General features: G+C 61.7%; 33 protein-coding genes. 17 read left to right on the top strand and 16 right to left on the bottom strand.

From position 1 onward, the window contains the following. Positions 1 to 514: 514 nt before the first annotated feature. Entirely contained in the window at positions 515 to 3,769 is a 3,255-nt protein-coding gene (locus JKL48_RS18795) for a gliding motility-associated C-terminal domain-containing protein (RefSeq protein ID WP_201985970.1), read from the bottom strand. Between the two features lie 467 nt (positions 3,770 to 4,236). Between JKL48_RS18795 and JKL48_RS18790 the strand changes: the two genes are divergently transcribed. From JKL48_RS18790 to JKL48_RS18780, 3 genes are all read left to right on the top strand, one after another. Next, complete coding sequence (locus JKL48_RS18790; protein ID WP_201985969.1) at positions 4,237 to 8,037, top strand: fibronectin type III domain-containing protein; 3,801 nt, start codon at positions 4,237 to 4,239, stop codon at positions 8,035 to 8,037. Positions 8,038 to 8,367: 330 nt separating this feature from the next. Further along, positions 8,368 to 10,863 (top strand): CUB domain-containing protein, encoded by a 2,496-nt coding sequence (locus tag JKL48_RS18785; RefSeq protein ID WP_201985968.1) that lies wholly within the window; start codon positions 8,368 to 8,370, stop codon positions 10,861 to 10,863. Positions 10,864 to 11,079: 216 nt separating this feature from the next. Next, complete coding sequence (locus JKL48_RS18780; protein WP_201985967.1) at positions 11,080 to 14,325, top strand: T9SS type A sorting domain-containing protein; 3,246 nt, start codon at positions 11,080 to 11,082, stop codon at positions 14,323 to 14,325. Positions 14,326 to 14,631: 306 nt separating this feature from the next. Here JKL48_RS18780 and JKL48_RS18775 read toward each other — a convergent pair whose 3' ends face one another. Further along, a complete protein-coding gene (locus tag JKL48_RS18775) occupies positions 14,632 to 16,044 on the bottom strand; it encodes a PQQ-dependent sugar dehydrogenase (protein WP_201985966.1) in 1,413 nt (470 codons plus the stop codon). A 289-nt stretch (positions 16,045 to 16,333) separates the two neighbouring features. Here JKL48_RS18775 and JKL48_RS18770 point away from each other — a divergent pair, with 289 nt between their 5' ends. The 3 genes from JKL48_RS18770 to JKL48_RS18760 all read left to right on the top strand — a co-directional run bounded on the left by JKL48_RS18770 (position 16,334) and on the right by JKL48_RS18760 (position 18,874). After that, positions 16,334 to 16,789, top strand: a complete 456-nt coding sequence (locus tag JKL48_RS18770; protein WP_201985965.1) for a GNAT family N-acetyltransferase — start codon at positions 16,334 to 16,336, stop codon at positions 16,787 to 16,789. Positions 16,790 to 16,860: 71 nt separating this feature from the next. Next, positions 16,861 to 18,342, top strand: coding sequence for an IS1182 family transposase (locus JKL48_RS18765; protein WP_201985964.1), 1,482 nt, complete (start codon positions 16,861 to 16,863; stop codon positions 18,340 to 18,342). An 82-nt stretch (positions 18,343 to 18,424) separates the two neighbouring features. Next, the gene (locus tag JKL48_RS18760; protein ID WP_201985963.1) at positions 18,425 to 18,874 is read left to right on the top strand and encodes a hypothetical protein; all 450 of its coding nucleotides are present in this window, start codon (positions 18,425 to 18,427) and stop codon (positions 18,872 to 18,874) included. Between the two features lie 149 nt (positions 18,875 to 19,023). Here JKL48_RS18760 and JKL48_RS18755 read toward each other — a convergent pair whose 3' ends face one another. The 5 genes from JKL48_RS18755 to JKL48_RS18735 all read right to left on the bottom strand — a co-directional run bounded on the left by JKL48_RS18755 (position 19,024) and on the right by JKL48_RS18735 (position 25,438). Continuing rightward, positions 19,024 to 19,383 carry a hypothetical protein gene (locus JKL48_RS18755; protein ID WP_201985962.1) on the bottom strand — a complete coding sequence of 120 codons (360 nt, stop codon included), beginning with the start codon at positions 19,381 to 19,383 and terminating at the stop codon, positions 19,024 to 19,026. A gap of 224 nt (positions 19,384 to 19,607) precedes the next feature. Beyond that, positions 19,608 to 20,219 carry a DNA-3-methyladenine glycosylase gene (locus JKL48_RS18750; protein WP_201985961.1) on the bottom strand — a complete coding sequence of 204 codons (612 nt, stop codon included), beginning with the start codon at positions 20,217 to 20,219 and terminating at the stop codon, positions 19,608 to 19,610. A 6-nt stretch (positions 20,220 to 20,225) separates the two neighbouring features. Further along, entirely contained in the window at positions 20,226 to 22,169 is a 1,944-nt protein-coding gene (locus tag JKL48_RS18745; RefSeq protein ID WP_201985960.1) for a carboxypeptidase-like regulatory domain-containing protein, read from the bottom strand. Positions 22,170 to 22,236: 67 nt separating this feature from the next. Next, complete coding sequence (locus JKL48_RS18740) at positions 22,237 to 24,213, bottom strand: carboxypeptidase-like regulatory domain-containing protein (RefSeq protein ID WP_201985959.1); 1,977 nt, start codon at positions 24,211 to 24,213, stop codon at positions 22,237 to 22,239. A 223-nt stretch (positions 24,214 to 24,436) separates the two neighbouring features. Next, positions 24,437 to 25,438 carry an aspartate-semialdehyde dehydrogenase gene (locus tag JKL48_RS18735; RefSeq protein ID WP_201985958.1) on the bottom strand — a complete coding sequence of 334 codons (1,002 nt, stop codon included), beginning with the start codon at positions 25,436 to 25,438 and terminating at the stop codon, positions 24,437 to 24,439. Positions 25,439 to 25,696: 258 nt separating this feature from the next. On the opposite strand from JKL48_RS18735, the gene JKL48_RS18730 reads away from it, so the two are divergent. From JKL48_RS18730 to JKL48_RS18720, 3 genes are all read left to right on the top strand, one after another. Further along, a complete protein-coding gene (locus JKL48_RS18730) occupies positions 25,697 to 29,101 on the top strand; it encodes a lamin tail domain-containing protein (RefSeq protein WP_201985957.1) in 3,405 nt (1,134 codons plus the stop codon). Positions 29,102 to 29,346: 245 nt separating this feature from the next. Further along, positions 29,347 to 30,918 carry a DUF1800 domain-containing protein gene (locus JKL48_RS18725; RefSeq protein WP_201985956.1) on the top strand — a complete coding sequence of 524 codons (1,572 nt, stop codon included), beginning with the start codon at positions 29,347 to 29,349 and terminating at the stop codon, positions 30,916 to 30,918. A 173-nt stretch (positions 30,919 to 31,091) separates the two neighbouring features. Next, a complete protein-coding gene (locus JKL48_RS18720) occupies positions 31,092 to 32,309 on the top strand; it encodes a DUF1501 domain-containing protein (protein ID WP_201985955.1) in 1,218 nt (405 codons plus the stop codon). Positions 32,310 to 32,502: 193 nt separating this feature from the next. Here JKL48_RS18720 and JKL48_RS18715 read toward each other — a convergent pair whose 3' ends face one another. Next, a complete protein-coding gene (locus tag JKL48_RS18715; RefSeq protein ID WP_236668908.1) occupies positions 32,503 to 33,294 on the bottom strand; it encodes a hypothetical protein in 792 nt (263 codons plus the stop codon). Between the two features lie 350 nt (positions 33,295 to 33,644). Here JKL48_RS18715 and JKL48_RS18710 point away from each other — a divergent pair, with 350 nt between their 5' ends. Then, on the top strand, positions 33,645 to 34,412 hold the full coding sequence (locus JKL48_RS18710; protein WP_201985954.1) for an energy transducer TonB: 768 nt from the start codon (positions 33,645 to 33,647) through the stop codon (positions 34,410 to 34,412). A gap of 2 nt (positions 34,413 to 34,414) precedes the next feature. Here JKL48_RS18710 and JKL48_RS18705 read toward each other — a convergent pair whose 3' ends face one another. Both JKL48_RS18705 and JKL48_RS18700 read right to left on the bottom strand, forming a co-directional pair. Then, on the bottom strand, positions 34,415 to 35,182 hold the full coding sequence (locus JKL48_RS18705) for an alpha/beta fold hydrolase (protein ID WP_201985953.1): 768 nt from the start codon (positions 35,180 to 35,182) through the stop codon (positions 34,415 to 34,417). Between the two features lie 75 nt (positions 35,183 to 35,257). Further along, a complete protein-coding gene (locus tag JKL48_RS18700) occupies positions 35,258 to 36,319 on the bottom strand; it encodes a LacI family DNA-binding transcriptional regulator (protein ID WP_201985952.1) in 1,062 nt (353 codons plus the stop codon). Positions 36,320 to 36,508: 189 nt separating this feature from the next. On the opposite strand from JKL48_RS18700, the gene JKL48_RS18695 reads away from it, so the two are divergent. The 5 genes from JKL48_RS18695 (at position 36,509) to JKL48_RS18675 (ending at position 43,496) form a co-directional block, all read left to right on the top strand. Further along, positions 36,509 to 39,331: a bifunctional transaldolase/phosoglucose isomerase gene (locus JKL48_RS18695; RefSeq protein WP_201985951.1), complete on the top strand. Its 2,823-nt coding sequence runs from the start codon at positions 36,509 to 36,511 to the stop codon at positions 39,329 to 39,331. Positions 39,332 to 39,427: 96 nt separating this feature from the next. Further along, entirely contained in the window at positions 39,428 to 40,507 is a 1,080-nt protein-coding gene (locus JKL48_RS18690) for an AAA family ATPase (RefSeq protein ID WP_201985950.1), read from the top strand. Then, complete coding sequence (locus tag JKL48_RS18685) at positions 40,504 to 41,031, top strand: hypothetical protein (protein ID WP_201985949.1); 528 nt, start codon at positions 40,504 to 40,506, stop codon at positions 41,029 to 41,031. The genes JKL48_RS18690 and JKL48_RS18685 overlap by 4 nt, the downstream gene beginning before the upstream one ends. Before the next feature lie 108 nt (positions 41,032 to 41,139). Next, positions 41,140 to 42,075, top strand: coding sequence for a glycoside hydrolase family 43 protein (locus JKL48_RS18680; RefSeq protein WP_236668907.1), 936 nt, complete (start codon positions 41,140 to 41,142; stop codon positions 42,073 to 42,075). Between the two features lie 158 nt (positions 42,076 to 42,233). Beyond that, the gene (locus tag JKL48_RS18675) at positions 42,234 to 43,496 is read left to right on the top strand and encodes an MFS transporter (protein WP_201985947.1); all 1,263 of its coding nucleotides are present in this window, start codon (positions 42,234 to 42,236) and stop codon (positions 43,494 to 43,496) included. A 149-nt stretch (positions 43,497 to 43,645) separates the two neighbouring features. Here the strand turns inward: JKL48_RS18675 and JKL48_RS18670 are convergent, their stop codons facing one another. From JKL48_RS18670 to JKL48_RS18650, 5 genes are all read right to left on the bottom strand, one after another. Next, a complete protein-coding gene (locus JKL48_RS18670; RefSeq protein ID WP_201985946.1) occupies positions 43,646 to 45,673 on the bottom strand; it encodes an alpha-L-arabinofuranosidase C-terminal domain-containing protein in 2,028 nt (675 codons plus the stop codon). A 165-nt stretch (positions 45,674 to 45,838) separates the two neighbouring features. After that, a complete protein-coding gene (gene araA / locus JKL48_RS18665) occupies positions 45,839 to 47,329 on the bottom strand; it encodes an L-arabinose isomerase (protein ID WP_201985945.1) in 1,491 nt (496 codons plus the stop codon). A gap of 139 nt (positions 47,330 to 47,468) precedes the next feature. Next, positions 47,469 to 48,170, bottom strand: a complete 702-nt coding sequence (locus tag JKL48_RS18660) for an L-ribulose-5-phosphate 4-epimerase (RefSeq protein ID WP_201985944.1) — start codon at positions 48,168 to 48,170, stop codon at positions 47,469 to 47,471. 73 nt (positions 48,171 to 48,243) lie between these two features. Further along, positions 48,244 to 49,962 (bottom strand): ribulokinase, encoded by a 1,719-nt coding sequence (locus JKL48_RS18655; protein WP_201985943.1) that lies wholly within the window; start codon positions 49,960 to 49,962, stop codon positions 48,244 to 48,246. Positions 49,963 to 50,105: 143 nt separating this feature from the next. Next, complete coding sequence (locus JKL48_RS18650; RefSeq protein WP_201985942.1) at positions 50,106 to 51,305, bottom strand: aldose epimerase family protein; 1,200 nt, start codon at positions 51,303 to 51,305, stop codon at positions 50,106 to 50,108. An 808-nt stretch (positions 51,306 to 52,113) separates the two neighbouring features. Between JKL48_RS18650 and JKL48_RS18645 the strand changes: the two genes are divergently transcribed. Beyond that, positions 52,114 to 52,467 (top strand): ASCH/PUA domain-containing protein, encoded by a 354-nt coding sequence (locus JKL48_RS18645; protein WP_201985941.1) that lies wholly within the window; start codon positions 52,114 to 52,116, stop codon positions 52,465 to 52,467. Positions 52,468 to 52,660: 193 nt separating this feature from the next. On the opposite strand, the gene dxs is transcribed toward JKL48_RS18645, so the two are convergent. Further along, positions 52,661 to 54,607 (bottom strand): 1-deoxy-D-xylulose-5-phosphate synthase, encoded by a 1,947-nt coding sequence (gene dxs, locus JKL48_RS18640; RefSeq protein ID WP_201985940.1) that lies wholly within the window; start codon positions 54,605 to 54,607, stop codon positions 52,661 to 52,663. A 312-nt stretch (positions 54,608 to 54,919) separates the two neighbouring features. Here dxs and JKL48_RS18635 point away from each other — a divergent pair. After that, positions 54,920 to 57,501: TonB-dependent receptor domain-containing protein (locus JKL48_RS18635; RefSeq protein WP_201985939.1), on the top strand; the 2,582-nt coding region annotated here is incomplete at its 3' end.

The following is a 57,501-nucleotide window of genomic DNA, read 5'->3' as shown; positions in this document are numbered from 1 at the left end:
TGCTCGCCCACGAACGTGATTTTGACCCCAATTTTCATCTTGCTCTTGCTTCCTAAACACAGTTCATGCTGAGCTTGTCGAAGCATCTCTACTGCAATGGTAACCAATTGCTTATCTACAGCGGTTTCGGAGTCGGTATACAGGCGCTGGAAGTAGCGCGAACGTTGCAGCTCGCGCCACGGTACACCGACTCCGAAACCGCTCTAGCAGAGATGCTTCGACTGCGCTCAGCATGACCGCCTTTTACAGTGCGTTTACTTCGTGACTGCTTAACACCCGGGCGGTAGCAAGCGCTGCTCCCTACATCCGCTGGCCGGGGAATTAAACCAGGGACTTGCTCAAACCGGCTCCCGAAGCGGCTTACCCTCAAATACAAGACGGGGACAACTGCAGCAGTTGTGTTCGGGAGCTTGGCTATGTGACAAGAAAAAAGGGTCCGCGCAATGCGCGGACCCTTTTTTCTTGTCTTTCGGTGCTTGGCTGTGAAGCGCCGGGGTCTTGGTTAGCGTTCTGGTTAGCGAACGACCTCGAGCCAGCCCTTGGTCTGGGCGCCCGTCGAGCTTGTCACCAGGTAGTAGTACACGCCCGCCGGCTGGTTGTCCCCGCCCCAGTTGTTCTGGTAGTTGGCCTGCTCGTACACCTTGCGGCCCCAGCGGTTGTAAATCTCCACCTTGCTCGACGTGCCCGCCGACGATATCTTGAACACGTCGTTGAACCCGTCCCCGTTGGGGGTAATGATGTTCGGCACCTGGATGTCGGGCACCACCACCTGTAGCTCCTTCACGGTCGCGGCGCAGGCTGCCCCGCCCACGTTGGCCGTGGCCGTGAGCCGGATGCGGTACGTGCCCGAGGCCTCGAGCTTGAGCGGAGCCGGCGTCTGCTGGGTAGAGAAGGTTACTTCCGGCGCGCTCACGTCCACGTTGGCGATGTCCTTGATGCGCTGGTAGGTCCACACGTAGGTAAAAGTGGCTGTCGGCGACTGGCCGGTTACTTTGGTGTCCGTCGTGTTGACGAAGGTGAAGGACACCGGCGGCTTGCTCGTGGGCTGCCCGTTGGCGCCCAGCGCGGCCGAGGAGGTGAAGCCTGCCACCAGGGCCGGCGTCACGTTCACCGTCACCGTGCCCGTCACCGAGCAGCCGGTCTGCACGCTGCCCACGGCCGTGACCGTGTAGACCGTGGTGGTAGTCGGCTTGACGGCGATGCTGGCCCCCGTGCCCACAACCGGGCCGTTGGCCCCACCCGTGGTCCAGGTGTAGGTGTAGGTGTCGCTGAAGTTGGCCGCCGGCGTGGCCAGCGCCGTGAGCGTGGCTGTGCCGTTGGGGCAGATGTAGGCGTTGTTGGTCGTCACTGCCACTGTGGGCGGGGCCACCACTTCCACTGTCACCGTTTGGGTGTTGGAGCAGTTGAACTGGGTCTGGCCCGTAGCCGTCACCGTGTAGGTGTTGATGCCCAGCGTCGTCGGGTTCACCGTAATGGTGGCGCCCGTCGAATTGGCGCCCGTGATGCCGGGGCCGCTCCAGGCGTAGGTATATGTGTCGTTGAGCGTGCTGCCCACTCCCGTCGGGCGCGAAGCCAGAGCCGTGAGCTGTACCGGCGCGCCGGCGCACACTTTTTGCAGCGTGCGCGTGGCCGTCACCACCGGTGGCGGCACCACGGTCACCTGCACCGTGGTCGTCGCGTCGCAACCATACGGGTCGGCGCCATTAGCTACCAGCGTGTAGGTATTCACGCCCGGAGTCGTCGGCCGAACCGTCAAGGTCGGGCCCACCACGCCCGCGGCCGCCAGGCCCGGGCCCGTCCATTTATACGTATAAACGTCCCTCAGTACCGGGGTTGCAGGGTCGGTATTAGGCCGGGCCGCGCTGCCGGTCAGCAGCACCGCCCCGCCCGCGCATACTTGGGCCAGCGAAGCCGTCGCCGTCGCCACCGGCTCGCCGACGACACGTACCAAGATGGAAGTAGTATCGTTGCAGGTACCCTGAGCAAAGCCCAGCGTGGGGTAAATGTTCAGACGGTAACGAGTGGTCGAAGTCGGATTCACCGTGATAACGGAGTCGGTGGTTACGGCCGGCAGGCCGCCCCCGTTACCCCGCAGAATGCTCCACTGGTAGCCGTATACCTGCAGCTGGGTGGTGTTGGTGGCCAAGCGGCGGATGGAGTCCGGCCGGATAACCTTGCCGCGCAGCGTGAGCGAGCCACCGGGGCAGATGGTGGCAGTGCCGGGCCGGGTGTTGCCGATGCCGCTGGCGCCCGCAATACCGGAAGCAATGGCGAAGGGCCCAGGCACAATAGTGATTTCGATGATGCGGGTCTGGATGCCTTTGATGGGGCAGGCGTTGTCCTCGATGCGCAGCGGGATGCGGATGGTCTGCCCCGCGTAGCTCGAGCCGGGCTGGAAGTAGAAAATGGCCTGCGGGTTGGGCGTGCCGTCACCCACGAGCTGGTAGGTGCCGATGTCGCCGTTTTGCAGCTGGTTGAAGTTAATCGTGCCGTTGCCCGTGTAGGTCACCGTCAGGTTCTGCAGGGGCGTCACGGCCTGGTGCGTGGGCGTGGTGAGGTTGTCCGGGTCGGTGAAGTTCACGCGCACCTGGGCGTAGTTGCAGGTCTGGATGCGGATGCGCGTCGTGTCGATGGTATTGGTGGGAACTGCGCCCGAACGCGGGTCGGGCACGGTCACCACCGGCGTGGCGGGCACGGTGTTGCCCGAGCCATCAATGACGATAACCAGGAAGTCGCGGCGCACCGAGCCCACGCGGTAGCGGCGGTTGCTGCCGGGCAGGCGGCGGTACTCCGTGATTTTGCCCACCACCACGTACTTGTTCAAGCCCAATGCTGCGCTGCCGGCGCGGTACAGGTTCGGGGTGAAGGTGATTTGGCCGTTGGTAGCGTCCAGCTGGAAGCGCGGGCGTACAGTTTTGTAGTATACAGTGCCGGCGATGGTGCCGCACACCCCTACAGTATCGCCACCAACCGGCATCGGCAATTCAGCCGTGTAATTCGGCGTTGAAGCAGCGGGGCATTGCAGAAAGCAAATGGTACCCGGTGCACCAGACAACTGCGTAGGATTACAGTTACCAGAAACACGCGGAGAGTAAGGGTTATAAACACCGCAAGACGACAGCGGCGCGTCCAACGAGTAAACCAGTGAGTCACCGTCGGGCTCTAGTGCCGAGGTGAAGTTGATGGTCGTGCGCTGGTTCACAATCACGAAAGGAACTGGGATGTCGCGCGAGGAGAAAATAGGCGAGGTGTTGTTTACCCGCGTCGGCACGCCGTTCACGGTCACCAGGTTATTGAGTGTAGCCTCGAAACGGAAGTTGTCCTGCGTCGGGATGTTGCCGGTGCTGGGGCGGCAGCAGTCGTTGTAAGAAATAATCCAGTTGGCAGCCGGGGGCAGAATGATAGTGCCGCGGTAGTCCTGTTTCTCGTACTGGGGATACGTCGTCTGGCTCGTGCTGCACGTAGCCAGGGCTTGGATGGCCGGGCAATAGCCGATGCCCGTGGTGAGCGAACCCGCTACCGGCGACAGCGAACCCGTCACGGATGTGCCGTTGCAGGTCTGCTGCGCCGTAATGCTGATGGCGGTAGTAGGTAGGGTAGCGCCGGTACAGTCGCGGTAAAAGCTAACCGTGACTTCGTAGGTGTCGCCACTGACGTAGCGGTAGGTCATCTGCCCGCCCTGGATGTGGGAGGCCAGCGCTGCCGGCACGCCGCCCCACAGGCAGCACATGGCCAGCAGCAAGGTGAAAGACTGTAAGATTTTTCTCATGGGTGTAAAAAGGGGAAATTAAGGTGTGAAAATACAACAAAGGGTGGTAGCCGGACAATTCGGCCAACCAAGATACAGGTAGAAACGGAGAGCGCAAAAAAGGGAGGCTGAAGACATTTTTATCGCAGCAAATTATAGGCCATATTTTGAAAAAAGCGCGTCTGAATGGAACTTATTTATGAATTATTTCTCACCCTGTTACAAAAGGTCGTTTCGCACCGGGCTACTGCCCGACAGTCGTTGCTTCAAGAAAAAAGCATAAAGCAGGTAATTATATGGATTTCCACCTTTCTCTTATACATTACGCACCGTAAGCCCCGAAGCGCCTTTGGGTTTTCGTTCCTCTTCTCTTTTCACCACTTCACTAATGCATCATGCGTAAACTGTTACAGTTACCATTACTAGCGAATAAGCCATGGCGTCGGCCGTGGGCAAGGGTCTTTTTACTGGGCGCGCTGCTGAGCCACATGGCCAGCCAGGCCCAAACGGCTAACTGCGTTACCGGCCTGGGCGGCTTTTGTGGGGGCAACGATATTTCGGCCGTGAGCATTTCCGGCACCACGCTCAACGCCACCGGCCTCACCTGCACCACGGCCGGCAGCCAAGCATACACGGCTTATCCGGCTACCGGCTCCAATACTGGCACCCTTTCCAGCGGTGTTCCTTACACCTTGAGCGTGACCCTGACCGGGGCCAGCATTGTGTCGATGTGGATTGATTACAACCACAACTTCATTTACGAGGCCAGTGAGTGGACGCAGGTAACGACCAACTCGGCAATGGGCACGCCGGTATCGGTGGCCTTTCAGGTTCCGGCCGGGGCGGTGCAAGGCACCACGGGCCTGCGCATTCGCAGCCGCGCCACGCTCAACAACAACGGGGCCACGGACGCCTGCACCAGCTTCGGCAGCGGCGAAACCAAGGACTTTACCGTGACCATAGGGGCGCCGGCGGCCTGCCCGGCCGTGACGGCCCTGACCGTGACCGGCATTACGGCCACGGGCGCCGTGGTGGGCTTCACACCGGCTGCGGGTTCCACCAGTTATACGGTTACAGTGACGCCAACCGGCGGCACCGCCACGACGCAGACTGTTACGGGCTCGCCGATTACGCTCACGGGCCTTGCGCCCAGCACTTCCTATACCGTAAGCATTGTGGGCAGCTGCAGTGCCAGCAGCACGTCGGCGCCCAACACCATCACCTTTATTACAAGCTGCGTAACGGCCCCCTACGCGACCGTCAACAACACGACGCCTTACACCCAGGATTTTGAAACGGCCTGGCTGAGCCAGTGCGGCACCAACGAAGCACCCGGCTTGAACTGGCGCAACACGCCCGTAACGGGCAACACTTCCTGGCGCCGCGACGACGACGGCCCTTCGGCCGCCTGGTCGTCGACGGGCGGCAGCTACACGCCGGCCGGCAGCCCGCTCAGCGGCACCAGCCTGCACTCGGCCCGTTTCCATTCCTACGACGTGGCCAGCCGCGGCCGCGGCTCGCTGGACCTGTACGTGAACATGGCGGGCACCACGGGCGCGCCCACGCTCAACTTTGATTACATCAATACGTCGGGGTCCGACTCGCTGAAAGTATTCGTGAGCACCAACGGCGGCACCACCTTCACTGCGCAGCCGCTGGCTTCTTTGGGCGTAATTGGCACCTGGACGCGCCAGACGGTGAACCTGCCCACTACCGGCCTCACGGCCACCACCATTGTGCGGCTGCGGGCCGTGGGCGATTTTGGCGGTTCCGATATTGGCCTCGACAACGTGCGGGTGAGCTACGTGAGTTGCCCGGCCATTACGGGGCTGACGGCCACGGGCGTGACGGGCAGCGGGGCTGTGCTGACCTTCACGCCGGCTACCGGCGTGACCAACTACACGGTGACGATAACGCCCGCCGGCGGCACGGCTACTACGCAAACCGCCACGGGTTCGCCCATCACGCTTACGGGCCTCACGCCCAGCACGGCGTACACCGTAAGCATTGTGGGCAACTGCGGCACCAGCAGCACGTCGGTGGCCACGATTACGACGTTTACCACCGCGTGCGCTTCGGCGCCCTACGCGACCGTCAACAACACGACGCCTTACACCCAGGATTTTGAAACGACCTGGCTCAGCCTCTGCGGCACCACGGAAGCCCCGGCCGTGAACTGGCGCAACACACCGGTGACGGGCAACCCCTCCTGGCGCCGCGACGACGACGGCGCCGCGGCGGCCTGGACCAGCCCCAGCTCGGGCGCCTACACGCCGGCCGGCAGCCCGCTGGGCAGCACCAGCCTGCACTCGGCCCGCTTCCACTCCTACTTTGCGGCCAACAGAGCGGTGGGCACCCTGGACCTGTACGTGAACATGAGCGGCACTTCGGGCACGCCTACCCTTGCGTTTGACTACATCAACGTGGACGGTACCGACTCGCTGGCGGTGTACGTGAGCACCAACGGCGGCACCACGTTCAGCGCCCAGCCGCTGGCCGCGTTTGGCCTGGCCAGCACCTGGACGCGCCAGTCGGTGAACTTGCCCGCCACTGGCCTCACGGCCACCACCGTTGTGCGGCTGCGGGCCATTGCCGACTTTGGCAACAGCGACATCGGCGTTGACAATGTGCGCGTGGCCTACGTGTTGTGCCCGGCCGTGACCGGCCTCACCGCCACCGGCCTCACGCCCACGGCGGCCAGCATCAACTTCACGCTGGTATCGGCAACCAGCTACACCGTGACGATAACGCCCGCCGGCGGCACGGCCACCACCCAAACCGTGACGGCGTCGCCGCTGAACCTGACGGCGCTTACGCCGAACACTGCCTATACGGTGAGCATTGTGACCAACTGCAGCGGCAGCCAGACTTCGCAGCCGGCCGTGCTCACGTTCAGCACGCCGCCGGTGCCCCCGGCCAACGACGACTGCGCGGGCGCCCTCACCGTGCCGGTCCAGTTCGGGACTTGCACCGTGCAGACCAGCGCCAACAACACGGCCGCTACTACCTCAACGGGCCCAACGCCGTCGTGCAACACCAACGTGCAGCGCGATGTCTGGTTTAAAGTGACGGTGCCCGCCAGCGGCATTGTAACCATCAGCACGGTGGCGCCCACCGGCGGCAGCAACATCACCGACACCGTTATGGGCGTGTACTCGGGCACGTGCAGCGCGCTTACCGAAGTGGGCTGCAACGACGATACCAACGGCCTGTACTCGCAAGTGGCCCTGACCGGCCGCACGCCCGGCGAAATTCTTTACATCCGGGTGTGGTCGTACAATGCCGCGACCACCGGCCCGGTTGCAGTGTGTGTGATTTCGCCTTCGAACTGCGCCCCGCCGTCCGGCCCCACCGCCACCAACGTGACCAACACCACCGCCTCGCTGAACTGGGTGGCCCCCACCGGCAGCACCGGCAATACTTATGAAATAGAATACGGCCCGCAGGGTTTCACGCAGGGCACCGGCACCGTATTGACCGGCCTGCCGGCTACCACCACGACTGTAACCGGCTTGACGCCCAGCACCGCCTACTGCTTCTATGTGCGCCAGAACTGCGGCGCCACCAACGGCAGCAGCGCCTACGTGGGCCCCACCTGTTTCACCACCCCGCTCACGGCCCCGGCCAACGACGAGCCCTGCGGCGCCATCACGCTGTCTGCCGCCGCCATCAGCGGCACCAACGTGGGGGCCACCACCAGCGTGCAGCCCGGCATCAACCTGCCGGTCTGCTCGCCGGCGGCCCGGCCCAACGATGTGTGGTACGCCTTCACCCCCACCACCACGGCTATCACGTTTACCTGCACGGGCACGGCGGCGGCCATGGTGCGGGTGTACACTTCGCCGAGCTGCTCGGCCGGTCCGTTTGTGCTGGTGCGCTGCGTCGGCCTGGCCAACAACACGTCGGTGGGCACGTTCACCGTCGCGAACCTCGTGGCCAATACGCGCTACTACGTGGCCGTGAGCGGCTACGGCAGCACCGATGCCTCGGGCACGTTCACCATCGGGGCCACCAGCGTGCTGGCCACGCGGGCCCAGGCCGACACCAACGCCCTGCTGGTGTACCCCAACCCCAGCAGCACCGGCCAGCTCACACTCAAGCTGAGCGGCCTGAGCGGGGCCGGGCAAGCCACGCTGCTCAATGCCCTGGGCCAAACGGTACTCACCAAGCCCCTGGCGGCTGGCAGCACCGAGCAACTACTGGCCACGCGTGGGCTGGCTGCCGGCCTCTATACCCTGCGGGTAACGGTGGCGGGCCAGGTTCTCACCCGCAAGGTGGTGTTGGAGTAGAGTCCTGCTCAGCTCTTCAGTTATAAGCAGTTAATAGCAGAAAACAAGGCACCTACCGGTAATGTCCCCCCTGTTGTCTTGCTATTCGGCGCGTAGCTCCGGCTACTTGCTTAGACTATAAATTTCTACCAAAAGGGCCATTCCATTGCGGAATGGCCCTTTTATTTGCTTATCAGACAATCCGGAACTGCCAGCAGCCGAATAGAACAGTAGGACCCATCGGGACTTTGGCCCTACATTACACTGCCCAAAGCACGCACATACGCTCCACCACCCACTTTTTTCAACCATCCTCTTTAGTCAACCAGTCACTTTTCCCCACTCACCCTCATGAAACTATTCTTACCAGGACGGCGGCCCCAGCCGCGGGCCAAAGCAGCGGCGACCACCACGTTGGCAGCGCGCTGGCGACCGGCGTCTTTGCTGCTGGCGCTGTTGCTGCTCAGCCACAGCCTGTGGGCGCAAACCTACCTCATCGGTACCAACCAGACGACTTGCGCGGGCAACATTTACGACTCGGGCGGAGCCACCGGCACTTACGCCAACAACGAGAACCTGACCACCGTGCTGACCCCCGCTACTGCCGGGGCTAAAATCCAGCTCAACTTCACGGCCTTCGACCTGGAGAGCAACTTCGACTTCCTGAAAATCTACGACGGGCCCACGGCCGCCGCGCCGCTGCTGGGTTCGTTCACGGGCACCACCAGCCCGGGCCTCGTGACGGCCTCCAACCCCACGGGCCAGCTCACCCTGGTATTCACCTCCGATGGCTCGGTGACAAATGCCGGCTTCGCGGCTTCCATTGCCTGCGCCGTCAACGTGCCCACCATCACCAGCTTCAGCCCCACCAGCGGCCTGCCCGGTACCAGCGTGGTTATCACGGGGCTTAACTTTACGGGCACTACGTCGGTGACGTTTAATGGCGTGGTCGCTCCCGGCTTCGTCGTCAATTCGGCCACTCAGATTACGGTAGCGGTGCCCTCGGGGGCAACCACCGGCCCCATTCGCGTGATTACCCCCATAGCTCCGGCTACCAGCGGCACCAACTTCACCGTGCCCGCCCCCACCATCACCAGCTTCACGCCCACCAGCGGGCTGCCCGGCACCTCGGTCGTTATCACGGGCACCAACTTTACCGGCGTGGCTACCGTGAGCTTCAACAACGTTCCGGCCCCAGGCTTCGTCATCAACTCGGCTACCCAAATTACCGCAACGGTGCCCGTTGGCGCGGCCACCGGTCTCATCCGCGTGGGCACGGCCGCCAGCAGCACCAACTTCACGGTGCCCGCCCCTACCGTTGCCAGCTTCACGCCTACCAGCGGCCCGGCGGGCACTTCGGTGGTGGTAACGGGCACGAACTTCACCGGGGCCACGGCCGTGACCCTGGGGGGCTCACCCGTCACGGCGTTCACCGTGAACTCGGCCACTCAGATTACCCTCACGGTACCGGCCAACGCCTTCACCGGCCCGGTGTGCGTGACCACCCCGGCGGGCAATGCCTGCTCTAGCGCCAGCTACAACACCGGCAACCTCTCGTACCTGATTGGCACGAACCAGACCACCTGCTCGGGCATTCTTTTCGATTCGGGCGGCCCCAGTGGCGCGTACAACAACAACGAAAACCTGACCTCGGTATTGACCCCGGCCAACGGCTCGAAAGTGGTGCTCACCTTCACGGCGTTCGATTTGGAGAGCAACTTCGACTTCCTGAAAATCTACGACGGGCCCACGGCCGCCGCGCCGCTGCTGGGCTCGTTCACGGGCACCACCATTCCCGGCCCCATCACGGCTTCCACTGCCAACACCACGGGCCAGCTCACGCTCGTGTTCACCTCCGATGGTTCGGTGACCCGCGCGGGTTTTGCGGCGGGTATTTCCTGCCTGGCGCCGCCCACCTGCACGCTGGTAACCGGCCTGACCGTGACCAACATCACGGCGACCTCGGCGGTGCTGAACTTCACGCCCGGCATTGGCAACAACAGCTACGTGGTGACCTACACGCCCACGGGCGGCACGGCCCAAACGGCCACCGGCACGGCTTCGCCCATCACCCTCACCGGCCTCACGCCGGCCTCGCCCTACACAATAAGCATTCAGCCGATATGCACGGTGGGCACCTCGCCCAACACCCTGACCAATGCTACCTTCACCACGCTGCTGCCCAACGACGAGCCTTGCGGCGCCATCACGCTGGGCACTGCCCCGGTCAATGGCTCAAACATTGGCGCCACTACCAGCATTCAGCCGGGCATTCTCACGCCGGCCTGCTCGCCGGCCTCCATTCTGCAAGATGTGTGGTTCGTCTTCACCGCTACCGCCACCACGCGCGGCCTGACCGTGACGGGTGCCCCGGCCGGCATGGTGCGCGTGTTTACGGCCGCCGACTGCGCCAACGGGCCATTCATTCCGTTCCTCTGCCGCAGCTCGGGTGCGCCTAATACGGCCGTGGGCTCTTTCGCCCTCAACGGCCTCACGGTGGGCACCCGCTACTACGTGGCGGTGAGCAACTACGGCGGCATCGACCCCAGCGGCCTGTTCACCATCACGAGCACCGTAACGGCGACCCGTGCGCAGGCCGAAAGCGCCGCCCTGCAGGTGTACCCCAACCCGAGCAACACCGGCGAGCTTACCCTGAAGCTGAGCGGCCTGGGCGGCGCCGGGCAGGCCACCCTGCTCAATGCCCTGGGCCAATTGGTGCTGACCAAGGAACTGACCAACGCCAGCGTTGAGCAAACCCTGCGGACCCGCGAGGTGGCCGCCGGCCTCTACACGCTGCGCGTGGCCGTAGCCGGCCAGGTGCTCACCCGCAAAGTGGTGCTGGAATAGCAAGTGCTGAAATTTTTAACCTGTCAAAAAAAGGCTGTTCCGTTGCGGAACAGCCTTTTTTTGGAGTTATTGGGGTTCTCCAACGCCAGCGCCGGGAAAACCATCAATTGTGTGCGCCGGAGCTTATCTCTAAATTACAGTGCTCTAAGCGCTTTTCTAACTTTCTCCACCCCTACGCCACCAACCTTATTTTCACACCATTTCCCCTCACACCTCATGAGTACACCCTTACAAGCATGGCGGCCCCGGCCGTGGACGACTGCGCTGACGCTGCTAGTGGCGCTGCTGCTACTGGGCCGCGTCGGTCAGGCGCAGGTCGACACCTACACCTTTGCGCCCAGCACGGGCACCTTCACTCCTTTGGTGGGCGGCACCAACGTTTCCACCATTCAGGGCGATGACGTTCTATCGGGCGTGCTCCCGCTGGGCTTCACCTTTGTTTTCGATGGCTCGCCCTATACCTCGTGCCTGGTGTCGTCGAACGGCTGGCTTACCTTCAATACCGGCGCCAACACCAGCAACCTCACCAACGACCTGGCCACTGGCCCGGCCCTGGAGCGCCCGCTTGTGGCTCCGTATTGGGACGATTTGAACGGCACCTCCGGCGGCGTGGCCAGCTACCTCACCACCGGTACCTCCCCCAACCGGGTGTTCACGTTTCAGTGGTTGAACTGGTACCGCTACGGCAGCACCGGTCCTTCCATCTCCATGCAGGTGCAGCTGGTGGAAGGGACCAACATCGTGCGCTTTGTGTACCGCCAAGATGCCAACCCGATATCCGGGGCCGGGGCTTCCATTGGCTTGTCGGGCGTGGGCTCGGGTCCGGGCTCGTTCCTGTCGCTGAACAACACGTCGACCTCGCCCACGGCCAGCTCGACCGTGGAAACCAATAGCATTGCCACACAACCGGCCACGGGCCAGATTTACACCTTTACTCCGCCGGTGCCGGCCCTTTGCCCCACCGCCCGCAACCTGAGCGTGGTGAGCACCACGGCCACCTCGGCTCTGGTGAGCTACACCGTAACCAATACCCCCGCCGGGCCTTTCACCATTCTGTACGGCCCCACGGGCTTCAACCCGGCGCTGCCGCCCTCGACCACCAACGTGTACTCCACGATGACGGCGCCGGGCACCACGGCCACCATCACCGGCCTCACGGCCAGCACCACCTACCAGTTTTATGTGATGCAGAACTGCGGGGGCACCAGCGGCAACGGCAGCCTGTCGAACGCCGGTTCCTTTATGACGGCCTGCCTCACGCCGCTCTACGCGGCGCTGCCGGTTACGGAAAGCTTCGAAAACACCTGGATTAGCCGCTGCGACACGCGCGATGTGCCCAACAACAACTGGCGCAACACCCCCGCCACCGGCAACAACTCCTGGCGCCGCGAAGACGACGGCGCGGCCGGTGCCTGGACTGGCCCCACATCCGGGGCCTACACGCCCGTGAGCAGCCAGGGCCTGCACTCGGCCCGCTTCCATTCCTACAATGCCACCAGCGGCACCATTGGCACCTTCGACCTGTTTGTGAACATGAGCGCCGCCGGCGCCAAGCGCCTGAGCTTCGACTTCATCAACACCAGCGGCAGCGACTCGCTGGTGGTGCAGCTTTCCAACGACGGCGGCCTCACCTTCAGCCGCCTGGCCGGCTACCTCACCAGCGCCACCTTCACCACGCAGGTGCTGCCGGTGGCCAGCACGTCGGCCACGGCCGTCATTCGCTTCCGCGCCAAGTCGGACTACGGCGTAACCGACATTGGCCTCGACAACGTTATTCTGGAATCGGCCACGGGCTGCCTCACGCCGGCTAGCCTGTCGTCGACCACCACCACGACCACGGCCACGCTCAACTGGCTGACCGGGGGCACGGGCACCTACACGGTGCTTTACGGCCCCACGGGCTTCAACCCGGCCACCGGCGGCACGGCCATCACCGGCCTCACCGCCCCGCCCTACACCATCACGGGCCTCACGCCCGGCACCACCTACCAGTTCTACGTGACGCTGAACTGCGCCGGCGGCTCCAACTCCGGCACGGCCGGGCCCGCTTCTTTCACCACCCAGATTGTGAACGACGACCCTTGCGGGGCAACCATTCTGACCATCAACAACACCTGCACGCCGCTGGCTACTACTACCTTTGGGGCTACTGCCACGCCCAGCACCGTGTACGCCGCTAGCGGTTCGGGCACGTGCAGCACCAACACCACCCCGCACGATGTGTGGTTTAAGTTCACCACGGCGGCTACCGGGCCTACCAGCACGGCCGTGCGCATTAGCGTGACGGGCGCCCCGGCCAGCGTGGTAAGCGTGTATTCGGGCACGGCCTGCACGGGCCCGCTTACCTTCCGCGTGTGCTCCGGCATCGGGGCCAACGTGGCCGCGCCTAACCTCGACGTGAACAGCCTCACGCCCAGCACGACTTACTACGTGCGGGTGAGCGAGTATACCAACGGCAACACGCTGGGCAACTTCACCATCTGCGCCACGCCCATTCCGAACTGCCCCTCGCCCGGTGGCCTGAATGCCGCCGCCATCACCAGTACTTCCACTACGCTGACATGGCTGGCGGGCACGGCCGGCAGCACCTACAACGTGTATTACGGCCCCACGGGCTTCACCCCGCCCACGGGTGGTACGGCCCTCACCGGCCTGACGACTACGTCGGCGCCCATCACCGGCCTGGCGCCCAACACGGAGTATCAGTTCTACGTGATGCAGGTGTGCAGCGGCTTCAACGGCAGCAGCGTGCTCTCGGCGCCCTTCACCTTCATGACTCTGATGACGCCGCCCGCCAACAACGAGCCCTGCGGCGCCGTGGCCCTGCCCTCGGGCACCACCATCAGCAGCACCAACGTAGGTGCCACCACCAGCTTGCAGCCCGGCATCAACCTGCCGGCCTGCTCTTCCACGGCCGTGCCCAATGATGTGTGGTTCAGCTTCACGGCGGCTTCGGCGGCGCGCTCGTTTACCTGCACGGGCGCAGCGGCCGGTATGGTACGCGTGTATACTTCGCCCAGCTGCTCGGCCGGTCCGTTTGTGCTGGTGCGCTGCGTCGGCCTGGCCAACAATACATCGGTCGGCACCTTCACGGTGACGGGCCTCGCGGCGGGCACCACCTACTACGTGGCCGTGAGCGGCTACGGCGGCACCGACCCTACCGGAACGTTCACCATTTCCAGCGCGACCGTAACGGCTACGCGGGCTCAGGCCCAGGCCGAGGCCCTGCAAGTGTACCCCAACCCCAGCAGCACCGGCCAACTCACCCTGCAGCTAAGCGGCCTGAGCGGCGCCGGCCAGGCCACCCTGCTCAATGCCCTGGGCCAGGTAGTGCTCACCAAGGAAATGGCCAACGTCAGCACCGAGCAGACCCTGAGCACCAGCCGCCTGGCAACGGGTATCTACACGCTGCGCGTAGCCGTAGCCGGCCAGGTGCTCACCCGCAAAGTGGTGCTGGAATAGTTTTTCAGCACTGGTTTTTACTGAAAAGGGCCGGCAAATTGCCGGCCCTTTTTTATGTCCAGGTCATGCTGAGCTTGTCGAAGCATCTCTACTGCGCAAGTAACTACAGCCGTTTCGAAGTCAGGTACGTGCGGTCAGTAGCGCGAACTGTGTCGTTCGCGTGCCAGAACGAGTTAGCGGCGCGGGGACGCGAACGACAACGTTCGCGCTACGGTACACCAACCCCGACACCGCTTTAGGTTTACTGTTGCGGTAGAGATGCTTCGGCTGCGCTCAGCATGACGTTCTTTTTCACTACCATTTACCCTAATCCACCACCAGCTTGCGGGTGGCGCGGCCACTGGCGTTTTCGGCCTGCACCAGGTAGGTGCCGGCCCGCAGGCCAGTCAAATCCAGGGTTGCCCTGGTGCTGGTGGGGGGCAGGGTGCGCACCACCCGGCCGGCCAGGTCGAGCACGATGAGCTGGGTGGCCGTGGCGGGCAGCTGCACGGTGGCCTGGCGCCGGGCGGGGTTGGGGAAAATCTCGAAGGCAAAGTCGGCTGGGCCGGTGCGGGTGGCGCTGGCCACGTAGGCGCGGTTTTCGAGGGTCAGAATGCGGTCGTCGGTGGCGACGGGGGTGCCGCGGCCGTCGCGGTTGCTGGTGCCGAGGTACACCTTGCCCTGCGGCGACACGCAGATGGCGCGCAGCCGCCCGAAACCGGTCAGAAAATCGGTGCGGGTGGCAATGGCCAGGCCGGTCGCGTTCAGGGTGAGGCCGATAAGCTTGCTGTCTTTGAGCACGGCCAGCAGCAGGCTGCCGCGCCAGCCCGGAATGGCGGGGTGGTCGTAGTAGGTGAGGCCGGCCGGGGCGATGGTGGGCGTCCAGGTGGTGAGGGGTTCGCGCACGTTGTTGGCGGTGCAGAAGGTCATTTCGGCGGGCAGGTCGCAGTAGCCTTCCACGTTGGGCCAGCCGTAGTTGCGGCCGGCTTCAATCTTGTTGATTTCGTCGTCGTTGTTGGGGCCGTGCTCCGAGCTGTAGATGCGGCCGTCGGGCAGTTGCACCACGCCCTGCGGGTTGCGGTGGCCGAACGTGTAGACGGCGCTACCGGCAATGGGGTTGGTGGCCGGAATGGTCCCGTTGAGGTTCAGGCGCAGGATTTTGCCATTGAGCGAGGCCGTGTTCTGGGCCTGGGGCTGCTGCTGGGCGTCGCCGGTGCTCATGAGCAACGTGCCATCGGCCAGCAGTAGCAGCCGCGAGCCGCTGTGCGAGGTGGTGGCATCGATGTTGCCCAGCAGTACCACGGGGCTGCTCAGGGTGCCGCCGGAGTAGGTGTAGCGCACCAGCTTCTCCTTGAGGTAGCCGGCATCGGTGTAGTTGTACACCACAAATACCCAATAGGTGGGCAACGGCGGCACGGTGGGCAGGGTGGCCGGCGTCACCACCATGCCCAGTAGGCCGCTTTCGCCGGTGGGCGTCACGTCGGGCAGGGTGAGCAGGGGTAGCACTTGCCCGGTGGCGGGGTTCACGCGGCTGATGCGGCCGTAACGCTCGGTCATCCAGATAAAATTATCGGGGCCCCAGGCCAGCTCCCACACGGTGTTGAGGTTGGTGGCCAGGGCCGAGACGGTGACGGTGGTGGCGCCCACCGGGAAGGTGGCGAGGGCGGGCGCCTGCGCCGAAGCCACGAGCGGGCCGGCGGCGGCCAACAGGCCCAGTAGCAGACTGCGTAAAGATTTCATAATGAAATAAGAATAAGGGTGGCTGTTTAGAAAGTCGGGAAAATGCGTAAAACGTCATGCAGAACGCAGCGAAGCATCTCGCGTGCTTCCACTAATTCTCACGATTGAGTTACTACCACACGCGAGATGCTTCGCTGCGCTCTGCATGACGGCCAAAGGGTACTTCCTAAAAAGCTTCAAGGAAAGGAAACAGAAGAAGCCACGGGCTTTTACACTAACGCAACCCAGTCGCTTATGGATGCTGGACCGGCGATAGTAGCTTGCGGTTGCTTTCATTTCGCAGGTATTTATGGCCGATTTTCTCACCGAAACCCATCCCATTTCCGGCTACCAGCTCAGCACCGACCCCGCCCGGCTCGACGTCACGGCCATTCACCGCTGGCTGAGCGAGGAGTCGTACTGGGCCAAAAACATTCCGCGCGCCACCGTGGAGCGCGCCATTGCCAACTCCCTCAACTTCGGCCTCTACGCCCCCGACGGCCAGCAAGCCGGCTTCTGCCGCGTGGTGACGGACCGCGCCACCTTCGCCTGGCTCTGCGACGTGTTTGTGCTGCCCGCGCACCGGGGCATGGGCCTCTCGAAGTGGTTGGTGCGCCGGATGCTGGCCCACGCCGACCTGCAAAACCTGCGCCGCCACCTGCTCGCCACCTTCGATGCCCACACGCTATACCAGCGCTTCGGCTACGAGCCGCTGGATAGGCCCGAGCGCTGGCTGGAAATGAAGCAGGCGAATCCGTATGGGTGAGTGGGGAAGAGCGTAAATTATGTTTACTGAAATTACCGTGGCTGTTGCAGAACGACATTCGTAGAAAGGAGATGCAAGGCAAGAAGCCGTTTCTCGACAAAGAGGTGGTCCGCTTTCGGCTCAGTGAGCGGGTACCACCTCATAACCGCTACCGCCGGCTGGCTGAGCTAGTCGACTGGACGTTTCTCTACGAGGAGACCCGGGCCCTGTACAGCCACACGGGCCAGCCCTCGCTCGACCCGGTCGTGTTTTTCAAGCTCGTGCTGGTGGGCCGGCTGGAAAACGTGGTCAGCGACCGGCGCCTCGTTGAGCACTGCGCCCTACGGCTGGACATTCTCTGGTTTCTGGGCTACGAAGTGGACGAGGAATTGCCCTGGCACTCGACCGTGAGCCGCACCCGGCAGCTATTTCCGGCCGCGGTGTTTGAGCGCCTCTTCGACTACGTCTTTGCCCAGTGCGTGGCCCGGGGCCTGGTGGCCGGCGACACGCAGGCTGTCGACTCGGCCCCCGTCAAAGCCAACGCCTCCCTCGACAGCTTGTGCGAAAAGCAGGCAACCGAGCGCACGGCGCCGGCTCACCACTTGCGCCGCGAGGCCGCCCGGCAAGCCAAGCGCCGGTCGGAGCCCGGGCCCTTGGGCGCGCAACACGAGAAGGCCCGCCTGCTCAGCAACAAAACGCACTACAGCCCCACCGACCCCGACGCGCGCATCTCCATTAAACCCGGCAAAGCTCGTGCCCTCAACTACCTCTGCAGCCTGGCCGTGGACACGGCCCGCGGCGTCATCAGCCACGTGCAGGCCGATTTCGCCGACAGCCGCGACAGCCTGCACCTGCCCCGGCTGCTCACCGGCCTGCAGCGGCGCTTGCGGGCTAACGAGCTACGGCTACGCGACCTGCTAGCGGACGCGGGCTACGCCAACGGCTCGAATTACGCGCTGCTCGAAGCCCAGCAGGTCACAGCTTGGATACCCGTTTTTGGGCAGTACAAGCCCGAAATCGCGGGCTTCACCTACGACCGGGGCCGTGACGCGTACACCTGCGCGGCGGGCAAGGTCCTGCCCTTTCACCGCCACGGGGTGACGACCGACGGCAGCTGGGTCAAGCTCTACTGGGCCGCCTACGGCGACTGCCAACACTGCCCGCTCAAGCCCACATGCGTGCCCGGGGCCAAGCGCAAACAACTCACCAAAACGATTTACGACGCGGCCTATCGTCGGGCGTGGCAGCGCCAGCAAAGCCGGCGCGGGCACCGCCACCGGCGCCTGCGGCAAAGCACCGTCGAACCCGTTTTCGGCCACCTGCTGCACCACTACGGGCTGCGCCGGATGAACGTGCGGGGCCAGGCCGGAGCCCACAAAACCATGCTGCTCACCGCCGTGGCCTACAACCTGAAAAAGCTCCTGAACCACCGGCCCCAGCAACAACGAAGCCTGGCCATGGCCCTGCCCAGGCCCCTGCTGGCGGCTAATACACGCGCTTGGCGGCGAAGTCGGCGCCTCGAAGCAGCAAAGCGGGCACTCGCGAAGCCGCTTCCTAGAAACACAACCTCCTAACCCGAGTTCTGCAACAGCCACTACCGTTTCGCTGAACGAGAGGGGATACGGTGTTTCTTGCGGTTCCGCAACCATTGCTCTCATGAAGCCTGCTACCACTGCTGTCAACGCGTTGCTCCAACAAGCTCTCCTGGGAGCCGCCGTGGAAAGTTTTGGCCTCTCTCACCAGATTCCTATTCTGGAATTTCGAGACGACGGCCCCGCCGACCATCTCTTGTCCATCGATACGGAAATGACCTCGAATGTCCGGTTTGACCCGGCACTTGGGCTCACCGAGGAGGAAAAGATACTGTTGGTCTTTAGCCGAGTAAACCTGCGCTATGTAACCCGAGTGGCCTGCGACGACCACGCGAATTTGTTGCTCGAATTTGACAATGGCGTGCACCTGCGATTCGCGGGCGCGCCACGAGAGGCCACGAGCGAACCGTGGCAAGTGGCCAGCCGAACGCCGCTGGATGAGCAAGGCGGGTACATGGTGATTGCCACGTACGACGGCGGATATGCCATTTGGGATGCTGCTGTAACGCCATAAGCAAGCCCAAAACGTTAGAGGTATTCAAAAACGATAGAGGTATTCAGCAGAATCCTCGTTTTTCTAAATTGAGCGCGTTTACGCTAGTACCCTTATGCTGAACTCTCAATAAGTTATCGAGGCGACGATTTGCCTTCTTGGTGGAGCGGCTACAAGTACCGCTGGTGCCGCGTGCAGTAATAATGCGGGTCGTTCGCATCTACAAAGCATCCGCCGAGCTTGGCCTGGCCCCGATTGGCCTGCCGCAGGATTTTCGCGTCATCAACCAACCCATAGTAAATGGGAATCACGTGGTCTCGGTGCCCGCCGACGCAGGCGGGGTCTGCCCCGGCCGGGGCGTACACGAGCGGGGGGCGCAGGGGCTGGTCGTATACAGCCCGGCGGTAGCGCCAATCGGCCGCGCGTTGAGCTGTATCCTCCGCGGTTCGGGTACCGGTGGCCGGCAGCGACTGCGCCCAACCCGGCAGGTACCCGAACAGGAATGCGCACCCAACCACGAGCTTTTTCATCCAGGAAAAATAGCAATACTTACGCACAGTAGTCGCTCATTATGAGTAAACCATACAACGAGGCATCCGCTAAAACGGGCAAAGGCATAAAAGCGGATGGTTAGCGTTTAAGCAACTCGTTCACCTTTCAATGTTCACGAAAAGCTATTCTGAGATGGGTTTTGTGAACTCAGATTTCGCCCAAAACATACCGGGCCTTCCCCTTATAAGTTCAGTTGACAGCCTCACTTCGCCGGACTGGTCCACTTGCTGTCCTTCAGGCGGAAGCGCCACGGCAACCCGGCCGCTTCGGTGCCCGCGTATTCCAGGCCCACGCGGGCACTGGCCACGATGTCGGCCGGGGCAAGGGTTTCGCCGTGGTCCTCAAACCAAACTGTTTCACCCGTCACGAGCCGGCCGGTTAGCGCGGGCGTGATGCCCAGGGCTTGGCTCAGCACGCCGGGGCCGGCGGTCAGGGCGCGCTTGGCCTCGACCATGCCCCGACGGCGCAGCATTTCGTCAATGCCAAGGGTTGGTTCGATGGCCCGAATCAGGACGGCGTCGGGGTGCTCGGCGTCGTGGGTAGTGATGTTGAACAGCGCGTAGCGGTTGTACACGGTATAGATGTAGGCGTGGCCGCCGGGCAGGTATAGGCCCTGCGCCTGCTGTCGCTTGCGCTGCAAGTGCATGGTGAGCGACTGGTCGCCCTCGTGCCGATACGCTTCCGTTTCGACAACGCGGCCGGCTGTAACCACGCCGTCGATGTTGGTATACAGATGCTTGCCCAGCAGCTCGCGGGCAATCTGCAAGGGGTCGGGGCGCTGAAAGAAGGCGGCGGGGAGCTTGTGACGGGTCATTGGGAATCAGCGGGCACGGAACACCAGCCCCAGGCTAAGGAGCCACCGCTGCTGCTGCCAGGGCAGCACGGCGGCGGGCTGGTCATTCACGCGCAGGCTTACGTCGGGATGGGGCAAATCGATGGCGGCCGAACTGCGGGCGAGGAAAAAGCCGCTTTCCTCGCTCAGCTCCAGCTGGGTCGCGTTGCGCGTGGGCAGCAGATAGCCCAGGTCGGCCACCAGCTCTATTTTGTGGGTCAACTCCACGCCCAGCCCCAGGGTGGGCAGCAGGGCATCGTTCACTTGTTGGAGTTGGGCGCTCAGCTTGTCGGCCCCGAGGCGCGTGCCGGCCACGCGCAGGCCGGCGTCGGGGTTGTCGAAGGTGCCCAGCCGGCGGCCCACGGCTTGCCGGTTGTAGCTCAGGCCTACCCGGCCGTAGATGGGCCGGTGGGCCGGATTGATGTTGCGCTGGTAGCCGAAGCCCGCGTCCCAGCCCGCGCCATCGAAGCCCCGGAACAGGCTTTGCGTGCCCAGGCGCACGGCCAGCCCGTGCCACAGCTCCACCTCGTAGGCAATGCGGTACATGCCGGTGATGGACTGGGCCGCCACGGCCGGGGTGGCTTGCAGCCGAAAGACGGAGCCGGCCGGCGCATACGCCACGGCCAGGTTGGCGCCCGGCACCAACAAAGGCCACGCCCCCACCGCCGACCCAAACCGAAACCGGTCGAACAACTGCCCCAGCCAGCCTTCTTTTTTCGCGGCGGGCGCGGCCGCGTCCGCAGCCGGCCGAAACAAGGAATCGACCCGTTGCTGGCGCTGCTGGTCGAGCACCTGCTGGCGAAGGGCCGCCGAGGGCAGCAGCGTGGTCTGGCCGCGCCAGAAGGCCGAATCGTAGGCCACCTCGTTGCGCAAAAATACGTCTTCGTCCTGGGCTCGCTCGGTGTAGCCCGGCAGCGGGCCCTGCGCCGTGTCGATGGCCGTGGTCAGAAATTCCCCGAAGTAGCTGAGGTCGGCCCCAATGGGCAGGTGGGCTTTGGTTTGCCACCACACGCTTTTCAGGTGCCAGCGGCCGGCGTAGGGCTGGTAGCTGGCGCGCAAGGTGCGCGAGCTGGCGGTATTGGGCGAGTGGCGCAGGCCAACGGGCGTGGCGTGCCACTCGGCCCCCAGAAAGGCGTAAGTGTCCTGGTCGATGTACATGCGGCCCGCGAAATCGGCGGTGCGGTTGCCGGCTTTGGGCTGGAAGGTAATGACGTACACCGGGCGGTCCTGGTAGCTGCTGCCGGCCGCCAGGCGGTAGGTGTAATTCTTAAAATAGCGCGGGTTGATAAACTGGGCCCGGCCGTGCACAAAATCGGCGCGGTGCGCGATAAACGGGCCACCCGCCCAGTCCACATGTATCAGTTCCTTGTCGGGCCGCAGGTCCACTTTGCGCGACTGCTCAATCTTGACTTCGCCAAAATCCGTCCGCTTCAGATACGAGGCCTTGAACACCGCCAACAAACCTTCCACCAGATAGCGGGGTCGGCCCGCCTCGTCGTTGTCCGACTCGCGGTAGAAGCCCGTGAGTTTGGAGGGCCGCACCGGGTAGTTCTGTGGAATGCGGGCCACAGCCTCGCGCACAATGCCCAGCACTGAGCCCGTTACCTGCACCTCGCCCAGCGCCGCCGGACTGATTTTCAGCTCAATGCGCAGCTCCGGCCCCGGCAACGGTGGCAATGGCTGGCTATAGCTGCGGTAGCCCAGCAGCGCCACGGTCAGCTTTTCCTGCGCGTAAGCCGCCGGAATGCTCAGAGCAAAGCGGCCCTCGTCGTTGGTGCTGGTGCCAATGCGGTTGTTGGCCACGCCTACCTGTGCGTTGGGAATGGGCTGGTGGGTTTCGGCATCCACCACCCGGCCGCGCAGTACCTGGGTAGCCTGCGCCAGCGCCAGCAGCGGCATCCACAACAGCAGCAATAAGCCAATGAAACGCATGGGTTTACCCGTTTTTCTTCCGCGCAAGTTCAGCCCAGTATACGGCTTCGCCGGAAAGACACTTGTCCTACCGCACCCGGTACAAAATGCCCACCGTGAGCACTGGCCGGCCTAACGACCAGGGCGCGGCGGCGGGGGCATTGTTCACGAGTACTGTGGCACCGGCGGCCGGCAGCGCCAAATCAACGTTATTCCGCCAGAGGAAAAATCCGCTTTCCTCGGCCAGGTGCAGCTCGCTGCGGGTGCGCCAGGGCAGCAGCAAGCCGGCATCGGCCACCACTTCCAGGAAGTGGGTCACCTCCACGCCCATGCCCAGCCGGGGCATCCAGCCCTCGGTGAACTGCTGCACGGCCACGCTGATTTTATCGGCGTTCAGCTTGGTGCCGTCTATTCGCAGGCCTTCGTCAGCATTGGCAAATGTGCCGCAATCGTAGCTCACCCGCTGCGTGAAATAGGCCACCCCAACGCGGCCTAAAATGGGCCGGTGGCGTGGGTTGAAGTTGTGCTCGTACGTCAGGCCGGTTTCCAGCCCCTGGCCCCGAAAATCGCCCTTCACATTTCGGATGCTGTAATAAGCTGCCAGTTTTTTGGTAAAATCAAACTGAAAGTTGCCATTAAAAAGGCCGCTGTAATAAAGCGCCACGGTACTGGCCGGCGTACGGCACTGGGCCTGCGCCTGAAACGACGAGCCCACCGGCGCAAAGCTCAGGCCAATATCGGCGGCCGTAGCGGTCAGGGGCAGCAGCCCACCCGAAGGCCCAAAGCGCAAGCGCCCCAGCACCGCCAATAATGGACTCTTGGTTGGTTTGGCGGCGGGTGAGGTGGGCGTGCCAAACAGCTGCTCGGCGTGCTGCTGCCGCTCCTGGTCGCGTAGGGCGTGGCGCAGCTGCTCGGGCGGCAGCAGCGTGGTGTAGTTTTTCCAGAAAGCCGAGTCGTAGCGCACCGCATTTTGCCGGAACACGTCCCGGAACTGCGCTCTTTCGATGTACTCCGGCGCCGGGCTCTGGGCCGTGTCGATGGCCGTGGTGAGGAATTCGCTGAGGTGGTGCAGCCGCACGCCCGTCATCGTTTTGCCCACGGTGTTGTACCACACGCTTTTCAGGTGCCAACGCCCGGCATAGAACTGATAATCGGTGCGGTAGGCCCGCTCTTCGGCGTCGAAGCTGCCGAGCATCACCTCGTGCCGGATACCGGCCGGCGTGCGGTGCCACTCGGCGGCCAGAAAAGCATAGCTCTGCTGGTCGATGTACATCCGGCCCTGAAAGTCGGCGTTGTTTTTCGGCTTCGGGCCAAACTCGATAATGTACACCGGCCGGTCGTTGTAAGTGGTGAGGTCGGCCAGCTTGTAATCGTAATTCTTAAAGCCATTTTCGCTGATGAAGGCCGGCCGGTTGTGCGCAAAATCGAACCGGTGCGGAATAAACGGCCCCGCGTACCAGCCTTCCTGCACCAGGCTGGTCTTGTTCTGAAACTGCAAATCGACCTTGCGCGACTGCTCAATCACGATTTCGCCATTGTCCTTGGGCTGCGTGTAGGGCGCCTTCAGCACCTTTAGCACGGCCTCGCCCAGGTAGCGGTACTGGCCCTTGTCCATTTCCTCATCCGACTCCCGAAAGAAGCCTTCCAGCCGCGTGGGCCGCACCGGGTAGTTCTGTGGAATGCGGTCCACGGCCTCGCGCACAATGCCCAGCACCGAGCCCGTCACCTGCACCTCGCCCAGGGCGGCCGGCGCAAGCTTTAGCTCGATGAGCAGTTCCGGCCCCGGTAGCGGCGGCAGGGCTTTGCTATGGTTTTTGTAGCCCAGCAGGGCCACCGTCAGCACCTCCTGCGCGTAGGCTGGCGGAATGCTGAGCGCAAAGCGCCCGTCGTCGTTGGTGCTGGTGCCAATGCGGTTGTTGGCCACGCCCACCTGCGCGTTCGGAATGGGCTGGTGGGTTTCCGCATCCAGCACCCGCCCGCGCAGTACCTGGGTAGTTTGCGCCCAAACCTGCCCCACCAGCAACACCATCCAGCCCGACAAAAAACCACGTATTGTTATCATCATCGTTAATTCTGCAAAACAGCCACGTTGCCGAATGTGGCTCAACAGGCAGATGCGCGCCGCGCCGTCAAGGTTGCCCGCCCCAGGGCCCGATTGTGCAACGCACCTGACTCGCTTCGCCATATATCATCTGCCGACGAAGCCCCAATTTTATATCCTAATACGCAAAACGGCCCCGACCAAGCTTCATTGCTCAGTCGGGGCCGTTCAACTATGGGTGCGGACCTTAACCGTTGACTGTTACCTGCTGGCTCACCAGATACTCGGCAATCTGCACGGCGTTGGTGGCAGCGCCTTTGCGCAGGTTATCGGCCACCACCCACAGGTTTAGGGTTTTGGGCTGGGTTTCATCGCGGCGCAGGCGGCCCACCAGCACGGCGTCTTTGCCGTGGCTGTCTTTGGGCATGGGGTATTGGTTGGTCGAAGGGTCGTCCACCAGTTCCACGCCGGGCGTGTTGGCCAGAATTTCGCGCACCTCGGCCAGGTCGAATTCCTCGGCAAACTCCACGTTGATGGACTCGGAGTGGCCGCCCATCACCGGAATGCGCACGCAGGTGGCCGTCACGCGGATGCTGTCGTCGCCCATGATTTTCTTCGTCTCGTTCACCATTTTCAGCTCTTCCTTGGTGTAGCCGTTGGGCTCGAACACGTCGATGTGCGGCAGCACGTTCAGGTCGATGCGGTGCGGGTAGGCGGGGTTGCTCGCCGTTTGGCCGGCGCGCTCTTCGAGGAGCTGGTCCACGGCTTTTTTGCCGGTGCCGGTCACGCTCTGGTAGGTGCTCACCACAATGCGGCGCACCTGGTATTTCTTGTGCAAATCGTTCAGTGCCACCACCATCTGAATGGTCGAGCAGTTCGGATTGGCAATGATTTTATCTTCGGGCGTCAGGGTGTCGGCGTTCAGCTCGGGCACCACCAGCTTCTTGGTGGGGTCCATGCGCCAGGCCGAGGAGTTGTCGATAACGGTGGTGCCCACGGCGGCAAAGCGTGGCGCGTGTTCCTTGCTCACCGAGCCGCCCGCCGAGAAAATAGCAATGTCGGGCCGGGCCGCGATGGCGTCGTCCATGCTCACCACGGGGTACTTCTTGCCCTGAAATTCAATAAACTGGCCCACCGATTTGGCCGAGGCTACGGGCAGCAGCTCGGTGAGGGGAAACTGGCGCTCGGCCAGCACTTTCAGCATCTCGGTGCCCACCAGCCCGGTGGCACCCACAACAGCAATTTTCATGGAAAAAGCAGAAAATTAAACGGCCGCACCACTAGGCGCGCCGCTGCAAATGTCGCCAGAAATGGGTTACTTTAGACGCGATATTTATAATGAGGAATGAAGAGTATGCCTGTCATCCTGAGCTTGCGAAGGACCTACTCACCGCTGAACGGTTTGCAGTAATCCAATCGGAGCGAACGTGGAAAGGTCCTTCGCAAGCTCAGGATGACAGGCATACTCTTCATTCCTCACTCTTCATTCCTCATTAAGCGAAGCGCCTTGAAATACCTGTACCTCCTGCTTCTGCTGCTACCCAGCTTCGCCCATGCCCAAGTGGTCGATGCGTTTACCGATGGCAACTTCACCCTCAATCCTACCTGGAGCGGCGATGCGGCCAGCTTTCAGGTGGTGACGCAGCAGCTGCAAAGCAACGCCACGGCCGCCGGGCAGATTGCGCTCAGCACGCCAAGCCAGGCCAACATTGGCACCGTGTGGGAATTTTGGGCCAACCTGAAGTTCGGCACCAGCTCGGCCAACTACGCCGACGTGTGGCTGATAGCCACCCAAACCGACCTCAAAAACGCGAACAACACCGGCTACTTCGTGCGCCTGGGTGGCACCGCCGATGAGGTGAGTCTCTTTCGCAAAGACTCGACCCGCACCGCCGTGTACGTCATCGACGGCGTGGACGGCACCCTGGCCAGCACCACCAACAACCTGGTGCGCGTGCGCGTGACCCGCACCACCGCCAACCGCTGGACGCTGGAGCGCGACCTCACCGGCGCCCGCACCTTCGTGGCCGAAGCCGCCCAGCCCATTGACGCCACCTACCAGCGCAGCAACTTCTTCGGCGTGTCGCTGACCTACACCATCACCAACATCCGCAATTTCGCCTTCGACGACTTTGCCGTGACCGATGCCACCGCGCCGGTGCTGCTGCGCGCCGTGCCCTTCGATGCCCGGCAAGTCGATGTCGCATTCAACGAGCCGGTGAGCCCGGCCAGTGCCACCCTGGCCAGCAACTACCGCCTGCAAAGCGGCGCGGTGCCGGTTTCGGCCACCCTTTCGGCCACCAATCCGGCCGTGGTGCGCCTCGCTTTCGCGGCCAACTTCCCGGCTCAGAACGTGTTGGAAGCGCGCAACATTGCCGACCTCTACGGCAACGTGGCCGCTGGTCCGCAAACGGCGGCCTTCACCGCCCCGCCCGTAGCGCCGGCTTTTGGCGACTTGATAATCAGCGAAATATTTGCCGATGAAACGCCGCAGGTCGGCTTGCCGCTCTCGGAATACCTGGAGATTTACAACCGCAGCCTCACCAAAACCCTGAGCCTGCGCGGCGTGCGCCTGGGCAAAACCGGCAGCACCACCTTCGCTGCTTTTGCCGATACTGCCAAGCTGCTGCCTGGCCAGTACGCCGTGGTGTGCGGCAGTACGCGGGTAGCTCAGTTTACGCAGTACGGCAAGGTGTACGGCCCTACCAACTTCCCCTCGCTCCTCAACGGGGGCGACCAGCTCATCCTGCGCGGCGCCGACGGGCGCACGCTGTTCGATGTAGCTTATTCGGACACCTGGTACCGCGACATCGTGAAAAAAGACGGTGGCTGGAGCTTGGAAATGATTGACACGAACAACTTCTGTGCAGGCGCCAACAACTGGATAGCCAGCGTGGACCCCAGCGGCGGCACCCCCGGCCGCGCCAACTCCGTGCGCGCCCCCAACGCCGACACCCAGGCCCCCACCCTGCTCCGCGCCGAGCTGCTGACCACGACTACCCTGCGCCTGTATTTCTCCGAAAAGCTCGACAGCAGCTCCGTCGGCAACCTGGCGCGCTACACCCTTACGCCGGCCAACGTCATTGCCCGCGCCGCGCCGGTGGGACCCGATTTTCGGCAGGTCGACCTCACGCTGACCACGCCGGTCGCCACCACCGCCGTGGTCAGCGTGAGCGTGCAGAGTGCCACTGACTGCATTGGCAACGTGAGCGGCGTGCTGCAAACGGCCACCCTGGCGCCGCCCTCCACACCAGCCGTGGGCGACCTGATAATCACGGAAATATTTGCCGATGAAACGCCGCAGGTGGGTTTGCCGCTGTTTGAATATCTGGAGATTTACAACCGCAGTGCCACCAAAACCATCAGCCTGCGCGGCGTGCGCCTGGGCAAGGGCGGCACCACCCCCTTGGCCGTGCTGCCCGATACGGCCAAGCTGGCCCCCGGCCAGTACGCTATTGTGTGCGGCAGCACCCACACCCTCGATTTTCTGGGCTATGGCAAAACCTACGGCCCCACCAATTTCCCGTCCCTCAGCAACGGCGGCGACCAACTTATTCTGCGCGGCGCCGATGGGCGTATCCTGTTCGAAGTAACCTATTCGGACACCTGGTACCGCGACGCCAAGAAGAAAGACGGCGGGTGGAGCTTGGAAATGATTGACCCCAATAACTACTGCGCCGGGGCCAATAACTGGATAGCCAGCACCGACCCCAGCGGCGGCACCCCCGGCCGCGCCAACTCCGTGCGCGCCTCCAATGCCGATACGCAAGCCCCCACCCTGCTCCGCGCCGTGGCCCTGAACGCCACCACCGTGCGGGCCTATTTCTCTGAGAAGCTCGACAGCGCGGCTGCCGTTGTGCTAAGCCGATATTCGCTGGCCGCACCCGGCCCGGCCATCAGCCGCGCCGCGCCGGTAGCGCCCGATTTCCGCCAGGTCGACCTGACGCTGGCGGCGGCCCTGCGGCCCAGCCAGCCTGTCACCCTCACCGTGCAAACGGCCACCGACTGCGCCGGCAACGCCAGCGGCACGGCCCAGACCGCTACGGTGGCGCTGCCGGAAGCCGGTGCGAGCGGCGATGTAGTCATCAACGAGCTGCTGTTTAACCCCCGCACGGGTGGCGTGCGCTTCATCGAGCTGCTGAACCGTAGCACCAAGTACATCGACTTGCAGGGCTGGCAAATCGGCAATCTGAAAACTGACGGCGTGAGCGTCGATGCCGACGTGCTCAGCACCGGGCCGCTGGTGCTCGCGCCGGGCCAATTGCTGGCCTTCAGCACCAGCACCAGCATTGTTGTGGCTCAATACCCCATCGGCAGCGACCCGGCCAATCTGGTGCAGGTGAGCGGCATCCCTACGTTTCCGGATGCGAGCACGGCCATGCTGGTGGATAGTCGCGGCAGCGAAATCGACCGCTTGGTGTACAGCAAAAACCTGCATCTGAGCCTGCTTTCCACGCAGGAAGGCGTGTCGTTGGAGCGCATCCGGACCAATGGGCCCAGCAACGGCAGCAACTTCCATTCGGCGGCCAGCGTCGTGGGCTACGCCACCCCCGGCCGGCCTAATTCGCAGGCCCAGGACACGCCCGGCGGCAACCAGGAGCTCACCATCGAGCCCGAAGTTTTCACGCCCGACGACGACGGCCAGCAGGATTTCGCCACCCTCAGCTACCACCTCGACCAGCCCGGCTACGCCGCCACCATCACCGTGTACGACGCCCTGGGCCGCCTCACCCGACGCCTCGTGCGCAACGAAACCTTATCAACCACCGGCCTAGTGCAATGGGACGGTGTGGACGACCGTGGCCACAAAGCCGCCGTGGGCTACTACATTCTGCTGGTCGAGCTATTCCGCCCCAGCGGCGGCGAGAAGCGCGAATTCAAGAAGACAGTAGTGCTGGGCGCGCGGTTTTAAGCAGGGTGCAGGGTGCAGGGTGCAAAAGGAACGTCATGCTGAGCGCAGTCGAAGCATCTCTACCGCAGTAGTAATCCAATCGGCTCAACGAAGCGGTAGAGATGCTTCGACTGCGCTCAGCATGACGTTCTCATGATAGTTCGACTGCGCTCAGCTTGACATTCTCATGATGTTCTAATGACGTTCTGAATGCCTGGCGCCACGCCGCTGATTAAACCCAACCCGCTTGTTCGCGTCTTAAGCATATGAACAGCGCCCAGCAACTGCAGCACTTATACTGGCGCGCCGGCTTCGGCCCGCGCCCGCAAGACGTGGCCGCCGGCCTCAGCCCCCGCAAGGCACTGCGCCAGCTATTTCACGATTCTGAGAACTATGAGCCCCTGGTGGGCCGGGATTTAAACTACACCGACCCTCAGGGCATGGTGATGACCGACCCGGCCTCGCTGAAAAACAACCCCGTGCCCACCGGCATGGTGACCACGCCCGACCAGCCCGCGCCGCCCGGTGCGCCGGCCTCCCCGGTGGCGCCCATTCGTCCCCGCGCCGCTTTCAAAGGGGGGACGGTGGCGGCCGGGGTGCCACGCCTGCGCCGGGCCGACCTCACGCCGGAGCAGCGTAAGATGCAGAACGAAGGCATTCGCGACGCCTTTGTGAACATGAGCACGGCCTGGATGGAGCGCATGGCCACTTCGCCGGCCCAGCTGCGCGAGAAGATGACGTTGTTCTGGCACGGGCACTTTGCCTGCCGCGTGCGCCAGCCCGATGCCGCCCTCAGCCTGCACAACACCACCCGGCAATATGCGCTGGGCAAATTCCCCGACCTGCTGCTGGCCGTGAGCAAGGAGCCGGCCATGCTGCAGTTCCTCAACAACCAGCAGAACCGCAAGGAGCACCCCAACGAAAACTTCGCCCGCGAGGTGATGGAGCTTTTCACGCTGGGCCGCGGCAACTACACCGAAAATGATGTGAAAGAGGCTGCCCGCGCCTTCACCGGCTGGGCCTACGACTACCAGAGCAACTTCAAGTTTCGGGAGCGGGAGCACGACGCGGGCACCAAGACTTTCCTTGGCAAAACCGGCAATTTCACGGGCGAGGATGTGCTAAAAATCATTCTGGAGCAGCCTGCCGCCGCCACTTTTCTAACCACGAAAATCTACCGTTTTTTCGTGAACGATGTGCCCAACCCGGCGCACATCGAGCCGCTGGCCGTGGCTTTTCGCAAGAGCGGCTACGACATTGCCGATTTGCTGGAGCGCATGTTTTCCGCCGATTGGTTCTACGAGCCGGCCAATGTGGGCACACACATCAAGAGCCCGGTGGAGCTGCTGGCCGGCATCCGCCGCACGCTCAATGTGAAAATCGATAACGCCCAGCCGCTGCTCGGCTACCAGCGTGCCCTGGGCCAGAACCTGTTCCAGCCGCCCAACGTGGCCGGCTGGCCCGGCGGCCGCAACTGGATAGATTCGTCGTCGCTGCTGTTGCGCCTGCAATTGCCCTCCATTCTGTTCAAAAACGCAGAATTTGCCGTGGCCCTCAAGCAGGACGAAAACGACATTGCTCCCAACCAAACCAAGGCCGAGCGCACCGTGCGGCCCGGCGCGGGGGCCCACCTGCCGCTGGCCCCACTGCAACAGCTGCTGGGTGCCACGCCCGCCACGCAACAGCCCGAAAAGCTGGGCGAGTTCTTGTTGCAAGCCAACATTCGGCCCGAGAATCTGCAACTGGTGCAGCAAGCAGCGGCCCAGAAAGAGCCGGCGGAAGCATTGCGCGCCACGCTGGTAAGCCTGCTGAGTTTGCCCGAATACCAGCTGGCATAGGGGGCAACGCTGCCCCAATAGAACGTCATGCAGAGCGCAGCGAAGCATCTTGCCCGCAGTAAGTAAATGTTTTATTGCAACATGATTAGTAGTGGCGCGCAAGATGCTTCGCTGCGCTCTGCATGACGTTCTGATATTTCAATTGCTCCTTTCCTCCTTTCTGAATTCAAACCATGGCTTCCACCCGACGCGAGTTTCTCCGCACCTCCGCCTTGGCCAGCACGCTGCTGCTGGTGCCCAAGTTTCTGCACGCCCTGGACCGGGGCCCTGGCTTGGCCGCCCTCCGCGATGCGACGGGTGCGCGGCGGCTCATTGTGGTGCAGCTCAGCGGGGGCAATGACGGCCTGAATACCGTCATCCCTTTCCGCAACGACCTGTATTACAAGGCACGGCCGACACTCGGCATTAAGGAAACCGAAGGCATTCTGACCTTGGATAAGGACCTGGGCCTCCATCCGGCTCTAAAAGGATTAAAAGGACTCTACGACCAGGGCCAGTTGGCTGTACTGAATTCGGTGGGCTACCCCAACCCCGACCGGTCGCACTTCCGCTCGATGGACATCTGGCAGTCCGGTTCGGGCTCTGACAAGGTAGTGAGCACGGGTTGGCTCGGCCGCTACCTCGATTCAAATTGCCCCGACTGCCAGCGGCCCTACAATGCCTTGGAAGTAGACGACACCCTGAGCCTGGCCCTGAAAGGCGGCCAGCGCAAAGGCCTTGCCCTCAAGACCCCAGACAAATTTCACCAGATTACGCAGAACCGTTTCCTATCGAAAGTCAGCAAAGAAACCACGCCCGAGCACCAAGACCAGGTAGATTACCTCTACAAGACCTTGGCCGAAACCGCGTCGTCGGCCGATTACCTCTACGACAAGTCGAAAATCTACAAATCGGCCGTCGCGTACCCCAATTCCGACTTCGGCAAGAACCTGAAAACGACGGCTGAGCTGATTAACTCCGGCGTGGAATCGCGGGTGTACTACTTGGCGCTGAGCGGTTTCGATACCCACGTGCGGCAGCACGAGCAGCAGCAGCGCCTCTTCACCGACCTCGGTGATGGCTTGGCCGCGCTGGCCGACGACCTGCGCCAGCACGACCAATGGAACAACACGCTGGTGCTGGTATTCAGCGAATTCGGCCGGCGCGTGGGCCAGAACGCCAGCAACGGCACCGACCACGGCACGGCCAACAACCTGTTCTTGGCCGGCGGCGCCCTGCAGAAAAAAGGCATCCTCAACGACGCGTCCGACCTCGCCAACCTCGACCAGGGCGACCTACGCCACCAGGTCGACTTCCGCAGCATCTACGCCAGCGTGCTCAAAGACTGGCTCGGTGCCGATGATATGGCCATTCTCGGCAGCGGCTTCGAGCGGATGCCAGGGCTGGTGTGAGAAAAGGCTAAAAAGACGGTCCTGCTGAGCGCAGCCGAAGCATCCCGCCCGCGCCATTTGTCATGCTGACGAAGGAAGCATCTTGTCACGTTCTGTCGATTCGTTCCGACGTGAGAAGGTCCTCCGCTCTGCTCAGGATGACAAGCGGCGCAGACGAGATGCTTCGGCTGCGCTCAGCAGGACCGTCTTATGCCTACAGCGGCACGTTGAACCCAAAGGCCCAGATGGCTTGCAGCGAGCCAAAGGTGTGGGTAGCGCGGCCCACCCGGTCCTGGCCGAGCCAGGTGTTGGTGTAATCGGCGAAGGCGCCTTGGATGTCGGTTTGCAGGAAGAAGTAGCGCAGAATGTCGGCTTTCAGGCCCAGGCTGGTGCCCATCACCATGCCGTGGTAGTGAAAGGGGCCTTCCTCATGGTCGCCCAGCACCGTAGAGATGGTATAGGATATCATCGGCCCCAGGCCCACCTTGCCCACGGCGCTTACCTTGAAGTAGCGCCGCTCGAACAGGGTTCGGTGCTTCACCAAGTTCACCATCAGGTAGTTGTTGCCGTTGGTGTGCTGCAGGTGCACAAAATCGGGGGTCACCAACGTGTCTTTGTCGATTTGGCGGCCGTTAATCTGGCCGCGCACGTGCATCACCTGGTTGTCGTCGACGACGTATTTCAGGTGGTTCCAGCTTACTTCGATGCCCAGGTTGTGCTTGTCGTGAAACAGGTAGCCCAGCGTCATGTCGTACTGCGGGATGGTCCAGGAATTGAAGCGCCAGAAGTCTTTGAAATCGGGTTTGTCGCTGGCGTGGGCGTTGAGAAAAGTAAAGTCGTAGTTGGCCGTGGTGGTGTTTTTGAAGCGGATGTCGCTGCGCGTGTACCAGTCGCGGTTGTAGCCCCAGCTAAAATACACGCTGCCGTGGGGCTTGAGCTCGACCGGCACGGGGGCCGGCGTGGCGGCAGCACCTGTGCTACTAATTGGGTCGGTAACCTGAACCATGGGCTGGGCGAAAGCAGTTCCAGCAAGCCCGATGCACAGGCCCGACAATAACAGAAAAAACCTCATTGAAAATGAATAAGAAACGCCGCGAATAGGCACAGCTATAAAAAGTGCGCGAAGTTAAGCCACAAGTCCGCCAATTGTTCTGGTTAATCGACCAATCCAGCCCCATTGCAGCGGAAGGACTCTGCGCACCCTACGTCTTTTTACAGTTGCTGCCTCGGCGCACCGGCCGCGGCACCGCACCAATCCGTTGTTCCGCCCTGGCGTAGCTTGCGCGTTCGTTCATTGCGCTACCCAATATGCAAAATCGCTTCGTCGTCAGTATAGCCATGCTACTGCAAATGACTATGCCCGCGCTGGTTTCAGCCCAGAGCCCCACAGCAGGCAATTCTACCTACTCTGGTCCGCGCTACCCCGGCGGCCCCGATTCGCTTCGGGCTCTTATGTACCGCAGTGCCCGGCTGTTTGGCGCCGGGCAGGCCGGCATGGCCGTGGTGCGGGTAGAGCTGAAAGACGGCCGCGAACCCATCAATTTTAAGGTGTGGGGCGCGAACCCGCCCGGCCTGATGTTGAACAAAGCCACCCAGGACGCGCTCAGCTACCTGCAAACCCGCATGCTGGCTTGGGAGCCCGGCACGCCCGACCCGGACGCCAAGCCCGGCCGCGTGCCCCGCACCTTTGTCGCGCTTGATTTTTCGACGCCGCTGGCCGCGCAGCCTTATGCCTACGCTGATACGGACCCGGTTTTCCCGGATTTTGCCGCGCTCTTGCGGGCGCAGCGCAACGTCTATCTCGAGCGTGCCCTGGCCATCCCTTCCATCCTCACCAATCTGGCTTCGCCGAAAAAAGGACTCTCGACCTTCGTGCAGATGCAGGTAAAATACCCGCCGGCCGCCCTCCGGGCGCAGCAGCAGGGCGTGGTGTACGCCTATTTTGAAGTGGCGGCCAGCGGCGCTATCGAGCACGCCCAAATTATCAGTTCGGCCGGTGAGGCCCTCGATGCGGAGGTGTTGCGCGTGGTGCAGCAGCTGCCAGCGGCCACCGTGCCAGCCAAGTTGTGGGGCCAACCTGTGCGCATATTCTACCTGATGCCCATCACCTTCCGCATCCAGTAGCCCTACCGCCCAAACACCGCCTCGGCCAGCGCCAGCACCGCCCGGCGCGTAGCCTCGGGCTGCTCCAGGTACGAGAGGTGCCCGCTGCCTTCCAGAAACAGCGCCGCGCCCACCGGTGGCAGGGCAGCCTGCCGCACGGCATCCTCGAAATGCACGGCCACGTCGTGCTTACCGGCCACCATCAGGACCGGAAAAGCGGCTTTGCGGAGCACCTGCGTGCGCTCGGGGCGGGCGGCCATGCCGCGCAGGGCCCCGGTGATGGTGCTGGCGGGCGTGGCCTTGCCGATTTCTTCGAGCAAGCCGCGGGCGTCGGTCAGCTGGTCGCGGTTGGTAGGGGCGAATAGGGGGCGCACGAAGGATTCCATGAACTTGCCCACGCCGTATTTTTCCACGAAGCCGATGTTTTTTTCGCGGTTCTGGCGCTTCTCGTCGGTATCGGCCAAGGCGGTGGAATTGACGAGGGCCAGGCCGGCCACGCGCTGGGGCCAACGCTCGGCCAGGGCCAGGGCCACGTAGCCGCCCATGCTGTGGCACACCAGCAGCACGGGGTCGGGGCAGCCTTTCTGGTTGAGGTAGTCGATGACGTGGCGGGCCTGGGCCTCCATCGAAAAGTCGGGCACGGGGGCCAGGTTGGTGCCGTGGCCGGGCAGGTTAGGCGCCAGCAGCCGGTAGCCATCGGGGAAAGAGCGGGTGAAATCGGTCCAGACTTCGCGGCTTTCGGCAAAACCGTGGAGGAAAACGATGGTGGGCTGGGTGGCGGTGGGAGTCATGCGGGCAAAAGTAGCGCTGGCACCGCACGCTGCCGCCAATTTAGCCACGGCGGGCGCAGGGCCCCAGCCACGGCACTAGAGCTCCCGCAGCGACGAAGCCCGCACGAACAGCTCCGGCTGCAACACCACCTGCCGCTGCACGGGCGGCGTGTCGCCGGCTTCCACCAGGTCCATAAACAGCCGGAAGGCCGACTGGCCCATTTCCTCGCAGCGCTGGTCCACGGAGGTCAGCATGGGCTCGGTCACCTGCGTCAGCGCTTCGTTGCTGAACCCCACCAGGGCCACGTCCTGCGGCACCCGCAGGCCCCGGCTCTTGAGCAGCTGCAGGGCCCCGAGAATGGCCGAGTCGCCGGCCGAGAACACGGCGTCCGGCGGCCCGGGCAGGGCCAGCAGCTGGGCCATGCATTCCTGGCCGCCTTCCTGGGTCATGTTGCACTCCCGAATCAGGTGCTGGTCGGGCGTCAGGCCGTGGCTGGCTAGCGCGTCGAGGTAGCCCTGAAGGCGGTTTTTGTAAATATTGAGGTGCTGTGGGCCGGCCAGGTGGGCCACCCGGCGGCAACCCTGCTCCAACAGGTGCTGGGTGGCCTGGCGGGCGCCTTCCCGGTCGTTCAGCACCACGGCATTCAGGCTCTCGCCTTCCAGCATGCGGTCGAAAAACACCAGGGGCACCCCGTGGTTGCGCACCTTTTCGAAGTGCTTGAAATCGTGCGTAGTGCGCGAAACCGAGAGCAGGATGCCGGCCACCTGCGCGCCCAGCAGGGTGTCGAGGTTCTTGCGCTCCTGCACCACGTCCTCGTTCGATTGGCAGATGATGACGCTGAAGCCCGCCCGGCTGGCCGCCGACTCGATGCCGTGCACCACCGACGCAAAAAAACGGCCTTCGATGTAAGGAATCACCACGCCAATCAGCTTGCTGTGGCCTTTGCGCAGGGCCGCGGCCAGGTGGTTGGGCTGGTAGTTGCGCTTTTTGGCCAGCTTGTGCACGGCCAGCTTGGTGGCGGCCCCAATGCTGTGGTGGTTGCTCAGGGCCCGCGAAATCGTCGTCATCGACACCCCAAGCTCACGGGCCAAATCGGCCATGGAAACCGGGCGGCCCAGGGCCTTATTTTTAGCGGACGGAGTGCGGCGAACAGCCATTTGAACAATCGGGGCAATAGAATAGGTAAAGTTACGGCCGCCGCGCAGCTTTTCTGGCAGAACGCCGGAACCGTTTGCATAGGCCATGCCCCTAATTTTTTGTTCCGTTGGGTGCAATTACTCCGCGGGCAGGTTGAAAACAAGGCCATTCCTGCCTGACCTTTGGACCACTGAACTAACCCATCCTCTATGAACCCTCTCGTTGACATCCGCCAGTTCGACCAAAGCCTGTGGCTGGACTTTATCAGCCGCCCCATCATCATCGACGGCAAGCTGCAGCACCGCATCAGCGCGGAAGCCCTGCGCGGCGTGACTTCCAACCCCGCCATTTTTGCCAAATCCATCGGCGACACGGCCGACTACGATTCGGCCATCAAGGCGCTGGCCCTGCAGGGCAAAACCACCGACGAAATCTACACCGAGCTGGCCGTGGCCGACGTGCAGGCCGCCACCGACCTGTTCCGCCCGCTCTACGACAGCGCCGACAACAGCTCGGACGGCTACGTGAGCCTCGAAGTATCGCCGGAGCTGGTGAACGACACCGAAGGCACCATTGAAGAAGGCCTGCGCCTGTGGAAAACGGTGAACCGCCCCAACGTGATGATTAAAGTGCCGGCCACGCTCGAAGGCCTGCCCGCCATCCGCCGCCTCATTTCGGAAGGCGTGAACGTGAACGTGACCCTGATTTTTGGCTTGGAGCGCTACCGCCTCGTGACCGAAGCCTTCCTTTCGGGCCTCGAAGACCGCGCCGCCGCTGGCAAGCCGCTGGCCCGCATCGACTCGGTGGCCAGCTTCTTCCTGAGCCGCATCGACGTGCTGATTGACCCGATGCTGGAAAAAATTGCGGCCGAAGGCGGCGAAAACGGCAAGCTGGCCGAAGGCCTGGTGGGCGAAGTGGCCCTGGCCAGCGCCAAGCAGGCCTACCAGATGTACAAGGAAATTTTCTCGGGTCCGCGCTGGGAAGCCCTCAAGGCCAAAGGAGCTGAAAGCCAGCGCCTGCTGTGGGCCAGCACCGGCAACAAAAACCCCAAGTACGACAACCTGAAGTACGTCAACGGCCTCATCGGCCCGAAAACGGTGAACACCGTGCCCGTCGAAACCCTCGACCTGTTTGGCAAGGAAGGCAAAGCCGCCGTCACCCTCGAAGACAACCTCGACAAAGTGAAAGAAGTGCTGGCCAGCCTGCCCAAGCTGGGCCTGAACCTGGATGAGCTGACCCAGCACCTGGAAGAAGACGGTGCCAAGAAATTCAAAGAGCCCTTCGCCAAGCTCATGGAATCCATCGACAAAAAGCGGGCGCTGGCCGTGGGCGAGCAAGTGGACGACGCCAAGTTTGAGCTGGGCCAATACCAGGCTGCTGTTGACGCTCAAATCAAGAAATTCCAGGACAGCAACTTCGTGCCCGGCTTCTGGGACAAGAAGGCTGACCTGTGGGTGGAGGACGCCGCTGGGCAGGAAAGCATCCGCAGCTTCATGGGCTGGCTGCGCGTGGCTGAAACCATGGTGGGCCGCGTGACCGAAATCGAGCAGTTTGTGGCCTCGGTTCGCGCCGCCGGCTTCAAGCACGTGGTGGTGATGGGCATGGGCGGCAGCACCATGGCCCCGATTGTGTTCAAATCCTCCTTCCCAATGGGTGAGGGCGGCCTGCCGATTTCGGTACTCGACACCACCGACCCCGGCACGGTGCGCGAGATTGAAAACTCGATTCCGCTGGCCGACACGCTGTTTATCGTGGCCAGCAAATCGGGCACTACGGCCGAGCCGCTGGCTTTCGGCGACTACTTCTACGCCAAAGTCAAAGAAATCAAGGGCGACAAGGCCGGCGAAAACTTCGTGGCCATCACCGACCCCGGCTCCAAATTCGTGACCGATGCCACGAACGCGAAGTACCGCCACATCTTCCTTAATTTCCCTGAAGTGGGCGGCCGTTTCTCGGCCCTCACCTACTTCGGCCTAGTGCCGGCGGCCCTCTACGGCCTGCCCATCGGTGAGATTCTGGAGCGCGCCATCCTGATGATGCGCGCCTGCGGCGCCTACGGTCCGACCGACAAAAACCCCGGTCTGGAATTTGGCACCGCCTTGGGCGTGCTGGCGTCGCAGGGCCGCGACAAACTCACCATCGTGGTGCCCGATGCCCTGCACGACCTCGGCCTGTGGCTGGAGCAGCTTATTGCCGAAAGCACCGGCAAGGAGGACAAAGGCATCCTGCCCGTGGCCGGCGAGCCGCTGAGCGACCCCAGCATCTACGGCACCGACCGCGTGTTTGTGTACGTGGGCTACAAGGACCAGCCCGACGAGGCCAACACCAGCAAGCTGCAGGCGCTGACCGCCACCGGCCACCCCGTCATCACCCTGCTGATGAAGGACGCCTTTGACCTCGGCCAGGAGTTCTACCGCTGGGAAGTGGCCACGGCCGTGGCCAGCGCCGTGTTCCGCATCAACCCCTTCGACCAGCCCAACGTGCAGGCCGCCAAAACGGCCACCGACAAGCTGATGAAGGCCGTGGAAGCCGACGGCAAATTGCCCGAGGGCGACGCTCCCGCCGCCAGCGAAAACGGCGTGGACTACTACACCGCCGTCCACGGCGAAGGCGCGGCCGGCGTGCTGAAAGCCTTCTTCGCGCAAGCCAAGCCCGGCGACTTCATGTGCCTGCAAGCCTACCTGACCGAGACGCCCGCCGTGAGCGCCAGCCTGCTGGAGCTGCGCCAGCGCGTGCAGCGGGCGCTGCACATTGCCACCACCTCGGGCTACGGGCCGCGCTTCCTGCACAGCACCGGCCAGTACCACAAGGGCGGTCCCAACACTGGCCTCTTCATCCAGTTCACGGATGACAACCCGCAGGATTTGCAGCTACCCGGCCGCTCCTACACCTTCGGCACCTTCAAGAATGCCCAGGCCCTGGGCGACTTGCAGGCCCTGCACGACAACGGCCGCCGCACCCTGCGCGTGAACCTCGGCAACGACGCTGAGGCCGGCCTGAAGGCCATGCTGGCGGCGTTGGAGCTGAAATAACCCTCGTAGCTCCCGCTAACATCTGCCACGCGGCGGTTCCCGGCAACGGGGGCCGCCGCGTGTTACTTTTGGGCCCGTCCCTTTGTTAGCAGCACTATGATTGAGAAAATCACCATCCGCAATTTTCTGCGTTTGCCCGAATTCCAGCTTGCCCAGCCGGGTCAAATTAATCTGATTATTGGAGAAAACGACACAGGGAAAACGGGCTTGCTGCGGCTGTTATACGCGGCGGCGAAGTCATTGGAAACCGTGAGCCGCAGCCGCCATGCTGTAGCGGAAACGTCGCTCTTCAAAACCACTTTCAGCAAGAAGCTTGATACTGTATTTCAACCGCGCCTTACCACCGGCATTGGGTCGTTGGTAACCAAGGGCAGCAAAGACAAGCTGAGTGTGGAGCTCATATTCGGCTTGCCTTCCGGCAGCAAATCAATTGTTCATGCGTCGTTTACGGAATCAGCTCGCAACACCATTACGGACATCAACGAGCATATTGAGTTGGCCGAAGACCCGTTCAATGCCTTACTTATTCCTGCAAAGGAAGTGCTGACGGCTTTTAGAGCCATCAAATTCACCCGCGACCCCCACGATTTAGTAGGCTTTGATGATACCTACCTGGATTTGATTCGCAGCTTGGACGTACCCACCAGCCGAGGCAATTTGCTTCCTGCGCTTAAGCGTGTCAACGATGCATTGGAAGATTTATTTAAAGGGGAAATTCGCCAAACTGAAAAGGAAGAGCGATTCGTATTCTTTAAGGGGAAGCAGGAGTTTCCAATGAGCATCACGGCGGAGGGCATCAAAAAAATTGGTATTCTGGCCACGCTTATCCGCAACCGCCAATTGCACAAAGGCACAATGCTGTTTCTGGATGAGCCTGAAACTGCCCTGCATCCCAAAGCTATACGTGCACTTATGGGAATGCTGATGAACCTAGCCCAAGCTGGGGTTCAAATTTTCCTCACGTCGCACAATTACTTCGTGGCGAAGCAATTGGTCATTTGCGCCCGCCAAAACCCGGGCTTGCGGGTGCAGTGCTGCTCGCTGGTGCCCATTGAGGAAGGGGACTTTGTACGCCCACTGTTTTCGGACCTGCGCGACGGCCTACCGTCTAACCCAATTATCGATGCCGCCTTGGCCATGTTTGATGAAGAAGTAGCCTTGGACCTTGGTATATGAAGCAGAATTTCGCCATGCCTTTTACCGAGTCGCAGATTACGTTTCAACTGACTGGCTACGAATATTTCGCTTTTGAAAATTGTGCGGGTTATCAGCGACGCTCCCCGCATCAGCTAGGCGAAATGGACATAGGGTGGTACGAACCGGCCAATCAGTATTTATACATAGCAGAACTAAAGGACTACACCGAATGGCTACGGGCAACTGAGCCCAAACCTGGCACTAGGATACTGGATTTGTTTCATAAGTCTCTGCCCGTTATTGCCATGCTGACGGCCGTTCGGTCAGGGGGTATCGGCCAAGATATTTCGGAGTGTTTGCCACCATCTTGGCCAAGGGCTAATCCGGTGCACTTACTTCATATTATCCACTGTAATCCATCGGATGAAGTAAAGCTGCAATTCATGAAAGATAAATTGCAGGAATATATGCGTCCGCAGTACCTGCAACTGTTCAATATTGCCAGCTGCATTATTTTATCTCACAGACAAGCAAAAAACGCGTTTCCTGCAATCATTAGGTAAAAATATAAAATGGCCGCTCTTACACCTTCGGCACCTTTAAGGATGCTCGGCGCATTACGCAATAGGTTGTGCGGCTTACTAGCACTACTCAGTGCTTCATCAGCAGCTTTGGCGCAAACCGTCCTGCCAGTTCCGCCCGCCACGCTGGGCGCTACCGTGGGCGGCAACCCCATCATCAAAAGCAAGTACACGGCCGACCCCAGCGCGATGGTGCAGAAGGGCACTGTGTACCTCTACACCGGCCACGACGAGGCCCCGCCCAAGCAGGAGCGCTACGTGATGCACGAGTGGCTGTGCTTTTCCTCGACCGATATGGTGAACTGGACCGAGCACCCGGTGCCGCTGCGGGTATCGGATTTTGCCTGGGCCAAGGACGATGCCTGGGCCTCGCAGGTGGTGGCGCGCAACGGCAAGTTCTACTGGTACGCAGCCGTGACGCACGGCACCATTCACGGCAAGGCCATTGGCGTGGCCGTGGCCGATAGCCCGACCGGGCCCTTCAAAGACGCGCGGGGCACGGCGCTGGTTTCGCCCGACATGACGCCCGACGACAAAATCAGCTGGGCCGATATCGACCCCACGGTTTTTGTGGATAGCAAAGGCCAGGGCTACCTGTTCTGGGGCAATACCACCTGCTACTACGCCAAGCTCAAGCCCAACATGACGGAGCTGGACGGCCCCATCCAGACCGTGAGCGGGCTGCAATACACGGAGGCGCCTTGGGTGCACGAGCACAACGGCTGGTACTACCTGAGCTACGCCTCCCAGTTCCCCGAGAAAATAGTGTACGCCATGAGCCGCAGCCTCGAAGGCCCGTGGGAATACAAGGGTATTCTGAATGAAGTAGCCGGCAATTCCAACACCAACCACCAGGCTATTATCGACTTCAAAGGCCAGTCCTACTTCATCTACCACAACGGCAGCATCAACAACGACGGCGGTAGCTTCCGCCGCTCGGTGTGCATTGATTACCTGTATTATAACAAAGACGGCACCATGAAGCGCGTAGTGATGACGTCGGAAGGCGTGAAGGCGGCGAAGTAGTCCGTGTATAGGCGGTCGGAAGTAGCGCGAACTTTGTAGTTCGCGTCCCCGCGCCGTTAGAATCGTTGAACTGGCGCGAGGACGCGAACTACAAAGTTCGCGCTACTTCCGTTGGCCAGCAGCCGCTCCAAGGGAGACATGAACCAGCACAGCACTGCATGAATCCAGACATCTTCCGTGCGTTTCGCAACCGCAACTACCGCTTTTTCTTCGCCGGGCAGTCGCTGTCGCTGCTGGGCACCTGGATGCAGAAAACGGCCGTGAGCTGGGTGGTTTATGCCCAAACGCAGTCCAAATTTATGCTGGGCGTGAGCGTGTTTGCCACGCTGTTTCCGTCGGCCGTGTTCTCGCTGCTGGGCGGCGTGGTATCGGACCGCTACAACCGCTACCGCGTGCTGCTGCTCACACAGGTGCTGTCCATGGCGCAGGCCCTGCTACTCACGCTAGCCGTGTATTTCAAGCAGGATGCGGTGAGGGAAATCATTGCCCTAAGTGCCGTGCTGGGCATTATCAACGCCTTCGATGTGCCCGCCCGCCAGGCACTGGTCTACGACCTGGTGGATGATAAGCAGGACATCCCCAACGCCGTGGCCATGAACTCGACCATGCTGAACCTGACCAAGCTGCTGGGCCCCGCCGTGGCCGGCTTCGCCATCGAGCACTTGGGCGCCGTGGCCTGCTTTGGCCTGAATGCGCTCAGCTTCGTGGCCGTCATCGGCTCGGTGCTGGCGTTGCGGCTGCCAGCGTATGTGGCCAAGGTTCGTACCAAGAACATGCTGGGCGAATTACAGGAAGGCTTTCAGTACGTGAAAGACATGGCCGCCATCCGCTTTCTCATCATCATGCTGGGCATCACCGGCCTGCTGGTGCTGCCCTTCACCAACCTGATGCCGGTGTACGCCAAGGATATCTTCCACGGCAATGCCACCACGTTTGGCCTGCTCGATGGCGCCCTGGGTTTGGGCGGCTTGGTGGCGGCGCTGTACCTGGCCTCGCTGAAACCAAGTACTGACCTGAACAAGGTATTGATGACTAATATGTTCGTGTTTGGCGCAGGGCTGGTGCTGTTTGCCTACACGCCGTGGTTTTGGCTGGCGCTGCCGTTTTTGATAGTGGGCGCTTTCGGCATGATGTCGCAGACCACCATCAGCATTACGCTGCTCCAAACCCTGATGCTGCCGGCCATGCGCGGCCGGGTCATCAGCATTTACGTGCTGGTTTATACGGCGTCGGTGCCGCTGGGCAGCCTGCTGGTGGGCGCCGTGTCGGAGCGCCTCGGGGTGCAGCCTACGGTGCTGGCCGAAGGCGTGCTGGCCCTGCTCATTGCGCTGCTGTACGCGCGAAACCTGCGCCAGGTGCAGGCGGCCAATGCGGCGGCGCACACCACCGAAACGCCCGTAGCCGAAGCTACTGTGGCGTAGCACCGTTTCGGAACCAGCAGCCGGAGTACCCCGAAATTTTATTTCGGCCCAGGTGTTCAATTTAGGCTCAACCGGCCCCACTCATTAGCTCTGAAAATCGCGCTTACGGCCCGAAATAAAATTTTGGGGTACTCCGGCTGCCGGCTGCTTTACCGCCGGCCCGGCACCCGCAGTACCGTAAAGGAATTTGGCGCCAGCGTGTAGCTCACCGTCGTGCCAGCTACGGGAAAAGCACTTGTTTGGGGAGCCAGCTTCCTCGGCTCTTGCAGCGAATTCTGAGTGTTTAAGTCGTCACTGGCCATTACTTGAGCACGACCCACTTTGCCCATTTTTTTGGCTCCAGCCAGATTTAGGGTTACTGCGCGAGGAATGGCCGAGTAGTTCACCAGCTTCACCACCAACTCGCCGGCTGCGTCATCGGCCACGGCGCTGGCGAAGAGGTTGTCGGTGCCGTTTTTGGCGCCGTTGGGCAGCTGCACAGGTAGCATAGTGGTGCCTTTGTTCTGGCTGAACAGCTGCTGCACGTAGTAGTTCACCGTGCCGTAGGCGTGCAGGTTGTCGAACCAAATCAGGTTGGGCGTCCACTGCCAGGCATCGACGTGGGCCAGCATGGGGGCGTAGGAGGCCATGCTTACCACGTCGGCGTTGCGCTCCAGGCCGGTCATAAAGGCCGCCTCGGAGATGGCGCAGTCCCAGTTGTTCTTGTTTTCCTGGCTGGCAATGCCCGCGCTTTGGGCCGCGTATTCGCCGGCGAAGATTTTGGAGCCGGTGCGCGGGTACTTGTCGTAACGGTCGACGTGCTGGCGGAACCACTCCGGCCGGGCGTAGTAATGCTCGTCGATGTATTCGGCATTGAGTTCGCGCATGCGCTTGCTGGCCGTGTCAAAATTAGCACCGTCGGGCGATGGTCCGGCGCTGCTCACCAGCTGCAGGGCCGGGTATTTCGCCTTCAGCGCCTTGGCAAACGGCTCGTAGCGCTCTAGGTACTGCGGGCCCCACTGCTCATTGCCAACGCCCAGCATTTTCAGGTTGAAGGGTGCGGGATGGCCCATAGCGGCCCGCTTAGCGCCCCACACGGAAGTAGCCGGACCGTTGGCAAACTCCACCAAATCCAGCGCGTCCTGAATGAAGGTGTCGAGCGTGGGCTCATCAGCCGCGCCGGCCGCGTTCGGCCCCTTGGCCGCGCTGATGGGGGCCAGCTCGGCCGAGTTGTACTGGCAGGCCATGCCCACATTCAGGATGGGCAGCGGCTCGGCCCCAATGTCCTCGGCTAACTGGAAATACTCGAAGAAGCCCAGCCCGAACGACTGGTAATAATCGGGCGTGTAGCGTTGTTTGAACTCTTTATTCCAGCGGTTTATCATCGGTTGACGGCTCGACACGTCGCCAATGGTTTCCTTCCACTGGTAGCGGTTGTCCAGCGTCATACCCTCCACGATGCAGCCGCCGGGGAAGCGCAGGAAACCCGGTTTCATGTCCTTGAGCAGCTGCACGAGGTCGGGCCGCAGACCGTTTTCGCGCTTCAGCCACGTGTCCTTTGGAAAAAGGGAAACCACGTCGATATCAGCCGTGCCGGTGCCGCCGATGGTCAATTTGAGGTGGCCTTTGGCCACGGTGGCCGTGGGTTTGAGCACGGCCGTGTACTTCTTCCATTCGCTGGTCAGGCCCGCGATTTGGACTTGGGCCAAGGGTTCGCCCATGGCCCCTTCCAGCGCCACGTTCAGGTCGGTGATGTTGCCGGGACCGCGCCGGGCATACACCGAAAACGTGTATTCGTCGCCCTGCTTCACCCCCATTCCCCGAAAGCCTTCATTCACAAATCCCGCATCCGGGCCGGCTTTTTTGGTGCTCAGCCGCAGAAAATGGTTGTTGACTTTGCTGATGGGCCGGTCGCTCGACACTACGTAGCTTTCCAGCTCGGCCGCACCTTTCAGGGCTTTCCAGCCCAGCAAATGGCTGTCAATTTCGAACGACTTGTTCTTCACCAATTCCGGGTACAAGCCTCCATCAGCCGCAAAGTTGATGTCCTCGAAAAACAGGCCGTACATATTCCTGGGGACGGGTGCGCCGGGCTTGTCTACCTGCACGGTAATGGTGGCGGTAGGTGCCGTCTGGGCTATCGAAGCGCCGGCTACTCCTAGGCCCGCCAGCATCAGCAGAAATCGGGAGGTATGCATGAAAGTGGATAGGGAAGTTGGTTAATCATGGGTACAAAGCACGTCATGCTGAGCGCAGTCGAAGCATCTCTACCGCAATAGTAAAATCAAATACTACTGCGGTAGAGATGCTTCGACAAGCTCAGCATGACGTGCTTTTTATCGTTTTATATGGCTTGCCTTCGCCTAGCGGCCGCCGAAAGCTACTTCGTTGTAGCGCAGCTCGTTCTTGAACGTGCGCAGCTTGGTTTCGGCGTCGATAATCACGAATTCGATGCCGGCCATTTCGGCGAAGTCTTCCAGGTATTCGGCGGTCAGGTTTTGGCTGAAGCCGGTGTGGTGGGCTCCACCGGCCAGAATCCAGGCGGCGGCGCCGGTGGCCAGGTCGGGCTTCACTTGCCAGAGTACGCGGGCTACGGGTAGCTTGGGCAGCTGTTGCTCAGGCGCGACGGCCGTTACTTCATTCACAATCATGCGGAAGCGGTTGCCCAGGTCCACGATGGTGGCGTTCAGGCCCTCACCGGCCGGGCAATCGAACACCAGTCGCACGGGGTCTTCCTTGCCACCGATGCCCAGCGGGTGAATTTCGGCCCGCACCTTGCCCTCGGCAATGCTGGGGCAGATTTCGAGCATGTGCGAACCCAGCACCAGGTTGTTGCCGGGCGCGAAGTGGTAGGTGTAATCTTCCATAAAGGAGTTGCCGCCGGGCAGGCCGGCGCCCATCACCTTCATGGCGCGCACCAGGGCCGACGTTTTCCAGTCGCCCTCGCCGCCGAAGCCGAAGCCGTCGGCCATCAGGCGCTGCGTGGCAATGCCGGGCAGCTGCTTCATGCCGTGCAGGTCTTCGAAGGTATCGGTGAAGCCCTTGGCATTATGGTCGGTCAGGAATTTACGCATGCCGGTTTCGATGCGGGCGGCATCGCGCAGGCTTTCGCGCTGAGTGCCACCGGCTTTCAGCGAGTCGCCCAACTCGTATTCCTTTTCGTACGTGGCAATGAGCTCGTCAATCTGGGCATCGGTCACGGCGTTCACTTCGGCCACCAAATCGCCGATGCCGTAGGTATTCACCTCGTAGCCAAACTTGATTTCGGCTTCCACTTTGTCGCCGTCGGTCACGGCCACGTAGCGCATATTGTCACCGAAACGGATGAATTTCGCGCCCTGCCAGTCGGCCCAGGCGCAGGCCACGCGGCTCCAGATGCTGAGGCGCTCGTGCACATCGGCGCTCTGCCAGTGGCCCACTACCACCTTGCGCTTGATGCCCATGCGCGCCCCGATGAAGCCAAACTCCCGGTCGCCGTGCGCCGATTGGTTGGTATTCATGAAGTCCATGTCGATGTCGGCCCACGGAATGTCGCTGTTGAACTGGGTGTGCAGGTGCGCCAGCGGCTTTTGCAGGATTTTCAAGCCGTTAATCCACATTTTGGCCGGCGAGAAGGTGTGCATCCAGGCAATCAGGCCCACGCAGTTTTCGGCGGCGTTGGCTTCCTGCACCAGCTTGTAAATCTCCTGCGGGCTTTTCAGGATGGGTTTATAGACAATCTTGATGGGCAGCTTGGTGCCGAGCTCCTGCGCAATTTCCTGCGAGTGGCGGGCCACTTCTTCCAGCGTCTCGGGGCCGTAGAGGTGCTGCGTGCCGGTGATGAACCAGGCTTCGTAATGGGTGAGGTCAATCATGGATTTAGGTGGAATTAGGGCTTTTGTCATGCTGAGCGTAGCCGAAGCATCTCTACAGCTTCGTTGCATTCGATTGAATTTCTACCGAGGTAGAGATGCTTCGACTGCGCTCAGCATGACGTTCTTTTTTAAGTGTTGCCTACGACTGGCCGTAGTAAGAATTCACGCCGTGCTTGCGCTCGTAGTGCTTGCGAATCAGCGCATCTTTCAGGCGCGGCACCTCCGGCCGTAGCGTGCAGCTGAGGTAGGCCATGCGCGCTACTTCTTCCAGCACGGCGCTGTTGTACACAGCTTTGTCCACGGTTTTGCCCCAGGTGAAGGGCGCGTGGTTGGCCAGCAGCACCATTTCTACCTCGGAGGGTGAGAGGCCCCGGCGCTGGAATTCGTTGAGAATCTGCCAGCCGGTCTGGTGCTCGTAGTCGCCGGCAATCATGTCGTCGCTCATTGGCGGCGCACAGGGAATGTCAGCCGTGAGATGGTCGGCGTGGGTGGTGCCAAGAATGGGAATGTCGAGCTGGGCCTGGGCCCAGGCCGTGGCGTAAGTACTGTGCGTGTGCACTATGCCGCCAATGTGCTCCCAGTTGCTATAGAGCACGGCGTGGGTTTTGGTGTCCGACGAAGGCCGCTTCTCCCCTTCCAGCACATTGTTGGCAAAGTCAAGGATGACAATGTCCTCCGGCTTCAGCAGCTCGTAGGGCACGCCGCTGGGCTTGATGGCGAACACCCGCTTCCCGCGGTCCACCACGCTGGCATTGCCGAAGGTGAAGAGCACCAGCCCGAGCTTGGGCAACTGCATGTTGGCGTCGTAGCACGCCTGTTTTAATTCCTGATATTGGCTCATTGATTGAAAGGGAACGTCATGCTGAGCGCAGTCGAAGCATCTCTACCGCAGCAGTAATTCATTTAAAAAAAAGTTAGTTGCGCGGTAGAGATGCTTCGACAGGCTCAGCATGACGTTCTTCCTCGCCCAACGTTGCGCCTTCCACGAACTTCCCGAAGGCCTGGTACTGCGCGTAGCGGGCGGCGTAGTCGGCCACGCGGGCAGGGTTGGGCGTGTAGGTTTCGGCAAAGCCGGAGCCCAGGGCCTTTTGTGCCGTCTGCACATCGGACTGAATGCCAGCGGCCACGGCCGCGTACATAGCCGCGCCCAGCGCCGGCGCCTGTTCCGACACCGCAATTTTGATGGGACGGTCGAGCACGTCGGCCAGCGTCTGCATCACAAACTGCGATTTCTTCGCCACCCCGCCGATGCCGATAACCTGCTTCACGGGTATACCTTCGGCCTCAAACCGCTCCACAATCTGCTTCGAGCCGTAGCAGATGGCTTCCACCAGCGCCCGGAAAATCTGGGGGGCGTTGGTGCCCATCGTGAGGTTCATCAGGGCACCTTTCAAGGCCTGGTTGGCGTCGGGGGTGCGGCGGCCGTTCACCCAATCCAAGGCAAGTACGTGCGATTCTTCGGGGTTCACAGCGGCAGCGGCTTCGCTCAGCTTCACCAGCAGCGCGTCGCTCATTTCCTCGCGCAGGGCAGCTTGCAGTTCCGGCGTCAGGACTTTGGAATGCGGCAGCACGTGGTGCAGCGGCCACTCCACTATGTTGCGGAACCAGGCCAGCAAGTCGCCGAAAGCCGACTGTCCGGCTTCCAGTCCCAGCATGCCGGGAATCACCGAACCGTCCACCTGCCCGCAGATACCGGCTACGAGGTGGTCGCCCACTTCGGCTGTCGGCGCTACCACGATGTCGCAGGTGCTGGTACCCATCACCTTCACCATCGAATACGCCTCGATTTCACCGGCAATAGCGCCGGCATGGGCGTCGAACGTGCCCACCGCTACCACGGTGTCGGTGGTCAGGCCCAGCCGCCCGGCCCACTCTTTGGAAAGGTGGCCGGCCACCTCATCCGAGGTGTACGTTTCGTTAGATAATCGATTGCGTAAACCGGCCAGTTTTGGTTCGAGGTGGGTGAGAAACTCCTCGGCGGGCAGGCCGTCCCAGCTGGCGTGCCACATGGCTTTGTGGCCGGCGGCGCAGCGGCTGCGCTTCACGGTTTCCAGCGTGCCGCCGGTGAGCAGCAGCGTGAGCCAGTCGCAGTGCTCCATCCAGGAGTACGCGGCCTTTGCTACGGCTTCATCTTCACGCAGAATGTGCGTAATCTTAGCCCAGAACCATTCCGAAGAATAAATACCCCCCTCGAACTTAGTAAAGTCCTCGCCGCCCCAGGTCCGGGCCTTGTGGTTGATTTCGGCGGCTTCGGCCAGGGCCGTGTGGTCTTTCCAGAGCACGAATAGCGCGTTGGGGTTCTCGGCAAACTCAGGCAGCATACCCAAAGCCACGCCGTCGGCGTTCACCGGGCCGGGCGTTGAGCCGGTGGTGTCCACGGCCAAACCCACGATTTGGGCCACCGGCACTTGCTGGGCCACGCGGCGCACCACGGTTTCCAAGCCTTCGATGTAGTCGAGCGGGTGCTGGCGGAACTGGTTTTTGGTGGGGTTGCAGTACTGGCCGGTTTTCCAGCGGGCGTAGTTGTGCACGGCCTGGGCCACTTCGGTGCCGGTGCGGGCATCTACCAGCAGGGCGCGCACGGAGTCGGTGCCGTAGTCGACGCCAATGACGTAGGCGGGAGTTTGTTCCATATTTTATCGAATGTTAATAGCTGGTCGTCATGCCGAGCGCAGCCGAGGCATCTCGCTCGCTTCGTTGCAACGGCATTGATTACTGTTGCATGCGAGATGCCTCGGCTACGCTCGGCATGACGTTCTTTTCTTTCAACTTACTCTTACTTCCGCACGCCGAACGTGTAAACGCTAGTGGTGCGGTAGGTTTCGCCCGGCTTCAGGATGGTGCTGGGGAACTTGGGCTGGTTGGGCGAATCGGGGAAGTGCTGGGTTTCGAGGCAGAAGCCGCCGTGCAGGCCGTACACGGTACCGCCTTTGCCGTGTAGGCTGCCATCGAGGAAGTTGCCGGTGTAGAACTGGATACCGGGCTCGTCTGTCGCCACCTCCATCGTGCGGCCCGAGGTGGGGTCGTACACAGTAGCGGCGGCATGCTGGCCTTCGCCGCTGCCGTTTAGCACCCAGTTGTGGTCGTAGCCACCGGGCACCTGCGCAATACGCTCGCCAATGGCGTGCGGCGTAGTGAAGTCGAAGGGCGTGCCCTTCACCGGCTTCAGTTCGCCGGTCGGAATCAGGGTGGCGTCCACCACGGTGTAGCGGTCGGCGGGCAGGGTCACTTCGTGGGCCAGGATGTCTTTGCTCACGCCGTGGCTCAGGTTGAAGTAGGCGTGGTTGGTGAGGTTGACGGGCGTGGTTTTGTCGGTAGTGGCCGTGTAGTCAATTTTCAGCGCGTTATTGTCGGTGAGGGTGTACACCACCGTCACCTGCAGGTTGCCGGGGTAGCCTTCTTCGCCGTCTTTGCTCAGGTACTTGAGGGTCAGCGTCTGGCCTTCGTCCGATGTACCGGGCGTGGCTTCCCATATTTTCTGGTCGAAGCCCACTTTGCCGCCGTGCAGCGAGTTCGGGCCATTGTTCACGCCCACCTGGTAGGCTTTGCCGTCGATGGTGAATTTTCCGTTTTTGATGCGGTTGCCATAGCGTCCAATCAGCGCGCCAATGTAGGGATTAGCCTTGCGGAAAGCCGGGCCGGCATAGCCGTCCACGTTGTCGAAGCCAAGCACCACGTCGCCCATTTTGCCATCCTTGTCCGGCACTAGCAGGCTCACCAGGGTGCCGCCGTAGTTGGTGATGGTGGCTTTGGCGCCCTGCTTGTTGGTGAGGGTGAATAGCTGCGCTTCGGTGCCGTCGGGCGTTTTGCCGAAAGAGGCGGAAGTAGGCATAGTGGCGGATTTCGTGTGGGTGGAATCGGCGGCCGGGGCCGTCGTCGTGGATTGCTCCGCAGATTGGTTGGACCCGCAGGCGGCCAAGAGCAGGAAGCCGGGCAAAGTGGCAGCCAGCAGCCCGGAATGTAAAGTTTTACGCATGAGAAAACGGGAATGGGAATTTAAAGTGGGCAACTGCTCCGCGTGGAAGTGAGAAAAATCAGCTTTCGGTTCAGGCAAAGGCGCAAAACAAAGTAGTAAATAGGCCCTTTTTGCGCCTCACTCTGCCTGCATCCTACAAAGAAAGTCTGCCATTCCCAAACTATCAAAATCATACACAAACGATTGTGTTTATAATAAACGCAATCAATTAACTATTAGAACCATAGGCAATATGTTTCGCACAGAAATGACAATAATATACACCTTTTGGCTAACCCGCACCTCCGTCTCTGCAAGGCGCTTCGGCAACGGGTTTCTTTTAATGAGCCCCTGTCACCGACAGGGGCTCATGATGTCAATTTTGAATATGGGCAGGGCGTGGTGCTGTTGGCAGCCATTGAGCAAGATGCCACTACACGAATAGGTCAAAGCCCAAGTGGCCGCGTATTGGATACTCATTTTTTTTCGGCTGCTATTTCACAGTATGGCGGGCAAGCCGCCACAGGAAAAAAAGCCCCAACGCGGCCTGTTCAATCGATTTCGCAAAGGCTGCCGCTGCTATTGAGCGCCTCCGGCAGCGTAGCCTAGCAGCACCTCGCATTGAAACCACTCTGATTATCTTGTCGTTAATTAAATCACGAAGACAAACACGAGCACGAGCGGTAAAGCGGAGTGCTAACCAATTATTGACTAACTTCCAGTAAATCTCTTCGTGATGCTCATGAAGTCCCGGCCCACCATTCCACTGTAGTGTGGTTCAGAAGGTGGCAACAAGCGCCGGTCGACTTCCTCCTAAACAGCCCTTATTATGAACACCAACATTGTACTTCCCGAGCAATTCGTTCCTCAGTTTCATACTTCCAACCCCGCTCAGCATCAAACGCATGAGCTCAAGATTTGGCCCAGCTGTTTCGATGCGGTTAAAGCCGGCAGCAAGCCTTTCGATGTGCGCGAAAACGACTGCAACTTCCAGGTTGGCGACGTGCTGGTGCTTCGCGAGTTCGAGCCCGAGAGCGAGCAATACACCGGCAAAACCATCACCCGTTGGGTAAGCTATGTGCTTCAGGGTGGTGTATTTGGCATCCAGCCCAACTGGTGCGTTCTTGGGTTTAGCGACCAGCCGCCCATCCCTTCGGGAATCACGGACATTCGTCTCTGGTAAAGTTGCTCCGAAAGCGCAAGAAGCCTCTTAAGAGAGGCTTCTTCGGTGTGTATAGACTATTGCCCGTCATGCGGAGGCGGAGCCGAATCAGCTCGCGGACTCACGTAATTCAATCGATGGGCTGTTGCACGCGAGATGCTTCGCTGCGCTCTACCTGACGGGCTCGAAGCAGGAATGCGAAGGCAATGAGACCCTACCGCAGCACCGTTGCCAAGGCATCGGAAGCTACTTTGGCGCTCATTTCGCGCACAGCCTGGGCGATGCCGGCGGCGTCGAAGCCGCACTCTTTGTAGAGTTCGTCCTGGGTGCCGTGTTCTACTACGCGGTCGGGGATGCCGAGGCGGCGCACGGGCAGGTGAAAACCGTGGTCGGTGAGAAACTCCAGCACGGCTGAGCCGAAGCCGCCGGGCAGACAGCCGTCTTCTACCGTCACGATGGCGCGGTAGCGGCGGGCCACGTCGCGCAACATTTCCTCGTCCAGCGGCTTGCAGAAACGCATGTCGTAGTGGCCGGCGTCGAGGCCTTCGGCGGCCAGGGTTTCGGTGGCGCTTACCGCGTAATTACCGATGTGGCCGATGCTGAGGATGGCCACGCCGCCTTCTTCGCCCTCGCGCACCACGCGGCCCGTGCCGATGGCTACGCGCTGCAGCGGCGTGCGCCACTCGGGCATCACGCCTTCGCCGCGCGGGTAGCGGATGCTGAAGGGGCCGGCATTTTCGGGCAGTTGGGCGGTGTACATCAAGTTGCGCAGTTCCTGCTCGTTCATCGGGGCCGACACCACGATGTTGGGGATGCAGCGCATATAGGCCAGGTCGTAGCAGCCGTGGTGGGTGGGACCGTCGGCGCCGGCAAAACCGGCACGGTCGAGGCAGAACACCACGTGCAGGTTTTGCAGGGCCACGTCGTGCACCACCTGGTCGTAGCCCCGCTGCATGAACGAGGAGTAGATGTTGCAGAACGGCACCAAGCCCTGCGTGGCCAGGCCGGCCGAAAACGTAACGGCGTGCTGCTCAGCAATGCCCACGTCGAAGGCGCGGGTGGGCATGGCGGCCATCATGATGTTGAGCGACGAGCCCGAGGGCATGGCCGGCGTCACGCCCATGATTTTGTCGTTGGCCTCGGCCAGTTCCAGCAGCGTGTGGCCAAATACGTCCTGGTACTTGGGCGGCTGCGGCACGGAGGGCGTTTTCTTGTAAATCTCGCCCGTGATTTTATCAAACAGGCCCGGCGCATGCCACAGCGTCTGGTCTTTCTCGGCCAGCGCGTAGCCCTTGCCTTTCACCGTGACGCAATGCAGCAACTTGGGGCCGGGAATGGACTTTAGGTCGTTCAAAACTGCTACCAGATGCTGCACGTCGTGCCCATCGACGGGGCCGAAATAGCGGAATTTCAGGGCTTCAAACAGGTTGCTCTGCTTCATGAGCGTCGCCTTCATGGCAGCCTCTACTTTGCGGGCAATGTGCTGGGGATTCGGGCCGAATTTGGAAAGCTTGCCGAGCACGTTCCAAAGTTCGTCGCGCACCTTGTTGTAGGTGCGCGAGGTGGTGATGTCGGTGAGGTATTCCTTGAGGGCGCCCACGTTGGGGTCGATGCTCATGCAGTTGTCGTTCAGTACGACAATCATGTTATTGTTGAGTACGCCGGCCTGGTTCAGCGCCTCGAAGCTCATGCCGGCCGTCATGGCCCCGTCGCCGATTACGGCGATGTGCTGGCGGTCGAATTCGCCTTTATAGTCTGATGCCACGGCCATGCCCAGCGCCGCCCCGATGCTGGTGCTGCTGTGGCCCACGCCGAAAGCATCGTACTCGCTTTCGCTGCGCTTCGGAAAGCCCGACATGCCTTTGTAACGGCGGTTGGTGGGGAATTTGTCGCGCCGGCCGGTGAGAATTTTGTGGCCGTAGGCCTGGTGGCCCACGTCCCACACCAGTTGGTCGTGCGGCGTGTTGAAGACGTAGTGCAGGGCCACCGTCAGCTCAACCACACCCAGGGAAGCCCCAAAATGGCCACCGTAGATGCTCACGGAGTCGATGATAAAATCGCGCAGCTCGGTGCTGAGTTGGACTAATTGCTCAGGAGCAAGCTTTTTAAGGTCGTCGGGCGAATCAATCGCTGCGAGCAGCGGGCCGGGTTCAACTATCATCAGGCAGGCGTGGTGGGATGGGTGACGGAAGGGTAACCGCCTGACCCGCTAAAAGATTGTTGGGCCGGCACAAAGGTACGACGCCGAGCGAAGTGCGGTTGTTGCGCCCGAAGGAATTCGGGACTTGGTCGGGGTTTGCGAATTGATAATCTAGTTTTTGGTCGGAAAGGCCGTCGCCGGGAGGAGCTTTGCGTAATGCGCAAGCTATTATGGACGATACAACGGGCGGACCGCCGCCTCCATAAACAAGAACCGAAGCCAATGGATGCAACCATTGGCTTCAAATTCGGCACTTTGGCCGTTATGAATTGTATGAAACCAACCTTACCGGCTTCGGCCGTACTGTTTTCGGCCCTGTTGGGCCTTTCGCATTTTACCCTGGCCCAGCAGGGCCCGCCCGCGGGTGCGCGGCCAGCTGCCCCAGCAGGAGCCAGCCCACGCGCGGCTACAGGCCGCGTTACGGGCACCGTGACGGATGCGGCTACGGGCAAACCGGTTTCCTACGCCACGGTGGCGGTTATCGACCCGGCATCGGGCTCGCCGGTGAACGGCGGGGTGTGCGGCGACGACGGCAAGTTTGTGCTGCCTGGCATTCCGGCGGGCACCTATAAGGTGCAGGTGAGCTTTTTGGGCTACAAAAACGAGGAGCGGACCGGCGTGGTAGTGCCCGCTGGCGGTGCGGTTGCTTTGGGCACCGTGGCCTTGGCGGCGTCGGCCCAAAAGCTGGGCGAAGTGGTGGTGGTGGCCCAAAAGCCGCTGATTGAGGAGCGAGTGGACCGCACCGTGTACAACGCCGAAAACGACCAGACAGCCCGCGGCGGCGACGCCACCGACGTGCTTAAGCGTGTGCCGCTGCTGAGCGTGGACTTGGACGGCAACGTGAGTTTGCGCGGCTCCAGCAACATTCGAGTGCTCATCAACAACAAGCCTTCGGCCATTGCCGCCAACAGCATTGCCGATGCCCTGCGCCAGATTCCGGCCGAACAGATTAAGACGGTGGAAGTCATCACCTCGCCCTCGGCCAAGTACGACGCGGAGGGCTCGGGCGGCATCATCAACATCATCACCAAAACCAATAACCTGAGCGGCGGCACGCTGGGCGTGGATGCCAGCGTGGGCACGCGCAGCAGCAACCTCAACCTGAACGGCAGCTACCGCACCGGCAAAATGGGCTTCTCGCTGAATGCCGGTGGCCGGGCGGGCTATAACATTCCGGGCAGCTTCACGAACCAGCAAACGCTGAAGGACGGACTGGGCCACGTGCTGTCGACCACCACGCAGTCGGCCGATACCAAGCAGAGCCAGGGCTTTGGCCGCTCGGTGCTGGGCTGGGACTACGACCTCGACAAGCACAATTCGTTGCAGGCGTCGCTGTCGTACGGTGCGCGGCGCCAGCACAACGACCAGTCGCATCTGACCACGCTCTCGACCTCGGCGCAGGGCAACTCGGTGCGCGACGTGAGCGTGGTGGACAACTCGGGCACGGTGGACGCCAGCCTCAACTACACCCACGCGTTTGAGAAGCCGCAGCAGGAATTTAGCATCCTGACCCTCTACAGCCGCAACGACCGCACCAACGATTTTACGAATACCATCCTGGATTCGAACTTCAACACGGCCAGCCGCCTGCGCAACGACAACCCCAGCGTCAACGAAGAATACACGGTGCAGGCCGATTATCAGTCGCCGGTGAGCAAAACCCAGGTGCTGGAATTTGGCGCCAAGGACATTCTGCGCCGCGCCACCAGCAACTACAGCTACTACCAGGCCACGGGCTCGGACGGCGCGTACGTGGTAAAAACCGGCGTGGGGCTGAACAACGGGTTTAACTATCGCCAAAATGTGGCGGCCGGCTACGTGTCGTATACCATGGGCCTGCCCAAAGGCTTTACCCTAAAGCCGGGGGTTCGCTACGAGTACACCACCATCACGGCCGATTTTAACGACGGCAAAGCGGTTAATATTCCCGATTACGGGGTGCTGGTGCCCAGCGTGAACTTCTCGCGCAAGCTGGCCAATGGCAACGTGGTGAAGCTGGCGTACAACCGCCGCATCCAGCGCCCGTCGCTGCAGTTCCTGAACCCAAACCCGCAGCAGTCGAACCCGCTCATTGTCACGAAGGGCGACCCGACGCTGGAGCCCGAATACACGAACAACTACGAGCTGGGCTACAGCACATTGGTAAAGAAAGCCAACGTCAATTTCTCGGTGTTTGCGCGCAACACCACGGGCTCCATTCAGTCGGTGCGCACGCCCATCATCGAAAATGGCGTAGCAACCGGGGTTCAGAATATTACCTACCAGAACATTGGCAATGAAGACGCTTACGGCGGCAGCATCTTCGCCAGCATCAACAGCGGCAAGTTCAACCTGAACAGCGGCATTGATACCTACTACGCCGTGCTGGCCAACAACGTGCCCAACCCGCTCTACAACGCCAGCAACGAAGGTTTCGTGGCCAGCGGGCGCTTGTTTGGCAGCTATAAGTTCACCGACGTGTGGGCCTTGCAGGCCTTCGGCTTCTACCGCGGGCAGCAGGTGCAGCTGCAAGGCTACCAGAGCGGCTTTGGCTTCTACGGCATGAGCGTGCGGCGCGACTTCGCCGACAAAAAAGGCAGCTTCGGCCTGGGTGCCCAAAACTTCTTCACCAACGCCATCAACATCCGCAACCAGGTCAACAGCCCCCTGTTGGACCAAACCAGCGTCAACGTGCTGCACAACCTGAGCTTTCAGGTGAACTTCAGCTACCGCATCGGCAAACTCACGGCCGGCCCAACCCGCCGCGGCAAAAGCATCAACAACGACGACCTGAAAGGGGAAGGCGGCGGCGGCGCTGACCTCAGCGGCGGCGGCACTGGCGGCGGCGGCGGCGGCGGCGGTGCGCCAGCGGGCGG

Source organism: Hymenobacter rubidus, from assembly GCF_016734815.1.
GTDB lineage: Bacteria > Bacteroidota > Bacteroidia > Cytophagales > Hymenobacteraceae > Hymenobacter > Hymenobacter rubidus.
Note: the sequence above shows the minus strand (reverse complement) of the source record. Positions and strands in the feature narration are given on the sequence as shown.

Excerpts from the sequence above, each read along its gene's own strand:
- JKL48_RS18795 (WP_201985970.1), bottom strand. The coding sequence starts at position 3,769 with ATGAGAAAAATCTTACAGTCTTTCACCTTGCTGCTGGCCATGTGCTGC.
- JKL48_RS18790 (WP_201985969.1), top strand. The coding sequence starts at position 4,237 with ATGGCCAGCCAGGCCCAAACGGCTAACTGCGTTACCGGCCTGGGCGGC.
- JKL48_RS18785 (WP_201985968.1), top strand. The coding sequence starts at position 8,368 with ATGAAACTATTCTTACCAGGACGGCGGCCCCAGCCGCGGGCCAAAGCA.
- JKL48_RS18780 (WP_201985967.1), top strand. The coding sequence starts at position 11,080 with ATGAGTACACCCTTACAAGCATGGCGGCCCCGGCCGTGGACGACTGCG.
- JKL48_RS18775 (WP_201985966.1), bottom strand. The coding sequence starts at position 16,044 with ATGAAATCTTTACGCAGTCTGCTACTGGGCCTGTTGGCCGCCGCCGGC.
- JKL48_RS18770 (WP_201985965.1), top strand. The coding sequence starts at position 16,334 with ATGGCCGATTTTCTCACCGAAACCCATCCCATTTCCGGCTACCAGCTC.
- JKL48_RS18765 (WP_201985964.1), top strand. The coding sequence starts at position 16,861 with ATGCAAGGCAAGAAGCCGTTTCTCGACAAAGAGGTGGTCCGCTTTCGG.
- JKL48_RS18760 (WP_201985963.1), top strand. The coding sequence starts at position 18,425 with ATGAAGCCTGCTACCACTGCTGTCAACGCGTTGCTCCAACAAGCTCTC.
- JKL48_RS18755 (WP_201985962.1), bottom strand. The coding sequence starts at position 19,383 with ATGAAAAAGCTCGTGGTTGGGTGCGCATTCCTGTTCGGGTACCTGCCG.
- JKL48_RS18750 (WP_201985961.1), bottom strand. The coding sequence starts at position 20,219 with ATGACCCGTCACAAGCTCCCCGCCGCCTTCTTTCAGCGCCCCGACCCC.
- JKL48_RS18745 (WP_201985960.1), bottom strand. The coding sequence starts at position 22,169 with ATGCGTTTCATTGGCTTATTGCTGCTGTTGTGGATGCCGCTGCTGGCG.
- JKL48_RS18740 (WP_201985959.1), bottom strand. The coding sequence starts at position 24,213 with ATGATGATAACAATACGTGGTTTTTTGTCGGGCTGGATGGTGTTGCTG.
- JKL48_RS18735 (WP_201985958.1), bottom strand. The coding sequence starts at position 25,438 with ATGAAAATTGCTGTTGTGGGTGCCACCGGGCTGGTGGGCACCGAGATG.
- JKL48_RS18725 (WP_201985956.1), top strand. The coding sequence starts at position 29,347 with ATGAACAGCGCCCAGCAACTGCAGCACTTATACTGGCGCGCCGGCTTC.
- JKL48_RS18720 (WP_201985955.1), top strand. The coding sequence starts at position 31,092 with ATGGCTTCCACCCGACGCGAGTTTCTCCGCACCTCCGCCTTGGCCAGC.
- JKL48_RS18715 (WP_236668908.1), bottom strand. The coding sequence starts at position 33,294 with ATGGTTCAGGTTACCGACCCAATTAGTAGCACAGGTGCTGCCGCCACG.
- JKL48_RS18710 (WP_201985954.1), top strand. The coding sequence starts at position 33,645 with ATGCCCGCGCTGGTTTCAGCCCAGAGCCCCACAGCAGGCAATTCTACC.
- JKL48_RS18705 (WP_201985953.1), bottom strand. The coding sequence starts at position 35,182 with ATGACTCCCACCGCCACCCAGCCCACCATCGTTTTCCTCCACGGTTTT.
- JKL48_RS18700 (WP_201985952.1), bottom strand. The coding sequence starts at position 36,319 with ATGGCTGTTCGCCGCACTCCGTCCGCTAAAAATAAGGCCCTGGGCCGC.
- JKL48_RS18695 (WP_201985951.1), top strand. The coding sequence starts at position 36,509 with ATGAACCCTCTCGTTGACATCCGCCAGTTCGACCAAAGCCTGTGGCTG.
- JKL48_RS18690 (WP_201985950.1), top strand. The coding sequence starts at position 39,428 with ATGATTGAGAAAATCACCATCCGCAATTTTCTGCGTTTGCCCGAATTC.
- JKL48_RS18685 (WP_201985949.1), top strand. The coding sequence starts at position 40,504 with ATGAAGCAGAATTTCGCCATGCCTTTTACCGAGTCGCAGATTACGTTT.
- JKL48_RS18675 (WP_201985947.1), top strand. The coding sequence starts at position 42,234 with ATGAATCCAGACATCTTCCGTGCGTTTCGCAACCGCAACTACCGCTTT.
- JKL48_RS18670 (WP_201985946.1), bottom strand. The coding sequence starts at position 45,673 with ATGCATACCTCCCGATTTCTGCTGATGCTGGCGGGCCTAGGAGTAGCC.
- araA (WP_201985945.1), bottom strand. The coding sequence starts at position 47,329 with ATGATTGACCTCACCCATTACGAAGCCTGGTTCATCACCGGCACGCAG.
- JKL48_RS18660 (WP_201985944.1), bottom strand. The coding sequence starts at position 48,170 with ATGAGCCAATATCAGGAATTAAAACAGGCGTGCTACGACGCCAACATG.
- JKL48_RS18655 (WP_201985943.1), bottom strand. The coding sequence starts at position 49,962 with ATGGAACAAACTCCCGCCTACGTCATTGGCGTCGACTACGGCACCGAC.
- JKL48_RS18650 (WP_201985942.1), bottom strand. The coding sequence starts at position 51,305 with ATGCGTAAAACTTTACATTCCGGGCTGCTGGCTGCCACTTTGCCCGGC.
- JKL48_RS18645 (WP_201985941.1), top strand. The coding sequence starts at position 52,114 with ATGAACACCAACATTGTACTTCCCGAGCAATTCGTTCCTCAGTTTCAT.
- dxs (WP_201985940.1), bottom strand. The coding sequence starts at position 54,607 with ATGATAGTTGAACCCGGCCCGCTGCTCGCAGCGATTGATTCGCCCGAC.